At 68.9% G+C, this 57,512-nt stretch carries 48 protein-coding genes, 5 tRNA genes, 1 pseudogene and 1 riboswitch (1 of these 55 running past the window's edge); of the genes and pseudogenes, 28 read left to right on the forward strand and 26 right to left on the reverse strand.

The features are described from left to right. Positions 1-181: 181 nt before the first annotated feature. From lhgO to PV419_RS37275, 3 genes are all read left to right on the forward strand, one after another. The gene (gene lhgO / locus PV419_RS37265; RefSeq protein ID WP_319696582.1) at positions 182-1,387 is read left to right on the forward strand and encodes an L-2-hydroxyglutarate oxidase; all 1,206 of its coding nucleotides are present in this window, start codon (positions 182-184) and stop codon (positions 1,385-1,387) included. Positions 1,388-1,433: 46 nt separating this feature from the next. Continuing rightward, positions 1,434-2,285, forward strand: a complete 852-nt coding sequence (gene trmB / locus PV419_RS37270) for a tRNA (guanosine(46)-N7)-methyltransferase TrmB (RefSeq protein ID WP_415925461.1) — start codon at positions 1,434-1,436, stop codon at positions 2,283-2,285. 63 nt (positions 2,286-2,348) lie between these two features. Then, complete coding sequence (locus PV419_RS37275) at positions 2,349-3,836, forward strand: PrsW family intramembrane metalloprotease (protein WP_415925462.1); 1,488 nt, start codon at positions 2,349-2,351, stop codon at positions 3,834-3,836. Between the two features lie 86 nt (positions 3,837-3,922). On the opposite strand, the gene PV419_RS37280 is transcribed toward PV419_RS37275, so the two are convergent. The 4 genes from PV419_RS37280 to PV419_RS37295 form a co-directional block, all read right to left on the reverse strand. Further along, positions 3,923-5,020, reverse strand: coding sequence for a DNA helicase (locus PV419_RS37280; RefSeq protein WP_319696584.1), 1,098 nt, complete (start codon positions 5,018-5,020; stop codon positions 3,923-3,925). Then, the gene (locus PV419_RS37285; RefSeq protein WP_319696585.1) at positions 5,017-6,918 is read right to left on the reverse strand and encodes a DUF1998 domain-containing protein; all 1,902 of its coding nucleotides are present in this window, start codon (positions 6,916-6,918) and stop codon (positions 5,017-5,019) included. The genes PV419_RS37280 and PV419_RS37285 overlap by 4 nt, the downstream gene beginning before the upstream one ends. Then, complete coding sequence (locus PV419_RS37290) at positions 6,915-10,010, reverse strand: helicase-related protein (protein WP_319696587.1); 3,096 nt, start codon at positions 10,008-10,010, stop codon at positions 6,915-6,917. Before PV419_RS37290 ends, PV419_RS37285 begins: the two co-directional genes overlap by 4 nt. A 62-nt stretch (positions 10,011-10,072) precedes the next feature. Beyond that, entirely contained in the window at positions 10,073-11,689 is a 1,617-nt protein-coding gene (locus tag PV419_RS37295; RefSeq protein WP_319696588.1) for a nuclease-related domain-containing DEAD/DEAH box helicase, read from the reverse strand. 324 nt (positions 11,690-12,013) lie between these two features. Between PV419_RS37295 and PV419_RS37300 the strand changes: the two genes are divergently transcribed. Genes PV419_RS37300 through PV419_RS37310 form a run of 3 tightly spaced genes read left to right on the forward strand, consistent with a single transcriptional unit; the run spans position 12,014 to position 17,282 of the window. Next, positions 12,014-15,409: a sigma-70 family RNA polymerase sigma factor gene (locus PV419_RS37300; protein WP_319696590.1), complete on the forward strand. Its 3,396-nt coding sequence runs from the start codon at positions 12,014-12,016 to the stop codon at positions 15,407-15,409. After that, positions 15,406-16,398 carry a hypothetical protein gene (locus PV419_RS37305; protein ID WP_319696591.1) on the forward strand — a complete coding sequence of 331 codons (993 nt, stop codon included), beginning with the start codon at positions 15,406-15,408 and terminating at the stop codon, positions 16,396-16,398. Before PV419_RS37300 ends, PV419_RS37305 begins: the two co-directional genes overlap by 4 nt. After that, entirely contained in the window at positions 16,395-17,282 is an 888-nt protein-coding gene (locus PV419_RS37310; protein WP_319696593.1) for a DUF6339 family protein, read from the forward strand. The genes PV419_RS37305 and PV419_RS37310 overlap by 4 nt, the downstream gene beginning before the upstream one ends. Here PV419_RS37310 and PV419_RS37315 read toward each other — a convergent pair. From PV419_RS37315 to PV419_RS37325, 3 genes are read right to left on the reverse strand one after another with little or no spacing between them, the layout of a single operon-like run. Continuing rightward, positions 17,251-18,567 (reverse strand): DNA cytosine methyltransferase, encoded by a 1,317-nt coding sequence (locus PV419_RS37315; RefSeq protein WP_319696595.1) that lies wholly within the window; start codon positions 18,565-18,567, stop codon positions 17,251-17,253. The genes PV419_RS37310 and PV419_RS37315 overlap by 32 nt on opposite strands. Continuing rightward, entirely contained in the window at positions 18,564-19,571 is a 1,008-nt protein-coding gene (locus PV419_RS37320) for a DNA cytosine methyltransferase (protein ID WP_319696596.1), read from the reverse strand. Before PV419_RS37320 ends, PV419_RS37315 begins: the two co-directional genes overlap by 4 nt. Before the next feature lie 10 nt (positions 19,572-19,581). Beyond that, entirely contained in the window at positions 19,582-20,022 is a 441-nt protein-coding gene (locus PV419_RS37325; RefSeq protein ID WP_319696597.1) for a very short patch repair endonuclease, read from the reverse strand. Positions 20,023-20,484: 462 nt separating this feature from the next. Here PV419_RS37325 and PV419_RS37330 point away from each other — a divergent pair. Further along, positions 20,485-20,835, forward strand: a pseudogene (locus tag PV419_RS37330) (DUF3427 domain-containing protein); the annotation flags it as partial. Here PV419_RS37330 and PV419_RS37335 read toward each other — a convergent pair. Next, positions 20,811-21,491, reverse strand: coding sequence for an ATP-binding protein (locus PV419_RS37335; protein WP_319696599.1), 681 nt, complete (start codon positions 21,489-21,491; stop codon positions 20,811-20,813). The pseudogene PV419_RS37330 and the gene PV419_RS37335 overlap by 25 nt on opposite strands. Before the next feature lie 221 nt (positions 21,492-21,712). Between PV419_RS37335 and PV419_RS37340 the strand changes: the two genes are divergently transcribed. Together PV419_RS37340 and PV419_RS37345 are read left to right on the forward strand one after the other, a co-directional pair. After that, positions 21,713-22,558, forward strand: a complete 846-nt coding sequence (locus PV419_RS37340; protein WP_319696601.1) for a helix-turn-helix transcriptional regulator — start codon at positions 21,713-21,715, stop codon at positions 22,556-22,558. After that, positions 22,558-22,773: a DUF397 domain-containing protein gene (locus tag PV419_RS37345; protein WP_319696603.1), complete on the forward strand. Its 216-nt coding sequence runs from the start codon at positions 22,558-22,560 to the stop codon at positions 22,771-22,773. Before PV419_RS37340 ends, PV419_RS37345 begins: the two co-directional genes overlap by 1 nt. A 57-nt stretch (positions 22,774-22,830) precedes the next feature. Here PV419_RS37345 and PV419_RS37350 read toward each other — a convergent pair whose 3' ends face one another. Beyond that, positions 22,831-23,781 (reverse strand): LysR family transcriptional regulator, encoded by a 951-nt coding sequence (locus PV419_RS37350; RefSeq protein ID WP_319696604.1) that lies wholly within the window; start codon positions 23,779-23,781, stop codon positions 22,831-22,833. Positions 23,782-23,935: 154 nt separating this feature from the next. On the opposite strand from PV419_RS37350, the gene PV419_RS37355 reads away from it, so the two are divergent. Together PV419_RS37355 and PV419_RS37360 are read left to right on the forward strand one after the other, a co-directional pair. Then, positions 23,936-24,856 carry a zinc-binding dehydrogenase gene (locus PV419_RS37355; RefSeq protein WP_319696606.1) on the forward strand — a complete coding sequence of 307 codons (921 nt, stop codon included), beginning with the start codon at positions 23,936-23,938 and terminating at the stop codon, positions 24,854-24,856. Between the two features lie 54 nt (positions 24,857-24,910). Then, on the forward strand, positions 24,911-25,321 hold the full coding sequence (locus tag PV419_RS37360) for a nuclear transport factor 2 family protein (protein ID WP_319696608.1): 411 nt from the start codon (positions 24,911-24,913) through the stop codon (positions 25,319-25,321). A gap of 25 nt (positions 25,322-25,346) precedes the next feature. Here PV419_RS37360 and PV419_RS37365 read toward each other — a convergent pair whose 3' ends face one another. Beyond that, entirely contained in the window at positions 25,347-26,003 is a 657-nt protein-coding gene (locus PV419_RS37365; protein WP_319696610.1) for a response regulator transcription factor, read from the reverse strand. Next, positions 25,988-27,247 carry a sensor histidine kinase gene (locus PV419_RS37370; protein WP_319696612.1) on the reverse strand — a complete coding sequence of 420 codons (1,260 nt, stop codon included), beginning with the start codon at positions 27,245-27,247 and terminating at the stop codon, positions 25,988-25,990. The genes PV419_RS37365 and PV419_RS37370 overlap by 16 nt, the downstream gene beginning before the upstream one ends. A gap of 153 nt (positions 27,248-27,400) precedes the next feature. Here PV419_RS37370 and PV419_RS37375 point away from each other — a divergent pair, with 153 nt between their 5' ends. From PV419_RS37375 to PV419_RS37385, 3 genes are all read left to right on the forward strand, one after another. Then, positions 27,401-27,841, forward strand: coding sequence for a hypothetical protein (locus PV419_RS37375; RefSeq protein ID WP_319696614.1), 441 nt, complete (start codon positions 27,401-27,403; stop codon positions 27,839-27,841). A 134-nt stretch (positions 27,842-27,975) separates the two neighbouring features. Beyond that, positions 27,976-28,455 (forward strand): hypothetical protein, encoded by a 480-nt coding sequence (locus tag PV419_RS37380; protein ID WP_319696616.1) that lies wholly within the window; start codon positions 27,976-27,978, stop codon positions 28,453-28,455. A gap of 130 nt (positions 28,456-28,585) precedes the next feature. Continuing rightward, on the forward strand, positions 28,586-28,903 hold the full coding sequence (locus PV419_RS37385; protein WP_319696617.1) for a hypothetical protein: 318 nt from the start codon (positions 28,586-28,588) through the stop codon (positions 28,901-28,903). 95 nt (positions 28,904-28,998) lie between these two features. Here PV419_RS37385 and PV419_RS37390 read toward each other — a convergent pair whose 3' ends face one another. From PV419_RS37390 to PV419_RS37405, 4 genes are all read right to left on the reverse strand, one after another. Continuing rightward, a complete protein-coding gene (locus tag PV419_RS37390) occupies positions 28,999-29,976 on the reverse strand; it encodes an aldo/keto reductase (protein ID WP_319696619.1) in 978 nt (325 codons plus the stop codon). A 191-nt stretch (positions 29,977-30,167) separates the two neighbouring features. Beyond that, positions 30,168-31,313, reverse strand: coding sequence for a M23 family metallopeptidase (locus PV419_RS37395; protein ID WP_319696620.1), 1,146 nt, complete (start codon positions 31,311-31,313; stop codon positions 30,168-30,170). A gap of 11 nt (positions 31,314-31,324) precedes the next feature. Then, positions 31,325-31,475: riboswitch (cyclic di-AMP (ydaO/yuaA leader) on the reverse strand. A 200-nt stretch (positions 31,476-31,675) separates the two neighbouring features. Further along, positions 31,676-32,824, reverse strand: coding sequence for a PP2C family protein-serine/threonine phosphatase (locus PV419_RS37400; protein ID WP_319696621.1), 1,149 nt, complete (start codon positions 32,822-32,824; stop codon positions 31,676-31,678). A 291-nt stretch (positions 32,825-33,115) separates the two neighbouring features. After that, complete coding sequence (locus PV419_RS37405; RefSeq protein ID WP_319696623.1) at positions 33,116-33,898, reverse strand: DUF6227 family protein; 783 nt, start codon at positions 33,896-33,898, stop codon at positions 33,116-33,118. A 439-nt stretch (positions 33,899-34,337) separates the two neighbouring features. Here PV419_RS37405 and PV419_RS37410 point away from each other — a divergent pair, with 439 nt between their 5' ends. The 4 genes from PV419_RS37410 (at position 34,338) to PV419_RS37425 (ending at position 36,854) form a co-directional block, all read left to right on the forward strand. Then, the gene (locus tag PV419_RS37410) at positions 34,338-34,811 is read left to right on the forward strand and encodes a hypothetical protein (RefSeq protein ID WP_319696624.1); all 474 of its coding nucleotides are present in this window, start codon (positions 34,338-34,340) and stop codon (positions 34,809-34,811) included. Between the two features lie 257 nt (positions 34,812-35,068). Beyond that, complete coding sequence (locus PV419_RS37415) at positions 35,069-35,608, forward strand: hypothetical protein (RefSeq protein ID WP_319696626.1); 540 nt, start codon at positions 35,069-35,071, stop codon at positions 35,606-35,608. 205 nt (positions 35,609-35,813) lie between these two features. Then, on the forward strand, positions 35,814-36,209 hold the full coding sequence (locus tag PV419_RS37420; RefSeq protein ID WP_319696627.1) for a hypothetical protein: 396 nt from the start codon (positions 35,814-35,816) through the stop codon (positions 36,207-36,209). Positions 36,210-36,452: 243 nt separating this feature from the next. Then, positions 36,453-36,854 carry a hypothetical protein gene (locus PV419_RS37425; protein ID WP_319696629.1) on the forward strand — a complete coding sequence of 134 codons (402 nt, stop codon included), beginning with the start codon at positions 36,453-36,455 and terminating at the stop codon, positions 36,852-36,854. A gap of 127 nt (positions 36,855-36,981) precedes the next feature. Here the strand turns inward: PV419_RS37425 and PV419_RS37430 are convergent, their stop codons facing one another. The 4 genes from PV419_RS37430 to PV419_RS37445 all read right to left on the reverse strand — a co-directional run bounded on the left by PV419_RS37430 (position 36,982) and on the right by PV419_RS37445 (position 41,816). Further along, on the reverse strand, positions 36,982-38,202 hold the full coding sequence (locus tag PV419_RS37430; RefSeq protein ID WP_319696630.1) for a right-handed parallel beta-helix repeat-containing protein: 1,221 nt from the start codon (positions 38,200-38,202) through the stop codon (positions 36,982-36,984). A gap of 163 nt (positions 38,203-38,365) precedes the next feature. Then, positions 38,366-38,438, reverse strand: a tRNA-Lys gene (locus tag PV419_RS37435). Between the two features lie 221 nt (positions 38,439-38,659). Beyond that, positions 38,660-41,002 carry a DEAD/DEAH box helicase gene (locus PV419_RS37440; RefSeq protein WP_319696632.1) on the reverse strand — a complete coding sequence of 781 codons (2,343 nt, stop codon included), beginning with the start codon at positions 41,000-41,002 and terminating at the stop codon, positions 38,660-38,662. A 205-nt stretch (positions 41,003-41,207) separates the two neighbouring features. Next, positions 41,208-41,816, reverse strand: coding sequence for a hypothetical protein (locus tag PV419_RS37445; RefSeq protein ID WP_319696634.1), 609 nt, complete (start codon positions 41,814-41,816; stop codon positions 41,208-41,210). 205 nt (positions 41,817-42,021) lie between these two features. Between PV419_RS37445 and PV419_RS37450 the strand changes: the two genes are divergently transcribed. The 5 genes from PV419_RS37450 to PV419_RS37470 all read left to right on the forward strand — a co-directional run bounded on the left by PV419_RS37450 (position 42,022) and on the right by PV419_RS37470 (position 43,859). After that, positions 42,022-42,372, forward strand: a complete 351-nt coding sequence (locus PV419_RS37450) for a metallopeptidase family protein (protein WP_319696635.1) — start codon at positions 42,022-42,024, stop codon at positions 42,370-42,372. A 175-nt stretch (positions 42,373-42,547) separates the two neighbouring features. Next, positions 42,548-42,620, forward strand: a tRNA-Glu gene (locus PV419_RS37455). Between the two features lie 38 nt (positions 42,621-42,658). Then, a tRNA-Asp gene (locus tag PV419_RS37460) sits at positions 42,659-42,733 on the forward strand. 4 nt (positions 42,734-42,737) lie between these two features. Continuing rightward, positions 42,738-42,811 (forward strand) — tRNA-Phe (locus PV419_RS37465). 292 nt (positions 42,812-43,103) lie between these two features. Continuing rightward, the gene (locus PV419_RS37470; RefSeq protein WP_319696636.1) at positions 43,104-43,859 is read left to right on the forward strand and encodes a metallophosphoesterase; all 756 of its coding nucleotides are present in this window, start codon (positions 43,104-43,106) and stop codon (positions 43,857-43,859) included. Between the two features lie 182 nt (positions 43,860-44,041). Here PV419_RS37470 and PV419_RS37475 read toward each other — a convergent pair whose 3' ends face one another. Together PV419_RS37475 and PV419_RS37480 are read right to left on the reverse strand one after the other, a co-directional pair. Then, entirely contained in the window at positions 44,042-44,488 is a 447-nt protein-coding gene (locus tag PV419_RS37475; RefSeq protein ID WP_319696638.1) for an MscL family protein, read from the reverse strand. 80 nt (positions 44,489-44,568) lie between these two features. After that, positions 44,569-45,648: an ABC transporter permease gene (locus PV419_RS37480; protein ID WP_319696639.1), complete on the reverse strand. Its 1,080-nt coding sequence runs from the start codon at positions 45,646-45,648 to the stop codon at positions 44,569-44,571. A gap of 110 nt (positions 45,649-45,758) precedes the next feature. Between PV419_RS37480 and hrpA the strand changes: the two genes are divergently transcribed. From hrpA to PV419_RS37495, 3 genes are all read left to right on the forward strand, one after another. Next, on the forward strand, positions 45,759-49,685 hold the full coding sequence (hrpA, locus tag PV419_RS37485) for an ATP-dependent RNA helicase HrpA (protein WP_319696641.1): 3,927 nt from the start codon (positions 45,759-45,761) through the stop codon (positions 49,683-49,685). A 304-nt stretch (positions 49,686-49,989) separates the two neighbouring features. Next, positions 49,990-50,064, forward strand: a tRNA-Asp gene (locus tag PV419_RS37490). Between the two features lie 118 nt (positions 50,065-50,182). Next, positions 50,183-50,377, forward strand: a complete 195-nt coding sequence (locus PV419_RS37495) for a DUF6274 family protein (RefSeq protein WP_319696642.1) — start codon at positions 50,183-50,185, stop codon at positions 50,375-50,377. A gap of 429 nt (positions 50,378-50,806) precedes the next feature. On the opposite strand, the gene bldC is transcribed toward PV419_RS37495, so the two are convergent. Together bldC and PV419_RS37505 are read right to left on the reverse strand one after the other, a co-directional pair. Then, entirely contained in the window at positions 50,807-51,013 is a 207-nt protein-coding gene (gene bldC, locus PV419_RS37500; RefSeq protein ID WP_003949541.1) for a developmental transcriptional regulator BldC, read from the reverse strand. 606 nt (positions 51,014-51,619) lie between these two features. After that, positions 51,620-52,456 carry a hypothetical protein gene (locus PV419_RS37505; protein WP_319696644.1) on the reverse strand — a complete coding sequence of 279 codons (837 nt, stop codon included), beginning with the start codon at positions 52,454-52,456 and terminating at the stop codon, positions 51,620-51,622. A 198-nt stretch (positions 52,457-52,654) separates the two neighbouring features. On the opposite strand from PV419_RS37505, the gene PV419_RS37510 reads away from it, so the two are divergent. Together PV419_RS37510 and PV419_RS37515 are read left to right on the forward strand one after the other, a co-directional pair. Beyond that, positions 52,655-53,809 carry a Leu/Phe/Val dehydrogenase gene (locus PV419_RS37510; protein ID WP_319696646.1) on the forward strand — a complete coding sequence of 385 codons (1,155 nt, stop codon included), beginning with the start codon at positions 52,655-52,657 and terminating at the stop codon, positions 53,807-53,809. A gap of 356 nt (positions 53,810-54,165) precedes the next feature. After that, a complete protein-coding gene (locus PV419_RS37515; RefSeq protein ID WP_319696651.1) occupies positions 54,166-54,426 on the forward strand; it encodes a DUF3073 domain-containing protein in 261 nt (86 codons plus the stop codon). 118 nt (positions 54,427-54,544) lie between these two features. On the opposite strand, the gene purM is transcribed toward PV419_RS37515, so the two are convergent. The 3 genes from purM to PV419_RS37530 form a co-directional block, all read right to left on the reverse strand. Further along, entirely contained in the window at positions 54,545-55,627 is a 1,083-nt protein-coding gene (purM, locus tag PV419_RS37520; protein ID WP_319696655.1) for a phosphoribosylformylglycinamidine cyclo-ligase, read from the reverse strand. A gap of 169 nt (positions 55,628-55,796) precedes the next feature. Further along, positions 55,797-57,356, reverse strand: coding sequence for an amidophosphoribosyltransferase (gene purF / locus PV419_RS37525; RefSeq protein ID WP_319696660.1), 1,560 nt, complete (start codon positions 57,354-57,356; stop codon positions 55,797-55,799). A gap of 151 nt (positions 57,357-57,507) precedes the next feature. After that, on the reverse strand, positions 57,508-57,512 hold the end of the coding sequence (locus tag PV419_RS37530; RefSeq protein WP_319696667.1) for a maleylpyruvate isomerase family mycothiol-dependent enzyme. It continues 784 nt past the right edge of the window; the window shows 5 of its 789 coding nt (coding positions 785-789); the start codon falls outside the window, past its right edge; the stop codon is at positions 57,508-57,510.

A 57,512-nucleotide genomic window follows, 5' to 3' on the forward strand; every position in this document is an offset into this window, starting at 1 on the left:
GGATTCCACCTCCACGCTCACGCTTCCCCGCCCAGGTGGGAAGAACCCGCGCCGGACCTTACGGTTCACATGGGATCGCTTAGCTGATCAGAGACGCTTCGGATGGTTGTCAGTGGCGCGGGTCATGATAGTCATCGAGTCAGGTGACTGGATTGTGCGCGGTGTGGGGAGGTGAGGTGACGTGAGAGCGCTGGACTGCGATGTGCTGGTAGTCGGGGGCGGAATCGTCGGCCTGTCGACGGCGTATGCGATTACGCGCGCCTCGCCCGGCACCCGAGTGACCGTCCTGGAGAAGGAAGCCGGCCCCGCCTCCCACCAGACGGGGCGGAACAGCGGCGTGATCCACAGCGGTATCTACTACCGCCCCGGGTCGCTGAAGGCGCGGTTCGCGGTCCAGGGCGCGGCGGAGATGGTCAAGTTCTGCGCCGAGCACGGCATCGCCCATGAGGTGACGGGCAAGCTCATCGTGGCGACGGAGCGGGCGGAGCTGCCCGGGCTGCACGCCCTGGTCCAGCGCGGCCGGGAGAACGGAATCCCGGTCCGCGAGCTCGGCCCCGCCCAGCTCGCGGAGCACGAACCGTGGGTGCGCGGCCTGGCCGCCATCCATGTGGGCACGACCGGCATCTGCGACTTCAAGGCGGTGGCGGCGCGGCTGGCCCGGCTCGCGCGCGACGCCGGGGCGTCGGTGCGGTACGGGGCGGGGGTGCGCGCCATCGGGCGGCGCCCGTCGGCGGTCGCGGTCCGTACGGCAGACGGGGCGGTGCTGCGGGCCCGCGCCCTGGTCAACTGCGCCGGCCTGCACTGCGACCGGATCGCCCGGCTGGCGGGCGACGACCCCGGCATGCGGATCGTCCCCTTCCGCGGCGAGTACTACGAGCTGGTCCCAGAGCGCGCCTCCCTCGTGCGCGGCCTGGTCTACCCCGTCCCCGACCCGGCCTTCCCCTTCCTCGGCGTCCATCTGACCCGGGGCGTCGACGGCTCCGTCCACATCGGGCCCAACGCGGTGCCCGCCCTCGCCCGCGAGGGCTACACCTGGCACACGGTCCGCCCGCGCGAGCTGGCCGGGACGCTGGCGTACCCCGGCTCCTGGCGGATAGCCCGCCGCCACTGGCGTTACGGCGCGGGGGAGCTGCGCCGCTCGCTGTCCAAGGGCGCCTTCACCGACGCCGTCCGCCGTCTGCTGCCGGATGTCACCCCCGACGACCTGATACCGGCCCCGGCGGGCGTGCGCGCCCAGGCGGTGCTGCCCGACGGCACGCTGGTGGACGACTTCCTGATCAGGGAGTCCCCCCGCATCGTCCATGTGCTGAACGCGCCCTCACCCGCGGCGACGGCCTCCCTGCCGATCGGGCGGGAGGTCGCGCGGCGGGTGCTGGAGCGGCTCTGAGGCGAGGCCCGGACGCTGGGGCCTTGGCCCGTAGAATCGAAGCACTGTGCCTGAGAACCACACCGCCGAGAACCACACCGCCGAGAACCACACCGCCGAGCACCACACCGCCCCCGAGCCCCGTGCCGAGCGCACCCTGCCGCCACCCCCGCGCGACCGTCGCGCCGAGCCGATGTTCCCGGGCGGCCCTGTGGCCGACCCCGCCGGCTCGCACCACGAGCGGCGCATCCGCTCCTTCCGCCCCCGCCGCGGCCGGGTGACCCCAGGCCAGGGCGAGGCGCTGCGTCGCCTGTGGGGGCAGTGGGGCCTGGACATCGACGGCCTCTCCCGCATCGACCTCGGCGAGCTGTTCGGCGGCCCGGACCTGCCCGTCGTCCTGGAGATCGGCTTCGGGATGGGCGAGGCCACCGCCCAGATGGCCGCCGCCGACCCCGGCACCGGCATATTGGCCGCCGATGTCCACACCCCCGGCCAGGGCAATCTGCTCGCCCTCGCGGAGCGGAAAGATCTTTCCAACATCCGGGTGGCCAACGGCGACGCGATCATCCTGCTGCGCGAGATGCTGGAGCCCGCCTCCCTCGCCGGGCTGCGCGTCTACTTCCCGGACCCCTGGCCCAAGAAGCGGCACCACAAGCGCCGCCTCATCCAGCCCGAGTTCATCGCCCTCGCCGCCACCCGGCTGCGCCCCGGCGCGCTGCTGCACTGCGCGACCGACTGGGAGCCGTACGCCGAGCAGATGCTCGAGGTCCTCACCGCCGACCCGCACTTCGAGAACACCCAGCCCGACGGCGGCTACAGCCCGCGCCCGGCCTTCCGCCCGCTGACCAAGTTCGAGGGACAGGGCCTGGAGAAGGGCCATGTCGTCCACGATCTGATCTTCCGCCGCAACGACACATAGCGCCCTTGGGCGGCTGGGCATAATCCTGCGGTCCACCATTCCGCCGTTCGTTAGGGTCGTCAGGTGCACCAGCCCCCGCCCCCGCACCAGCAGCCCGGTCCCCCGGCCACGGCATACGGACAGCAGCCGTGGACCGACCCCGCGTCCGCGCCGCCGACCGGAGGCGACTGGCCACACCCACCGGGCCGCGGCCCCTGGGGCGGCCGGCTGAGCGCGCTGTGGGCCAACAAATCCCTGCGCGCCACGGCGCTGGTCGTCCTGCTCTCCCTCTCCGGGCTGGTCATCCTGGCGCTGGTCCGCCGGCAAACCGGCACCGAGGGCTTCCTCGTGGGCCTGGGCCTGGCCATCCTGCCCGTACCGCTGCTCCTCGCCGCGTTCCGCTGGATGGACCGCATCGACCCCGAACCCTGGCGGAACCTGATCTTCGCCTTCGCCTGGGGCGCGTGCGCGGCGACCCTCGTCGCCCTCATCGCGAACAGCTTCGCCACCGAGTGGCTCACGACCACCGTCGCCGACTCCTCCCCCTCCGGCCAGGCCGACGCCGACACCTGGGGCGCCACCCTGGTCGCCCCGGTCGTCGAGGAGAGCGCCAAGGCCGCCGCCGTCCTGCTCCTCTTCCTCTTCCGGCGCCGCGACTTCAACGGGATCGTCGACGGCGTCGTCATCGCCGGAATCACCGCCACCGGCTTCGCCTTCACCGAGAACATCCTGTACCTCGGCACCGCCTTCGTCAGCGACCAGGAATTCGGCTACTCCGGCATCCGCTCCACCACCGCCGCGACCTTCTTCATCCGCGCGGTGATGTCCCCCTTCGCCCACCCCCTCTTCACCGCCGCCACCGGCATCGGCTTCGGCATAGCCGCCGCGGCCGCCCAGCACCAGCGAGCGCGCCGCGTCCTCGTCCCCATCGCCGCCCTGCTCGGCGCCATGGTCCTGCACGGCCTCTGGAACGGCTCCGCCACCTTCGGCGGCTACGGCTTCCTCGCCGTCTACGCCCTCTTCATGGTCCCCGTCTTCGGCCTGCTGACCTGGCTGGTCATCTGGTCCCGCAACAACCAGCTGCGCACCATACGCACCCAGCTCACCGCCTACCAGGCCACCGGCTGGCTCACCCCACCCGAGCCCATCGCCCTCTCCTCCATGCGCGCCCGCGGCATAGCCCGCGACCTCGCCCGCCGCACCCAGGGCCCGGCCGCGGCCCGCGTCGTCGCCGACTACACCGCGACCGCCACCTCGCTCGCCTTCCTCCGCCACCGCGCCTACCGCGGCACGGCGGGCCCCGACTTCACCACCCGCGAGAGCGAGCTCCTGGACCGCCTCTGGAAACACCGCGAGACCGCCCAACCAGCCCTCGCCCACGCGGCCCTCGCGGTCCCCATGCCCCGCCGCCCGATCCCCCGCCCCCACCCAGGCATGATGCCCCCGCCCTACTGGCCCCCCGCACCCCACGCCACATACGCGCCGCACACCACGTACGCCCAGCCCGGCCCGTACGGCTACCCGGCCTGGCCTCCGGCGCAACAGCCGCCGTACCCGCAGGGTCAGCCGTGAGGCGCATGCTCACCACGCCATCCCTCACGCCTCCGCTGCCGTATGGCTCCCTTCCGTGGCCCACAGACACGCCTACCGTCCCAAGGTCAACCGGTGTGTCGGGCCAACAAGGATTCCGGGATGCTCGACAAGATGGCGGGCTCTCGGGGGCCGCGGTGAGCGAAGTGGAGATCTTCGCGGGCGCGACTACACAGCACAAAGAAGCGAAGACGCGCGTCCACACTGGTCGGATCCTCCGTGTACGCGTCCAGGTCCGGAACGAAGACGCTGTCGAACTCCAGGCCCTTCATGCTGGCCGTGCTCACGATCCGGATGGACTGTGTTGAGAAGTCGACCGTGTCTCGGTATTGGTCGTCGTGCACATAGGACTGGGTGTACTTCGCAAGCCCCAGTTGTGTGAGTCCGCTCTGGATTTCCCGCAGTAAATGGGTCGATTTGCAGATGATTCCGATACTTCGCTGAGGATGCGCGTTGAAGTACTGGGAGACTCCGGTAAGGAGATACTCCAGCGAGGGAATTTTCAGGATAGTGGGTGTACGACCCATGCGCGCAGGCAGAACTTCGTACCGGGCCTGCTCGCCGAACTCAGATGCCAGCATCGCGATCTCCCGGCTATTCCGGCGGTTCTCCCGCAGCGCGAGCGGATCGGCTCGTACGTCGAGGGACCGGCATATCTCGGAAACTGTGCTCTCCTCGTCGCCGATCCGCTGGTTCTCGTCCGCGAAGACGGTGACGCCGACACCGAGCAGGCGGCACACTTGATAGAAGCCGACGGGCAGATTTTGCCCCTCGTCGATCACCAGGTGCGCAGTTGACCTGACCTCTCGCAAGATGCAGTCCCGCTGCATGTCGATCCAGTCATAGCACCAGCCATCGTCGTCGGTCTGCGGGGGAACGGTCCCGAAGCACCCGCGCCAGAAATCCCTGATCCACCGATGATAGGTGGTCACGTTGAGAGCTTCCGTGAGGTCTGGCGCCATCTGCGCAAGGTACTGATGCAGCAAATTGGAACGCGTGAAGAGCGTGACCGTGCGACCGGCGGTCGCCAGCGCCCAGGCGCGATAGACGGCCATCACGGTCTTTCCGGAACCGGGTGCCCCGGTGATGACGTGGTTTCCGTGGAACGGAAGATTGATGACCGCGTGCTGCTCGGTCTCGAGATCGAGCAGGGAAGGAATCCTCATGACAGATCGACGACTTCGGCCGACTCCTCAAGTGCTGTCTGGAGAACTCCCCGAAAGAATCCCGGGATGTCGCCGTCACCGATCAGGAGTGTTCTGTCCAAGAGGGAATTGTCAATCTCGCAGCATGTCTCCGGGAGCAGCGTGCACGCATGGCAGGCGGCACGGTTGAGGTTGGCAAGAGACCTGCCGGTGGAGTCGGCACACAAAGGATCCTGTGAGCACCACTGCGCCGACTCGAGCAGCCTGATGAGGGTCTCCGCGAGGTTCGGCGGTTGTCCTTGGCGCACGAGTCCGCCCAGGGTTCCTTCCGCGTCCCCGGCGGCCGTGTAGATGAATACACCGGCCTGCGGCGGGAGATCGCTGCCCGGGGCGTGGCTTCGGGCGTAAACACGTTCTCGTAGGGACGCGGCGTTGTACCCGCTGTCAAAGGAGAGTTGGCGGATGAAGTGATGGGCCAGGGTGTGCAGCATCACGAAGCGTGGCAGGAGTTTCGGGCCGGATTTTCCTCTCAGCCGGTCGGCCTTGAAAGAGGCGCCCAGGTTGCTCTCGATACGTCGTGTCCATTCGCTCACCGACGGAATTTGCTCCCAGGTGCTCACACGTTCCTCGTCGACGGCGATGAAGATACCTTCACCGTATATCTCCACTGCGGGCAGCCATGAGGCCCGGCTGTGTGTGTTGACCGGGACGACACGGCCGCCCTCGCCCTCTTCGCCATCGCCAGAGCTGGGCTCGTACCGTGAGAACCCTTCAAGCGCACGGACTTCCCGCACCCGATCCGCGACGACGACGGCGGAAATGCACGCATCCAGCTCCCGTAGGGATTCGGACTCCTCGGGGTCGATCCCTAGGCCGGTCCGGCGTACGGAGAATGTCTTCGAATTGGTGACGGATTCCGGTTCGGAGAAGGCCGCCCATTCGGCGATGCTTAGGTCATCGTCGGAGTCGGCGGCAAATGATACCGGCGCGACTTCTGCGGAATAGCGGCGTCGCACGGATTCCACGAATTCCTCCGGAACGTCGCACTGGACGGCGATCACGGCCTTCAGGTGATCAGAGACCGGGCTCCCCTCGTCGTCCTTGAAAAGCGGCCAAAAAGAATGGTTGACGACCCTCTGGGCCGATTCGTCGTCTTCGGACAGGCCTGCGGGTGCGGGGATGTCGATCGCCGAGTGTGTAATCGGGAAGTACACGTTGGAGGCACCGCGCTGCACCGCTTGCGGCTTCTCCTCGCAGGGGTCCGCCTCATCGGCTTCGGAGTGCCAGGGGTGAGTTCCGGGGCACCGCTGACCCGTCTGCACGAGGATGTTCTTCTGGCTGATCCCCGCCAGATTGCGTCCCGCCCGGCAAACGGCACAGACGACGCGCAGGGCTTCCAGACCGGAGGATTCCGGAGTCGCGAGGAACCGGAGTCGGTGGACCTGACATTGCCGCTGGGAATGCTCTTCGCTCCTGGAATGGGCCCATCGACGCCAGTCGATGTCAGCCATATGACCCGCTCTGCATACCTGGATGAAGCGCATGGGGGCCAGCTGCGGCCCGCCTGGACAACGCCCGCAGACCGGTTGCCTGTCCCGTACCTCGAGCCCGGGGTTCCAGAGCAGCATGTTCCTGCACTGAGGGCAGAAGAGCCACTTGGGGAATCGGACGTACGTCGGTCCGATGCGGCTCGCATAGGCGGCCTTTCCGGACGGGATGACGGGGGCCGAGCGGAGCTCCTGGACCCCCAGTTTCCTCGCTAGCCGCGGTGACTCAACCCGCTCGGCGCTCGCCGCCCAACTCCGGGTATCGGCGGCCACGAACGATTCGCCCCGGATGTCGAGGATCCCCCCGACGCCGAAGGGAACGATGGTCTGCGCCCTGCGGACCTTGCGGCGAATGTCCTTCACTGCTCTCATGTTCCCTTCACACGGACGAAGCACTCACGGTCGACATTGCGCATCGACTGTGCCGTCTCCCATTTGCCACCCTGCTTGCCGAAGTCGGTGAGGAGTGCCATATACGAGCGCCCCTGGGACTGGTAATAGAGGCGGCTGCCCTCGCCACGCATGGACTGGGCCTCTTGCTGCCAGGCCTCGATCAGATGGTCGAGTCTTTCGGTCGCGGCATCGGCTTCCTCCGGATCGGCTCGTCGCACGTGATCCACGATGAGGTCACGGATCCGCGCGACTCCCTCCGCATGGTCGAGGATGTCCCCCGCTTTGTTCTCCGCGCTCAGACCGAGACCGTGCCGGACGAGGATGGTCAGCACCGCGTGCAGGGCACGATTGCGCGAGGGCAAGGACCACGGCGTGACGCTTGTGGGTTCCACATGCCGGTAGAGCGCACGGTGGTAGACACCGAACGACTCGTAGTGGGATCGGTCGCGCGGTTTGGTCGAGCGGAAGAGCGTGACGATCAGACCTGGTACGTGACGACGGCCGACGCGGCTGGTGGCCTGGATATATTCGGAGGTCGTCTTGGGCTGTCCGTTCATGACCATGAGGCCAAGCCGGGGGACGTCGACGCCCACGGAGAGCATGTTGGTCGTGGCGAGGAAGGAGACGCTGCCTCCTTCCTTGAAGCTCTTGCCCAGGCGTTCGAGCAGTCTTGGTTGGGCTGCGCGTGGAATGTTGCTGGTGAGCTCGACGACCGAATCGTCGTCGAGCTTGCGCCGCCGTGAGTCGTCCTTCGTCAGATGTTCGAGACGTGCGGGGATGTCGTCCCGGGCGATCGTGATGGTGCGACCGAGTTCCCGCAGGCTGTTGTGGTAGGCGACCGTGGTCCAGTACGCGTCGCGGAGGGTGTCGTCGTCACAGATGTCCTTCGGAGCCTGCAAGGCCGCAGCACCCACGTGAACGGTCGAGGTAGAGGCTGTGTGCCCCTGGGCCATGACGCCCACGTACAGGCGTCCGGGCTTGTCCTCGTCCGGCGAGGCGAAGTAGGACTGGCCCGCCGTGAGCCCCGACGGAGGGAAGAGCTGCGCGGGCCGGCCGTAGAGGCCGCGGATCTGCTCCTGGGAACGACGGATGGTCGCTGTTGACGCGATGACCTTCGGTACGGTGCCGCGCCAGGCGCAGAGTTCGAGGATGGCGGTCTCGTACAGGCCCACCGTCGTCCCCAAAGGGCCAGCGAGCAAATGGAGTTCGTCCTGAATCACCAGGGAGGGTGCGCGCCTGCTGTCCTTTCCGAAGATGTTGCCGGCCCTTGGCTCCCACGCGAGGCGTGCGAATTTGTCCACGGTGCCGAGGACGAACGTCGGCGGTTCCTCATAAATTTGTTCGTCCACGACAGAGACCGGAAGCCTGTCGTGGAAGACGCATGCGTCACGCGGACAGAAGAACGACGTGGTGACGCCGTCCGCTCTGATACCGAAGTCCCGGTCCTGACCGTGCCGTTCCGGAACGATCTCGGTGCCGCACCACGGGCAGCGTTCAAGGAGGAACCGATCGTCGGGCTCGTTCATCTGTTTCAGGACGGCCAGTTCGTCCTCCGCGTCGGATATTTTGTTCGGCGTCGTCTCCTTGCCCACCCACAGACCGATGGAGATGGGCTCCTGTCCGAGATCGTGGGGCAGTGGTCCGTCGTTGCCCCGCCTGATGTACTCCAAGGCACAGATGGCCGTCGCCGTGCGCTGGAACTGCTGTGTGGTGAGGAGACTCAGCGTGTACCGGCTCAGAACTGCCGTGCCGCCCCCGGCCGCGCCGAAACGCAGGCGACGCCAGAGGATCTCGAAGCAGGCGGTGAGGAGGTAGGCCTCCGTCTTGCCTCCGCCTGTGGGGAACCAGATGAGATCGACCGCCCTCCGGTCCTTGTGCTCGGGGTTCATCAGGCTCTCGACCACGAGCAGGAAGTAGGCGAGCTGGAACGGGTGCCAGGCGTAGTCGTCACCGGGCTCGGTGAGCTCCAGTACGTCGTCGCTGTTTCTGCGGCGACGACGACCCGCCAGCTCCGGGCGGCTGTGGAGCATCTGGAGCGCCATAGCCCGATTCGCCAGCCGGAAGGCCGCGCGTGCCGCCTCTCCTGACGGAGTCGGCGCGGTGAGCGCATCCACCCCTGACTTCATACGGTCGAGCGCGGTTTTGATACGGTCGAGGATCCGTTCGGCGGGTGCGGCGGCCCAGGGCTTCAAGTCCTTCTTTTGCGCCCGCTGCGCGTCGAACCACTGGCCATAGCCCAGGACAAATGCCTCCAGCCCCACCCGGAGTTCGTTTGCCGAGAGCTCGGGCTGGGACAGGTGCTTGAGCTTGAGCACCGTCAGGTCCCTGGGCCCGTCGGGTTTGATGTGCGCGACCACCTGCTGCGGCATGACCTGCGTTCGCACGGTGGTGACCCGGTCGGAGGCGTCGTCCCATTCGACAGCGCATCCGTGGCCCACGGCTCGCGTCACGATGTCCCGGTACTGGACGCGGAGCTCCTGCTCCTCGTGGTCGCGGCTGCTGAGACGGGTGCTGGGATACTCGCGGATCTCCCCTTCGAGGGTCGTCGCCTCCACGCCGACTTGGAAGAGCATCAGGTCCCGGTCCTTATGGGGGCTCTCCTCCTCGTCATGCGCGTTGGCCAGTACACAGGTGACGAGATGACCGGCCGCGAAAGGGCGCCAACGAACATGGAGACGCCCGTGTCCGTCCAGCACGGGGAGCGGGGTCCTCCGTTCCACGGCCACGATCTCCGTCGTGGATAGCCGCGGTTGGCGTCGCCAACTGCGCCGACCGCCCTCGCGATGTGTGACGTAGCGAGATGCTTCACACGTCACCTCGATACTCCGGGCATCGGTGAAGAAGGAGAAGCCGAGCGACGATGGAAGCCACGCGTTCGCCTCGGCCACCGGATCGTCGGCGAAGCTGTCCTCCTCTCCGCTTCCGGCCTCCGTCTCGTTGAAATCCTGCTCGCCGTCCTCCTGCGAGTGCTCCAGCAACGAAGCTCCACGCGGATACAACGTGCCCATCAGGTAACGCCGGTCAGGCGGGTCGACGAGGGTCTCATCCTCGGCGATGGCCGGGCCGACCAACTGCCTGCGGAGGTACGATACGAACTCGTCGCGGTGATCGGAGAGCCCCGATTCGGAGTGGTTCACTTGAGATGCCCCTCCCGCGTCAGCATGGCCACGCCCAGATCCTTCAGTCTTTGGCGGGTGCCTGGGCGGCAAACGACCCAGAGCTGGGCGCGGGCCCTGGTCCAGGCGACGTAGAGCGCGTCGAGGCGGCCCTCGAGGTGTTCGGCTTCGAGGTCGATCAGACAGACGACATGGTTCTCGTGCCCCTTGAAGTCCGCGACGGACGACCAGGTGAGACGGTGCTTCGTACGGTCGGTCCCGACAACGTCGGCGAAACGTTCGATCTTGGAAACTCGCTGTGATAGACGGGCCGAGCCGGCTTCCCAGTCCCCGGAGGCGGACAGCAGGGTGATGTCCCGCGGCGAGACACCCTCCCGTACGAGTTCGTTCACATAGGCGTCGAGAACGGTGGCCTCATGCTGGGCGTCCCGCGCGTCGGCGAAGCGGACCGGCTCGCCCTCACCGGCGGAGGCGACGCCCAGGTCGGCGCCCGTGTACATGCGCACTTGGTCGACGATCTGCACGGTGTTGCGGCAGTTGCGCTTCATTGGTCCGTACACGAAGCCCAGCGGGCGCAGGTATTCCCAGGCGTCGGGGTCGTAGGCGTCCGGAGTGAGTACCTGGTTGTTCTGGTCGAGCATGAAAATCCATCGGCCCTCGGCAAAGCCGCCCGATACCAGGGCCTCCAGGGTGTCGAGTCTCTCGAACGTCATCAGGTCCTGCGCCTCGTCCACGATCAAGTGGTCGAAGACGCGGCCCTGAACCTCGTCGAGGCGGTCGAAAGGCAGGACGGTGATCGCGTCGTCGTCGAGTATGCGGCCCATATGGGTCGCCAATGTGGTGCTCGCACAGGTGAACAGGACGCTGCCGTGGACAGACTTGCGGCGGGCCGCTTCGGCCGCGAGGAAGGTTTTTCCGGTGCCCGCCCCACCGGTCCAGATGAGACGTGGGTTGGACTCCAACTCGTCCAGCCTGTCCAACTGTTCCTTGGTGAGGCGTTCGAAGGCGACGTCGAGGTGGGACAGCCGCGACTGCAGGTTGGGCACGCGGTCGAAGTCCGGACGGATGGCGTCGAGCATCTTCTTGCGGAGGGAGGCGGGGATGGGGGTGCGGGCCCACCTGTTCCTGGTGAGCCAGAAGTGCGTGGCTCGCTCGATGCCCTGCGCCAGACCGCGTCCGCCAGCGTACGCGGTGGCACCGAGATACTGCTGGGGCTCGAATTCGGTCATGCGTTGGATGTCGACATCCGTGGTGATCACGAGGTATCCGCTGGGGACACCGTGATCCCTCAGGTTGCCGATCAGTGCACCGATCTCACGTTCGAATTCGTGCATGCCACCGCTGGCCTGCGCGAAAGGACTCTCCTTCGGGCCCTCCTCGCGACCGGGCGGACCGTAGTACCACTTTCCGTCGCGTTGATGGGCTCCACCGCCCTTGACCTCGATGAAGAGCAGGATGTCGGGCATGATGACCACGAAGTCGATCTCACCGACGCGCTTCTTGCGGTGCCGGGGGAGATGAACCGTGTGCAGCGCGACACTCTGATCATCCGGAATCGCCTTGAGCGCCGCGAACACGCTGCGCTCGGCCTGGCTCCTGGTGCTGCTCGAGATCTCGCTCGGAATGATGCGCATCAACTCTCCCCATGGTCACGCCAACACGTGTTCAAAATACCGAGTGATGGATCAGCGGGACACGTGCCCCGGCGGCGTGTACTGGCAGTGACGGTCGGATGAGTGATGGACTATGGGGAACGGAGACAGATCGCGGGGGGCGTGATGGCGACGGAGCAGGGCGGAGGGATGAATGGCCCTGGGCGGGATCTACTCGTCGGCCTCATGCGGCGATTCACAGCCGAAGGGCTCGGGCGCCGTACGGCTCTGCGGCAGGTGATGAGAGCGGCTCGCCTCGACCAGCAGCAGACACAGTCCCTGTACGAAGCCGTGATAGCGGCGGAGGTGGCCGAGGAGGAGGCCGACTTTCCGCAGAGTGCGAACCCCGACGATGGCGCTGGCCACGACGATGTCCCCGACGAGGTTTCCGATGACCTGGATTCCCCCGCAGCGGAAGAGGAGGTTCCGGATTTTGAGTCCCTTCGGGGAACGGTGCGTGTGGACGACATGGAAGGGGCGCGGCGCAGCGGTCGGAAGGTCCTCCTCGTCGATCGGAGGCGGGTCGCCCCGCACCGGCGTCTGCTGAGCGCCGAGGAGGAAGTGGGTCTCTGCGTCTTGTTCCGGGGGACGCAAGGGCCGTCGGAGTCGTTGCCTGACGGCTACGTGGCGACGCTTCCGCGAAACGGCGAGGCGTACCGCGCCTTCTCCGCAATGGTTGTCCATAATCAGCGTCTCGTTCACAAGATCCTGCAAGGCCTGGGGTGGGCAGGTGGTCCCATGTACGAGGACCTCGCGCAACACGGCATGATCGGGCTCATGCGGGCTGTGGAGAAGTTCGACGTCTCCATGGGGTGCAAGTTCTCGACCTATGCCACCTGGTGGATTCGGCAGCACATCAGTCGCGCTGTGATGAACGAAGGGGCGGCCATTCGCCTCCCAGTGCACGTCTGGACCGACGTGGACAAGGTGCGGAAGAAGGAGCGGGAGTTTCTCGACCAAGGCAGAAATCCCAACGTGGACGACCTCTCCCTGGCATGTGGGCTCAGTCCCGCAAAGGTGATGGAGTACTTGCGGCTGGGGCGTCGGGCGATTCTGTCGCTCGAGCAGCCCGTCGGTGATAACGCGACCCTCGGAGATCTGGTCGTCGACACATTTCGGCCGGTACCGGGTCCGGAACAGACGCTGCAATCAGCATTCGCACGCCAAGAGCTTTTCCAGTTCTTCGACGCGTGCTCCTTCACGGACAGAGTCCGGAACATTCTTCTGCTGCGATTTGGTTTCGTCGACGACACACCATGGACATTGGACCAGATCGGCGCACGATTCGGAGTCACGCGCGAACGTATCCGACAGATCGAGAAGAATGCGCTGAAGGATTTGAGGATTCACCTAGGTCTGGAGCCCGACGACACCGACGCGGAACGCCGGCGCTCGAAGGCAGCGCAGCAGATCGCTCGGGAGGCCGCTGAAGCGACCGCGCGTCGCGGAGGCCCGGAGAGGCGGAAGAATACGGGGGCTGGTGAGCCGCTGCCGAACGAGAGCGTCGGCACGCCGGGGACGAAGAGCGGTTCCGACGGGAGAGAGGGAACGGTGACCTCGCAGGGAACGGGGTTCGGCCGGTGGCTGGCCGAGCGGATGCGGGAAAAGGGGATGGACGCGAGCCAACTGGCCCACCGGTTGGAGGTGACGCGAGCGCCCGTCGATGCGTGGCTCGACGACCGCTCCGAGCCACGCCCGGAGCTCATGGCCATGGTGCGCGAGGTCCTGGGAGCCGAGGACGACGCAGTACGGGGAACTGAGGTGGGGCACGAACGGCGGGACGAACCCGCAGAGACGCCGGCCCTCTGGTACCACCGCCCCGGACACGACGACGGTGGCCGGGAGTTCGGCAACGCGGCGGCGTTCGCCTTCGAGGCCGACCTGGAGGTTCTGGCCCGTGAGGCGACCCAGAACAGCCTGGACGAGCGCGACAGGAGGAACGACGGCCCGGTCAGGGTCCGGTACACCCTGCACGAGTTGACTGGCGACACCCTGGCCCAGTTCCTCGCGGCGATCCACTGGAAGGACCTCCGTCCGCACTACGAGGCGGCCGCCGCACAGGACCAGAAGGTCGGACGCGTGATCAACGCCGGTCTGCGGGAGGTGACCGAGCGGGATCGTCTGGTCCTTCTGCGGGTCGACGACTACAACGCCAACGGGCTCACCGGTGACGACTACGAGGACGGCCGATTCGCCGCCGTGGTGCGGCGCCAACTCGACAGCCGTAAATCGGATGTGGCGGCTGGCGGTTCCTACGGCCTCGGGAAGGCCACGCTCTGGGCGACCAGCCGTCTGGGGCTCGTCCTCATGAACTCCACGCTCTCAGAGCCGCACGAGGGACACACCCAGCGGCGGCTGATCGGACGACTCGATCTGCCCTGGCGGGAGGTCGAGGGCAGGAGGTTCGCCGGTCCCGCTTGGCTCGGCCAGCCGGATCCCGAGGCGGACAACGCGGAGGTGGTCCGTTCCTGGTGGGCGGACGAGGAGACGGTCGAGAACCTGTATCTCACCCGCGAGGACGATGACCCGGGCACGTCCTTCCTGATCATCGGAGCGCATGACGTGGCCAGTCTCGCCGCTGGCACCGAGCAGGGCCAGGAACGTGAAGTTGGCGACGACGAGGACAGCCTGGAGCGCATGCATCAGAGGTTGGTTCGCGCCCTTGGCCGCAACTTCTGGGCCGCGATGACAGCGGGAGTCGAGAGCGGACCGCTGCTGGAGGCATCGGTGCGGACGCTGCGCAATGGCGTGGAATACCTTGAGGAGCAGCGGGTCGAACCGCATGTGCATCAGCCGGCGCGCTCGCGCGCTCTTCAGGCCTTCTTGAACGGCACCACGGTGGACCGCCTCACCGAGGCGGGACAGGTCGCCCTCACCACCGTGGCGTTGAAGATTCCCGAGAAGGACGGCCTCGCGGGAACGGCTGGCGAGCACAGAGCTGTACTGCTCGTCACCGACGCCACGGACGCCGACGGCAAAATCAACCAGGTGACCGCCATGCGCGGCAATCGCATGACGGTCAAGACCAGTTGGGTGCCCGGCCTTCCTGTGGGGACCAATCCGTTCCAGGCGGTTCTGCTCGCCGGCCGGGCGGCGGGAGAAGACGCGCCTTTCGCGGCGGAGGCCGAGGAGTTCCTACGCTCCTCCGAGCCGCCTGAGCACAACAAGTGGGGCCAGACCGAGGAGTTGAGAATGCGCTACTCGCCCTCGGCCCATCGACGGATTGCTGCGTTGACGTCAGAGAGCAACAAGGCGGTGCACCACCTTGTGGCGATCCCCAAGGACAAGAAGCCGAGCGGCACGAGCAGGGTGAGTAAGCGGCTCAAGATCTCGGGCAAGTCCGCCGGCAAGGTCCGGGGGACGGTGACGCCCCCGAAGCTGGACGACTTGGAGGCCGAGGTCACCTCCTCCGGTGCGTGGCAGGTCACCGTCGAGGTCAAGGTGTCGCCCGGCGGGCTCGAGCCCTGGCGCATGACTCCTGTCGCCAAGCTGGATGTCCGCTCCGGGCCTCGTCCGGTGCTCAAGTGGGCGGAGCTCGTCGCTGTCAGCGACTGCGAGCTCGCCGATGGGGTGCTGCATTTCGCGCCGGGGAGCCGCCGTGCCGTCTTCCGAGGCGTCACCGATGCGTCCACACAACCAGCGCGGGCCGCGCTGACAGGCCTCGTCGTCGAACTGCACGAGAGCAAGGGAGGTGCCGCGTGAAGGCATACCCGTATCCCCGACTGACCGGCGCGGTGACGGCGCGGGTCACGGCCGTGCGGCTGCGGGGCCCCGGTGATGCCCGAGAGCAGTTGGAGGCCAAGGGATACTCGGTTGTCGAGCAGGTCGTGGCGCTCGGTGTAGCCGAGCGCGCCGACTGGCAAGCTGCACGGCTCGCTCTGGCAGCGACCATACCGACTCGTGAGATTGAGACTAAGGGGCACTGGTCCGACGTCGCCGTTGTCGCGGTCCTGACAGAGGGGGCCACCAACACACGCACGGTTACCCGGCTGACGCCCACTGCGGAGGGCAGTAGGGATTGGGCGGGGGAGATCGAGCTCGTTCGAGACGACCACCTGGACCGTGCGTCCCTCACTCTGCACGTGGTGGCCACTGTCGGAGGGATAAGGGGTCGGATTGTCGCCTCGACCGAGCAGGAGTGGTTGATCGATGTGACGGCCGAGGCGCCCCTCAGGGATCGCCAACTCGACGTCACCACGGTCAGTTTTGCCCGTGGTGCCGAGTGGTTGCGGAGTTTCCGGGACGCACCCTGGGTCGTGGATACCTCGGGGCGGATGCCCACCGTCCGCCTGAACTCGGATTTCGAGGGCCTCGTAGCTCTCGTGGAAGGCCAGGGCTCGAAGGTTGAGAGCATGGTCGGCGAGATGCTGCTTGCCCAGATGTGCGCCGATGTGTGGGCTGCGGTCTTCCACACCGCCATCGGCGACCTGGAAATCGAGGACGATGGGACTCCGCTCTTCCCACCCGACTGGCGAGGTGCGGTGCTTCGCGAGATGCTCCCCGACATCGTCCCAGGGCGGTCGGAGGAGGACGCTCTCCGAGAGGTGCACATCCGCCGTACTGGCGAGGGGAGTTGGGCGGAGCTACAACCGCGTATCCAGTACGCAGCCGCCCGTCGTGCCGAGGTCCCCAAAACTTTGGCCGGCACTGTCCGCGACATCGAACGACTCCCCCAGGAGACCCACGCGTGACTTCCCGCCCCGAGTACCTGCCGGAACGGCTTGCTCTGATCTCCGACGTGCAGGCTGCCGAGTACATCTCCGCAGGACTGCTCGAGGGACGCGAGGACGTCCCTTCCATCGCGCTGAACAAGATTGCCGAGGCGCTGCCCGGCGACGATGCCCGACTGCGGCTGCATCGGGTACGAGATCTGATCGACGACGCCATGACCAAATTTTGGGACGAGCGCCCCACGGCAGCGGATGCGTGGCTGGCGCCACGCCTGCACGAGACCCTTCGACTGACCCGTCGGGAAGCGGCTGAGAAGCGGCTTTGGACGTATCTGGCCCTTGGTGTGGCGCCGGACTACGTCATATGGCGGCATCTGCCCGAACCGAAGGCAGACGGCTCGCCCGGTCGCGTGGCCCGCGACAAGTTCATCGGCCCGCACTACAAGCAGACGTTCGCCCGTCTCTGGTGGGCGGCCGAACTCTTCCGCGACGGCTCGGACTACCGACCCGTCGTAGTGGCTTGCGGCAACCAGGACATGCTTAACTCTGCTCTTCGTCTGGATGTCATCGACCATCGCCCTACAGCTCTTGCTCTTGTCAAGCTGATGGAGCGAGGCACTGTGCGCACTGGTCGAGAAGTAAACGCCTTGACGTCCGCAGTCAACGCCGCGGCGGCGACCCTGATGTACGACGCCGTCGCCCCTGACGCGGAACGTGACGGGGAGGCGTTGCGCGACTGGATCGCGGGTGCCGAATCATCCCTTCCATCGCCCCGGAACAACCTGCCCGAAGGGCCGGAGGAGGAGCGGGCTCCGATGGAGTCGGTTGAAAGTCTGGCCGGTCACTTCGAGGAGCTGTTTGCGGACGCGCCGGTCAGGGGGCGGACTCCCGACGGGAGCGAGTGACCTTGTGTGACTCCGGAGGACATTGACTCTGATCACCGCACCCCAGGCGACGCAGTTCCTCCGTGGTGGTCCGGGGTACGCTCGGCCATGTGCTCGCGGCGGCCAACTCCTCGTCCGAGGGCGCGGTCCCGCGCAACGCCCTGCCGAGTACATGCATGCCCAGTCGTGGGGGCACGGCATTGCCGACCTGCTGGGCCTGGTCGTTCCCGGACCACGGGAAGTTGTGCGGGAAGGTCTGGAGAACTCCGGCCTCCGGAATGGTGAAACGGTCGTATCGGTCCGCCTCGTACGCCGCGATGTCCTTGTAGACCTTGTTCCGAGAGATCTTCCCGGTGACCGTGAAGGCGGGCTCGGAGGACAGGCGCCGGCCCCGGTTCTTCGGGTCGCCCCCGGAACCGTAGTTCGAGACGACGAAGAACGTCGTCTCGCCTCCCGTCCGGAGCCGGGACACATCCACGGGTGAGCCCTTCAACTTACTCGCCGCGTCGAGGGCCTCCGCCATGGAGAGCCAGCGCTGCTTGGCCTCGGAAATCGCGGAAGCGGTCGGGAGCATATCCGCCTGCACGGCATTGCGTTTCCCCCGATGCAGGTCGAAGGGGAGATGAGTCGCTTCGAGCGGTTCGATGGCCCCATCCCCGGGGCGCCGGGCGACGAGTACGGCGCGTGTTCGGGTTTGCGGAACCCCGAACTGCTCGGTCTTCAACTCCCAACATTCAGCTTCGTACTTAACACCCCTCAGCCTCCCTTCACCACCACGCAGCAACTTCGCGTAGACCTCCCAGAGGGGCAGGACCGCGGGGACCTGCTCCAAAACGATCAGCTTGTAGGGCTCGCGGCCCTCTGTCTCGATCGCCTTGAGGAGCCAGCGAAGGGGCTCCAGAACCAGGGCGGTGCGCGGGTCGCCGAGGGCGTGCAGCTCCTCGTCGATCTGCGCCTCGTCCTCTCCGTCCACAAGGCGGTGGATGAACTTCTCCACCATGTCCAGCGCTCGCCGCCCAGCGCCGTTGCCAGCGACGGAGAAAGACTGACAGGGTGGCCCCCCGGCGAGCACGTCCACCGATTTCGGGATCTCGTCGAACCGCTTCTCGCGCATGACGCTCACATCGGCGTGAATCGTCGGCAGTCCCGCCGCGTAGCGCGTCTCGCACGCGTTCCGGTCCCACTCGATCCCGATGCTCTTGAAACCCAAGAAGTGCGCTGCCACGTCGAGTCCACCAGGACCTGCGAAAAGGTCCAGGATGCGGACACCGTCAAGATGGTGAACTTGTGTTCCCGGGTTGTTCATGGGGTTGAAGTGTAGCCGGCGACGGAGCCCGAAGACGTCCCCAGTGCGGCTACGATCGCCAGCCCGAGCGCCTTGCCCACCGGCGGCGGTGAGGCATGCCCGATCTGGCGATAGCGGGCCGTCTTCTTCCCGGCGAATCTCCAATCGGACGGGAATCCCTGCAGGAGCGCGGCTTGGTCCGTCGTAATCTTGACCATCCCGTGGCGTCCCGCCTCAGGGGCCCAGACGAAATCCGGGCCGGGAACGTCGTCGGCCACGGTACCGCCATCGACGCCCATCCTCGCCCATGCCTTCTTCGTCCCCGTCGGCCCGAGATCCGCGCCTCCCCGTCTGTCCGACCCACCCACCAGGGTCGGGGCCACGCTGATGGCCTGGGCCGCCCACCGGTCGGCGTCCCGCCAACCGCGCATGGCCATGGACCGGCGTAGAGCTCGACCGACAGACCGATGCTCGCGCACTGTTGGCTCCGGCGGACGGAACGCGTCGAAGTACTGCTTCTTGAGCGCGACGAGTACCCCTTGCTTCCGCTCCTGTGGCACCCCGAAGTCGGCCGCGTTCAGGACGAACCACCGGAACCGATAGCCGAGATGATCGAGCTCCTTGCGGATTAAGTCGCGTATCGGTTCGTAGTCGGGCGCGCCCACCAGCCCCGGTACGTTCTCGATGAGCAGGGCCCGGGGCTGGACGGCGTGCGCCAGGTAGACGGTTGCCTCCAGCAAACGCAGCTCAGCCTCGGTCTCGGTCCGTGCGACGGTCGCGCTGGACCTGACGCGGGGCAGCCCGGCCGACAGCAGATCGACGTCGTAGATCTCCTGGTGCAGCGAAGGAGCGAAGTCCACCAGATCCGTTTCCAGAACCTGCCACGCCGGTCGGTTCATGCGCAGTGTGTCGCAGGCCACCGGCTTCTCGTCCAGGAGCAGTACGGGTTCGAAGCCGGCGTGTTCCAACCCCACAGCCAGCCCACCCGCTCCAGCGCACACGTCGACGAATCGTAGTTCGCTCATAGGCCCCGCCCTATTGCCGCCATTGCCGCCTGCCAGCCTTTTCCCGATCGACAGCTGCCGCCACCTGACACATGACGGCGTCCGGTGACTCGTGTTCCCAGAATCGCAAGACCTTCCATCCTTCGGCCAGCAGCTGCGCGTTCGTCTCCTGGTCCCGCTCGATGTTGCGATCGAGCTTCTGTCGCCACCAGTCCGCGTTTGCCTTGGGGCTGGTGGCGTGCTCCGGGCAGCCGTGCCAGAAGCAGCCGTCGATGAGGACGGCCAACCTGACCCCCGTGAACGCGATGTCGATCTTCCGCCTGCGCATACCCGGCACCGGATAGTGGATCCGATAACGGTATCCGGAGGCATGGAGGAGCTGCCGCACCGCCCGTTCGGCACTGGTGTCCCTGTTGGTCTGCCGACTCATCCGGGCCGAGACGTCGGGACTGGAGGGGTGTGCTACGCGCATGGCCCCAGTCTCCTACTTCCCGGTGTCCTTTCGTCCATGATGGCGGAGTCGCGCTGAGTGGAGTCCGGGTGCTGGGACGGTTCGGGCGACTCGCCACGTCCCCAGAACGTGTTCGGCGATCTTGGGGTCGCTGCCGACGACCTTCACCTTCAGCGACAGGACATCGCCAATCGGCGTAACGACATGATCGCGCAGGTTGAGACCGCCGACGACGTGATCCTCATTCTCCCTGGCAAAGCCAACATAAGGGCGTTCCGGAGGTTCGATAAATCGCGCCCCGAATCGTCATTCACAAAAAGGCCCAACACTAGCGCTATGGGCACGTCGATCATGATTGCATTGGGCCATTACGTGACTGACTCAGGAAACCGCACTTTCGGATCTACTGCTGGAGAATCCCGGAAAGCATCTTCGAAAATCTCCATACGGAGATCGCGCCCCGATGCACCCGCTCCGCCGCTCGATGCGCTCTTAATCACGCTCGAGAAGGACGACAAGGATTTCTCGCCGCAGACGCGCTACAAGGACTACGCCATGAGCCCGGAGCGATTCCATTGGGAGTCGCAGAACCAGACATCCGAGGCGTCTCCCACGGGCCTGCGCTATCAGGAGCACACGGAGCGCGGCACGCACGTACTGCTCTTCGTGCGGCGCTACAAGAAGACGGACATCGGCGGGCCACAGCCGTGGATGCTGCTCGGCCCGGCCGAGTACGAGTCTCACGAAGGCAGCAAGCCCATGGGTATCGTCTGGCGGCTCAAGCACGAGCTGCCCGCCGATGTCTGGACTTACTCGGCCCTCGCAGCGGGGTAAGTCGATGCGTGGGCTGTCGGCAGATCCGCCTCGAAGTGCATCTGGGCGCGGTCGAGGATGTCGTCCGGGTCCAGCCCTTGCGCCACAACCCAGTGCAGAAGATCGATGATCAGGCTGGCTGCCGACTCCTCGAGAACGGAACGGTGGAAGATAGATCGGTGAGGGAGCTTCGCCGCTGGGAGGTCGGCCGTGCGGCCGTACGTCTCCATGACGGCCACTGCGCGCTGGATGCGGCGCCGATTCTCGTCCGGCGGCAAGGCCAGCTCACACCAGACGGCCTTGCCCGCAGCGGTTCGGATCGTGCCCCATGCGGCTGCCATGCCGACAAGGAGGTGCAGGCCGCGACCGCACTCTTCGTTGCAGTCGGATGGCAGCCACTGAGGTTCACTACGGCTCTTGTCGTGTAGCTCGACGCGCAGTTGGTCGGCGCCTGCATCGAGGACAAGGGTGGCTGCGGTGCCCTCCCCCACATGCTTGATGACGTTCGAGGCCAGCTCCGTGACGGCCAGCTGTGCCTCGTCGACGAGTGGCGACATCCCCCATGCGGCGAGCTGCGCCCTCACGGTTCGCCGGAGCCCGGCGAGTTGGGGAGGCTCAGCTTTGAAGGGGAGGACGCATCGGCGTTGGTTGGGTTCGGTGACTGAGAAGCGGTACATGGCCACACTCCCTCGGCTGCCACGCCAGCGCTGCGCCCAGCCGTGTCCGTACGGCTGCGCTGCGTAGCCTCACGTGGCGAGTATGGCATTGAGAAGTCCCGCCATGTAACTTCTCATAGAACTCAGAAGAGTGAATCTGGTGGGACATCAACTTCGTGGGCCCATAGCCTGGTTGTCGCTGGCAGGGGTCGCAGGCCAGCGCAGAAGGAGAGGGAGCCGCCATGCCCGCGCGGGCCACTACTCGCCGCCGCCAGCTCGGCGCCATGATGCGCAAGTTCCGGGCGCGCAAGGGGATGACGCTTGAGGAGGCCGGACGGCTCGTCGGCGTCTCGAAGGCGACGGTCAGCCGATACGAGACACAGGAAGGGCCCGTGAAGTGGCCCATCGTGGACGCCTTGTGCCGTGAGTACGGAGCGAGTGACGCCGAGCGCAAGGCCGTCGTGGGCTTGGCCAAGGACGCGAAGCAGCAGGGGTGGTGGAGCTCCATCGCAGACTCCATCCCGGAAACCTTGAACCTCCTGCTTACGCTTGAGGACGACGCCGTCCGTGAGGATCACTTTGCTTGCGTCTACGTGCCGGGGCTACTGCAGACACGTCAGTACATGGAAGCCGTGCAACACGCCTCCGAGATGCGTTTGTCGCCCGAGGACATTGAGCGCCTGGTCGATATCCGCATGAAGCGGCAGGAGATCCTGAACCGCGCGAAGCCGCCACACCTGTGGGCCGTCCTCGACGAGTCGGTGATCCGACGGGTAGTCGGCTCCCCTGACGTGATGCGGGAGCAACTGGATCATTTATTGCGCGCCAACGAGTCTCCTGACATCACGCTCCAGGTGCTGCCCTTCTCCAAGGGAGCTCACTCGGCGGCCATGGGGAGCTTTGTGATCCTCGGGGGTGCAGAGCCTTCTTTAGATGTGGTGTATGTCGACATCCAGGTCAGCTCGATCTTTATGGAGAAGGACGAAGAGTTGGAGCGCTACCGGCTCGCGTTCGACTACATTCGCGCCCAGGCGATGGACATGAACTCTTCATCCACGTTCATCGAACGCATCCGCGAGGAGATCTAATGAGCAACGCCTCTATATCCGCAACCGAGGGCCACTGGTTCAAGTCCTCGTACAGTAGCGCTGGCGCAACAGAATGCGTCGAAGCGGCCTTCCGCGCAGGCGGCATCGCCGTACGGGACTCGAAGGAGCCGGAGCGGGCCGTGCTCGCGTTCTCGGCGCGCGCCTGGGGGGACTTCGTCGCGGCGGTGCGTCGCGGGCAGGCGGAATGTGTCTAGGTTCCCGGAGCGCGCGACGGGTCGTCGCGCTGGCTGAAGCCACAGGCCGACCGGCGCCTAACGGACCGCGAGTTTGGGATGGTCGGTGTCGGGGAGCCAGTCGCGCCGCGGTTCGTACTCCAGCCAGCGCCGGGTGCGGCCGGCTTCGGCGAAGCCGCGCAGCAAGGTGTCGAGCAGGGGGTGGCGGGGGGACTCCCGCCAGGCCAGCGACCACGCGTACAGCGGTGTCGGCTCGACGAGCGGGACACAGCGCAGGCCCGTGTGGTCCGGCAGTGGCGCGTCGGCGGGGAAGACGGTGAAGCCCTCGGGGTCGGTGCGCAGGTGCTGGACGAGGTGGTCCAGGCCCAGATTGGGGCCGTCGTGCCGCCGCGTGATCCGGAACTCGTCGGCGAAGCGGCGCAGGAAGTCCAGGCGGTTCAATTCGGCCGGGCACCACAGGACGCTGTCGCGCAGGTCGGCCGGGCGCAGCGCGTCGGCGCCGGCCAGCGGGTGGGACGGGCTGACCACCACGTCGACGGGTTCCAGCCGCACCAGCCGCTGAGTGAGTGCCGCGTCCCGGCCCTCGGGCAGCGGGTGCACCCGGCCGAATCCCAGGTCCGTGTCGCCGCGCAGCAGCGCCTGCGCGACTGAGGGCCAGTCGCGTCCCGGGCCCGGCTCCCACCGCACCGTGCCGAGCGCCTGTACCGCCTCGGCGACCGTGCGCATCGGCGCGTACAGATGACCCCATGTGTCGATCCGTACGACGGGTCCAGCGCCGGTCACCGCCACGACCGCCCGCTCGCCCGCCGACAGCGCCTCGCGCGCGGCCGGCAGGAACCGCTCTCCCGCCTCGCTCAGCCGGATGCCGCCCTGGCGCTCGAACAGCCGCACGCCCAGCGACTCCTCCAGCCGCGCGATGCGCTTGGACAGCGCCTGCTGGCTGGTGTTCAGCTCTTCGGCGGCCCGCCCGAAGTGCAGTGTCCCGGCGGTCGCGACAAAGGCGCGGACCAGGGCGAGGTCGAGGTCCATGCCGCTGACCTTATGCGACAACCCCGCGTTGTCGGTCCGGGGGCTTGATTGTTGGCCGGGCCGCCACTGCGCGCGATCGGATGGTCCCGTAAGCGACGACAGCAAGCGACAACACGGCATGGCCCAAGGCCAGGCCACCGATGGGGTGATCACGATGAAAGCCTTCGTACCGACCGGAGATCCCGCTGAGCCGGTCGTGCTCGCCGACGTCGCCGAGCCGACGCCACGTCCCGACGAGGCGCTGGTGAAGGTCGAGGCGTTCTCGGTCAACCGGGGCGAGACGTTCAAACTGGAGAAGCCCGCCCCCGGCGAGCGCCCCGGCAAGGACATCGCGGGCCTGGTGGTGCAGCCGGCCGCCGACGGCAGCGGGCCGTCCGGGATCACGCGGGTCGTCGGCCACCCCATGGCAGGCGGCTGGGCGGAGTACGTGGCGGTGCCGACCAACGCGCTCACCGAGCTGCCGGACAGCGTCTCCGTGCTCCAGGGCGCGGCGCTGCCGCTGGCCGGGCTCACCGCGCTGCGGCTGCTGCGCGCCGCCGGACCGGTGCTGGGCCGGCGGGTTCTGCTGACCGGTGCCTCCGGAGGCGTGGGCCACTTCGTCACCGAACTCGCGGCCGCCGCCGGGGCTCTGGTCACCGCGGTGACCAGGGACGCCGAACGCGGCGCCCGGCTTGCCGAACTCGGCGCCGCCGAGATCGTCCACGACGTCGCCGACGCCCGGGGCCCGTACGACATCGTGCTGGAGTCGACCGGCGGCCAGGCCCTCTCCGTCGCGCTCGCGCGGCTTGCCAGGCGTGGCACGCTCATCTGGTTCGGGCAGGCCAGCCGCACACCGGCGACGCTCGACTTCTTCGACTTCTTCACCGGGCCCGAATCGGCCGTCATCCGCCACTTCCACTACCTCGACGCCGACACCCGCCTCGACGCCGACCTGGCCGCGCTCGTCCGGCTGACCGCCGAGGGCCGCCTGCACCCCGAGATCGGCCGCGTCACGGATTGGGCCGATACGGCGACCGCCCTCACCGACCTGCGCGAGCGCCGCATCCGCGGCAAGGCCGTCCTCACCCTGTCCTGACCCTGCCCCGACGTCCTGACCCTGCCCCGACCGAACCATCGAAGGAGCACGACCATGACCACCACCGACCCCAGGGCCGTAGTCATCCGCTACATCGAGGCCGTACGCGACGGCGACGCCGACGTCATCCACGACAGCTTCTCCCCGGACGCGACCTGGCACTACCCGGGCGACCTGCCCATTTCCAAGGTGTGGCACGGCCGCGACGCGATCATCAACGAGTTCCTCGGCGGCATGGGACCGGTCCTCGTCCCCGGCACCCTGGAGATCGCACTGGTCAGCACGGTCGCCGAGGGCGACCGGGTGGTGGCCGAATGGACCTCCAAGGCCAAGACCGTGTACGGCGGCACCTACGACAACCGCTGCATCGGCATCTACACGGTTCGCGGCGGCAAGATCGCCTCCGTCGTCGAATACGCCGACACCCAGCACGTGGCCGCGACCCTCTTTCCGAACCACCTCTGACGGCCCGTGCCCGAAGGTCGTTTCGTCAGGAGTTCTCGGGCTTGTTCAGGTAGGTGAGGACGGCGCGGACGCGGCGGTTGCTGTCGTCGTTGTCGGCGATGCCGAGCTTGCCGAACATGGAGGTGGTGTACTTGCTGACGGCGCTCTCGCTGAGGAAGAGGCGGCGGCCGATGGCACGGTTGGACAGGCCTTCGGCCATGAGGCCCAGCACGGAGTACTCCCGTTCGGTGAGGCGCCCGAGTCCCCGGGTGGGGGAGCTGTTGGACAGGAGTTTCGCGATGACGGCCGGGTCCATGGCGGTTCCGCCGGCCGCGACGCGCTCCAGGGCGCCGATGAACTGTTCGGCGTCGAACACGCTCTCCTTGAGGAGGTAGCCGACGCCGCCGGAGCCGTCGGCCAGGAGCTCGCGGGCGTACAGCTGCTCGACGTGCTGGGAGAGGATGAGGACGGGCAGTCCGGGCATCTCGCCGCGGGCGGCGAGGGCTGCCCGCAGGCCCTCGTCCGACTGGTTCGGCGGCATGCGGACGTCGATGACAGAGACGTCCGGGCGCCAGGTCCGCAGCGCGTCGAGCGTCTCGGGTCCGGTGGCCGCCGTTGCCACCACCTGGTGTCCGCATGCCTCGATCAGGCGGACCATCCCGTCGCGGAGGAGGTAGAGGTCTTCGGCTACAACGATTCGCATGGCACCTCCATCTTCACACGGGTGGGGCCGCCCGGCGGGCTGGTGATCTCAAGGGTGCCGTCGAAGACCGCGAGGCGGCGGCGCAGTCCCGTGAGTCCGCCGCCGGTCCGGAGGTCGGCCCCGCCGCGGCCGTCGTCCTCGACCTCGGCGATGACGTCGGTGTCGTGGCGGGCGAGACAGACGCGCGCCCGGGACGCGTGGGCGTGCCTGACCGCGTTGGTCAGCAGTTCGGCGACGCCGAAGTAGACGGCGGACTCGATCGGCGGGTCCAGGCGCAGCGGGGCGTCGGCGTCGACGGTCACGTCGAGGGGGATGTCCAGGGCGAGGGCGCGGACGGCGTCGACGAGCCCTCGCTCGGTCAGCACCGGCGGGCTGATTCCCTGGATCAGGTCGCGGAGTTCGGCCAGTGAGGCGGTGGCGCCGGCCTGTGCGTCCCGCATCAGTGCCCTGGCCTGGTCGGGGTCGGTCTCCATCAGCAGCTCGGCGGTCGTCAGGGAGAGCCCGAGGGCGACCAGGCGGGCCTGCGCCCCGTCGTGCAGGTCCCGTTCGATCCGGCGGATCTCGGCGGCCTGGACGACCGTCGTGTCCGCGCGCTGGGCGGTCAGTTCGTCCACCCGGTCCGCCAGCGCCATCGCGGGTGACGGGCGCAGGAAGCGGACGGCCACCGGCTCGAGGGGCCGCCAGGCGTACGGGGCGCCGGCGACGGCCGCGACCAGGCCGAGCGCCCCGGTGAGGCGCGCGGCGGGCCCCGGCTGGCCGAGCCCGAGGGCCGCCGCGGCCGCCCCGGCCGGCGGGAGGGACGCGGCCATGCCGGCGGTGAGCGGCGCGGTCACCGCGAACCGCAGGTCGCGCCAGTTGGCGGGGTCGGTCCACCGGACCCGCCACTTCTGGTCCAGGAGGGCGTCGCGGCGGGTGCGTTCGTAGCCGAAGCCGTTCCACCAGTAGCCGGTGGACATCCGCGTCACCGGCCCGGCCTGCCGGTATCCGGCGGGGATGACGGTGCCGGTCCACCTCGCGACGAGGAAGCGGACCATCCGGCAGACCGGGCGGGAGAGGGCGAGCGTGCCCGCGCACACCAAGACGAACGGCGCCAGCCACGACCACGGGTTTGTCGGCCCCCACCAGATCCCGAGCGCCACGGCGGCGGCCCACACGGCCGGGACCAGCATGCTGACGATTGCCACGGCGCACGCCCGTACGAACCCCACGCCGGCGCGCGCCGCCCACGAACCCAGCTGTCTCATGTTCTCTTCCTTCGCCTTCCGTCCGGTGCTTCCCACTGTGCACCGCGCGGAGGCCGCCCCTGCCCTGGTCAGCCGGGGAGTGGGGCTAGCCCCACCCACCCGTGGGTCCAGGCCGATATCGCGGCGGCCAAGCGCTTCGTAGCGTCGGAGAGCATGGAAACCGACACGCACACCACGGCAGGGGCCGGCCGCCTCGACCATCCGCACACCCGGCGGGCCTTCGGGACGGCGAGGAGCAGCATCAAGGTTTACGGCGCACTCAGCGCCGTCGCCCTCCTGCCGGTCGTCGTGGTATCGAGCACTGGTCACATGGTGAACACCTTCATGTGGGTCCGGGCAGTCCTGCTGCCTGTGGTCGCCGTGCTGATCCACCGCATGACCGTCTCCGCTTCCCGCGGATCTCAACGGGCCTTCGAGCGCGTGAGCACCCTCGCCGTCGTCATGCCGATCGCGATCATCGGCGTCGACCTGATCCCGGGTGTCTGCCCGCCGTGGTACGCCGCGATGCAGGTCGCCTGCGTGCTGCCCATCGTCCGAGTCGCGTTCATCACCCGCGGCTCCGCACTGCGCGCCGCCTTCCCCAAAGTGCGCTGAGAGCCGGCGTGCGGGCCGCTGCCACCTGATCTCCGCGGTGCTCCATGCGGATCAGTGGGCCGTGTCGTTCCGCCCGGGCCCACGCGGGCGTCGGCATGGTGGTGGCCACCTGTGCCATGAAGGAGGAGGCCGCCATGAAGACATCGATGCCGCGTTGGGTCGCGACCGTTGCGCCGGGGGCGCTGGTCGGCATGCTCGCCGTCTGCGGTTCCGCGCAGGCCGCCGGCGGCGGGGCTCAGGAGGACGAGCGGGCCCGCGCGCTTGAGGTGCGGATGCACAATGCGACGGGGTGTCGGCTCACCCGGACCGACTACGGGCTGACGTCGGGCGAATTCGTCGCACGGCCCCCGGCGTACCTCGACAAGGGCCAGGACGGCCTGTTCAAGGCGCGGTCGCGGGAAGGGTCGCTCAGGGGGGTCGCGGGCAGGGTCGCGTACACGGCCGACCACTGCGACGCGAGCTGGCGCGACGGGCACACGGTCCGGCTGACGTTCGGCGTCACGTACGGCGGGATGAACAGCTTCAACTCCGACGGCGGCGGGGCCTTCGGCACCAGGCTCTCCGGGGGGAGCGGGAATCAGGCCGTGCTCAGCTGGGGTGTGAGCAGGTTCTAATCGCACCCGGCCGACCCGCAAACCGCTGTTGCAGAGTCGGTGCTTGGCCATGACCCCATCGGCGCGTACGGCCGCCCGGCCGGACATAGGGTCGAGGAAGGAGAAACCCTCACAGTGGAGGTAAGAGGTCATGGCCGGAATCCCGGCAGGTGTGGTGGCCGCGGGCGGGCTCGTCGGCGGGTACGGGGTCGCGCGCTGGACCAAGAAGCGGCAGCTGGGCGGGGTGGCGCTGGCGGCGGCCGGGGTCGTGGCCGCGCGCGGGTGGCAGCAGAAGGCGGGGACCGGAACGGCGGCGGTGCTGAGCGGCCTGTACGTCGCGGCCTTCGCCGGGTCGCATCCGCTCGCCAAGAAGTTGGGCGCCTGGCCCTCCGTCCTCACCGTGGCCGGCGGGGTCGCCGCCGCGTCCTGGGCCGCTGCCGACCGGCGGAGCGTCGCAGCGGCCGCCTAGCCCCGCACTTTGTGGTGAGTATGAGACAGGGACACGCCGTGACGTCGGCGTGTCCCTGTCTCATACTCACCACAAACGCATAAGCGGCGAAGCCCTTACTCCGCTGCCGACGTCAGCAGCGCCAGCTCCTCCCGCGTCAGCTTCAGGTCCGCCACCGCCAGCAGCGCCGGAAGCTGGTCCACCGTGCGCGCGCTCGCGATCGGGGCCACGACCGTGGGCTGGGCCGCCAGCCAGGCCAGGGCGACCGTCGCGTGCTCGGCGCCGTGGTTCGCGGCCACGTCGTCGAGGGCGGCGAGGACCTTCTGGCCGCGCTCGGTCTCCAGGTGCTTGGCCGCGCCCTGGGCGCGGGCGCTGTCGACCGAGGCGCCGGGGCGGTACTTGCCGGTGAGGAAGCCGGACGCGAGGGAGTAGTACGGGACGGTCGCCACGCCGTGGCGGGCGGCGACGTCGGCGAGCGGGCCCTCGAAGGTGTCGCGGGAGACCAGGTTGTAGTGCGGCTGCAGGGCCACGTAACGGGCCAGGTCCTCCTTCGCCGAGAAGTCCAGGGACGCCTCGAGGCGCTCGGCGGAGATGTTGGAGGCCGCGATCTCGCGGACCTTGCCCGCCTTCACCAGCTCGTCCAGCGTGGAGATGATCTCCTCCACCGGCACCGAGGTGTCGTCGTAGTGCGTGTAGTAGAGATCGATGTAGTCGGTGCGCAGGCGCTTCAGGGACTCGTCGACGCCCGCCTTGATCGCCGCGGCGGACAGGCCGCGGGGCGTCGGGACGCCGGCGCCCACCTTGGTCGCGAGGACGATGCCGGAGCGGTTGCCCCGGGAGGCGAACCAGTTACCGAGGATGGTCTCGGACTCCCCGCCCGAGTTGCCCGGCGCCCACGCGGAGTAGACGTCCGCGGTGTCGATGAAGTTGCCGTTTGCCGCCGCGTAGGCGTCGAGCACGGCGAAGGACTCGGCTTCGTCAGCCGTCCAGCCGAAGACGTTGCCGCCGAGGGAGAGCGGGGATACGGACAGGTCGCCGATCCGCTTGCGGTTGTCGGTCTGCTTGGTGCCCTTGGTGTCCTTGGTGTCAGCCATGCGTTGTTTCAGCGCGGTGGCGGAGCAGGGTATTCCGGCGTCCGGGGCAATGATCGGCAAAAAGACCGGCGGCCCTGGCGTCAAGGGGGGAGAGAGCGCCAAGGCCGCCGGGGTATGGGGACCCGGTCAGCAGGTCATCGGTCCGACGTCGCCGGGGATGGGGACGGGGACGGGGACGGGGGTCGCGGCGGTCACGGGTTCAGGCCGTGGTCGCGGAGCCAGGGCATCGGGTCGATCGGGCTGCCACCGCCCGGCCGGACCTCCAAGTGGAGGTGCGGGCCGGTCACATTGCCGGTGGCGCCGACACGGCCGATGACCTCGCCCGTCGTCACCGAGCCCGACGTACGGACCATCGACGACAGGTGGCAGAACCAGAGCTCGGTGCCGTCATTCAGCTTGAGCACGATGCGGTAGCCGTACGAACCGGCCCACCCGGCCGAGGTGATCGTACCGCCGTGCACCGCCTTGACCGGGGTGCCGGTCGGGGCGGCGAAGTCCTGGCCGGTGTGGTCGGCCGACCACATGTCACCGGCCTGGCCGAAGGACGCGGTCAGGGTGTACGAGACGACGGGGAGGGTGTACTGGGCGGCGAGCTTGGCCAGGCGCTCGGCCTCGGCCTTCTTCCGGGCCGCCTCCTCCGCCTTCCGCTTGGCCTCGGCCGCGGCGGCCTTCTTCTCGGCCTCGGCCTCGGCCTGCCGCTTGTCCTCCGCGTCGGCGGCCTTCTTGGCAGCGGCGGCGGCCTTCGTGGCGGCCGCGTCGGCCGCGGCCACGCGCTGCGACTCGTCGGCGGCGTTCTGCTGGTTCTCGGCCTGCTGCAGGATGCGGGCGCGCAGCGCCTCGCCCGCGTCGGTGGCGCCGTTCGCCTCGTCCTCGGAGGTCAGGCCCGCCTGGGAGAGGGGGGCGGCCGCGGAGGTCGAGGAGTCGCCGGAGCCTGAGTCCGACAGCAGCGAGCCGATGCCGGGCAGGTCCTCCGCGTCGGGGAGGACGTCCCGCACCTTGTCGGCGACGTGGGCGAGGTCCGGCATGGATATGGGGGCCTTGGGGCGGTCCTTGGCGCTCGCCATCCCGCCCGCGCCGACCGCCGCGATCACGCCGACGCCGAGGACGGCGCCGCTGCGCGCCATCGTGCCGCCGCGCTGCTTGGCGACGCGGTGCCGACCGCGCACCGGGGCTATGGATTCCTCAGTGGGATTCCACTCGTCCCACGTCTCGGTGTCCTGGTCGGCCCTCGCCTCGGCGGCCGGTTCGAACCAGGAGCCGTAGCGGGTGGCTGTCCCCGCTCCGGCGCCGGATGTGCGGGACGGAGCTTCTTCAAGGGCAGACCTGTTGGACGCCACGCGGGCGCACTCCTTTCCTTCCCTCTCGCCTACCGGGTTAGCTGACGGGTTCGGAGCAGGAAGGTCTCCTACGGGTCAGGTTCGACCCGATTCACCCCAAGGTTGGTGGTTCCCCGGTTCCCTTGGTGTTGCTGTGCGTACGGGATTCGGCGACGGCGCACGGTGCCGCCTCTTGCGACGGCTGTAACGACCGCGCTGCGTTATCGAACGTTAATAGAGAGCGTGACCTGATTCCAAGCAGTTCCCGGGAATCAGAGGAACCTTTGAGGTGAACTTAACGCCCAACACGGGACGCAAGGGGGCAAGTCGACAGCACCCTGAGCACACTCGGAAACACCCTCGAACCGATCGTGCGTCAATTGTTATCCGGAGGGATCATGTTCCACTACGGAGCGTGTCAGCGTGGTGGCCTGTTCATGGTCCGCGCCCGTCGTCACCGAGGTCCGGCACAGCGCCAGCAGCGCCATGTCGTCCGCGGTCCCGCCGCCCGTATGCCGCTCCACATCCCCCACCAACGCGTCGAGCAGTTCCACTGGTCCGGCGAAGCGGCGGCCGCGCAGCCGGACCGCCGGGTCGTAGAACGTGCCGTGCGCGTCGCGCGCCTCGCTCACCCCGTCGGTGAACAGCAGCAGGGTCACCCCCTCCGCGAACGGCAGCTCCTCCACCCGGTCCGGCCACGCCCCCAGGTCGCCCATCCCCAGCGGCAGCGCCGGCATCTCGGGGTCGGCGGGGCGCACCGAGCCCTCCCCGTCCAGCAGCAGCGGCGACGGGTGGCCGCGGTTGATCATGCGGAGCAGGGAGTCGCCGCGGGGGATCTCGGCCAGCACCGCCGTGATGAACCCCTCGGCCTGCTCGATGTCGGCCCGCCGGGCCCGCTCGCGCTGCAGCGCCCGCTCCAGCCGCAGCGCGAGCCCCTCCAGCGTGGCCTCCTGCTCGGCGGCCTCCCGGAAGGCGCCGATGATGATGGCGACCAACTCGACCGACCCCAGCCCCTTGCCCCGTACGTCGCCGATGACCATCCGTACGCCGTGCGGGGTGTCCTGCACGGCGTACAGGTCGCCGCCGATCGCGGCGTCCTGCTCGGCCGCCACATAGCGGGCCGCGACGTCCAGGCCGGCCAGGCGGGCCGGCGGCACGGGCAGTACGGCGCGCTGGGCCGCCTCCGCGATGCCGCGCGCCGAGGCCAGCCTTCGGTCGCCGCGGCGGACGACACGGTTGATGAGGAGGGCCAGCAGGGCGACCGTCACGACGGTGGCGATCTCGGCGGCCGACTGGACCCAGTCCCTGACGCCGTGGAACTCGGCCAGCAGACAGGCGGCGGCGACGGCAACGGCCGCGGTGAGGGCGGTCAGCCGCAGCGGGTGGAACGAGGCGGCGACCAGCGGGGCGGCGGCGAGGAAGGGGGCGGCGGTGTAGGCGGCCGGGGTGGTGGTGTCGAAGACGACCCCGCCCACGATCACCACGCCGGGGAGCCAGGGCGCGAGGCGGCGGCCGGCGATGCTTCTGGGCATCTCCTCGCCCGCGCGGCGCGAGTCCGCGCGCGGTTGCCCGTGCCGGGGCGCACGCGGTCTCGTACGCCGCCTCATGGCCTTGGACGCCGTCTCATGCGCGGGCTCGTACGGGCCCGCGTACAGGCACTCGTACGGACACTCACCCGGGCACTCGTACGGGCGCCCGAACGAGCCCTGCTCCCTCGCACCCGCACCGGTCGCTCTCGCTTTCCCCTGGTCCGCTCTCGCCGCCCTCACCAGGCTCCCGGGTGACGGGGCGTCGGGCGAGTCGGTGTGGGCCAGGTGGGTGCGTCAGAGGTCGACGCCGAGCGCGCGGGCGTGGCGGTCCGCCGCCAGCTCGGCGGAGACCTCGTCGAGATACACCTCGCACACCAGCCGCCCGTCGGCGGTCAGGTTGTGCTCCAGCTCCCACAGGACGATCTCGTCCCCGCCGGCCAGGAGGAACGCGTGCTCATAGAAGCGGCACCAGGTGGCGTCGGGGCCGCCGGGGCGGCGGCGCGGCTTCGGAGCCAGCGCGATGTCATGGGCGAACGCCGTGGCGAGCAGCTGCTCGGTGTCCGGCCCAGGCCGGTCGGGGTTCTCCGCGCGGCGCAGGACGCGGCGGGCGTGGTCGGCCGAGTTGTCGGACACGTACGCGCGCGGGGTCTCCACCGGCGCGACGGCGTGCAGCAGTTGCTCCGGCAGCCAGAGCGGTAACCCCTCCAGCTCGTCCCAGCGGGCGCCGCCGATCCGCTCGTGCACCCGGCGCTCCGCCAGGGCCAGGGCGTCCTCGTCGGCGTAGAGCTCGAAGAGCGGACGGCGGTCCTGGCCGGTGTTGTGCTCCAGCTCCCACAGCAGCAGGCTGCTGCCGTCGGGGAGCAGGAAGATGTGGCGGTAGGTGCTGTAGCCGAGCGGGCCCAAGGGCTCGTTGCACTGCCGGCAGGAGCGCAGCTCGGACTGGTGCATCAAGGCGTCGCCGGCCCGGCCCAGCACCGCCTCGTCGATCTCGAAACCGTTCTGCGCGCGGGCGAGAAGCCCTTCCAGGTGTTCGGCCGGCGTGCCGCCGCCACCCGCGCCCGCTCGTGAATGCCCCATGCCTGTCTCCTCCCGCCTCCCGGCCGTCCGCTCGCCGTCCCCCCGGCGACTCTTCTCGCGCACTTACCGTAGCGGCGCGAACACAGGCCGCGCGTGCGGTTCGGGCGAAGCCGTCTGTGGGCCGAGCCTTACTCACTCCTGCGCCGGGACGCCCGGATATATCACTCGTTCGGCCCGTCGAACAACCCGGACGGGGGGATTCCGGTCCCGCGTGGGGTTGACGGGCCCCTTTCGCATTTCGCTTAAGAGCCTTCCCGCTCGCCCGTCACCTGGAGCCCAACCGGCCGGATTCCTTGCGGGAAGCCGCAAGGCGAGCGAGGCAAAAGGGCGACCAATTATGCCGGACGAGTGAAGGTGAAAGCCAACCCGAAGCTTTTACAGATTTTCTTCGTTGACGTGGATATCCGCGATTCCGCGGCAGACACCCGGGAGGAATTAAGTGAACATCGTAACGAAGGCAGCCCTCATGGCCGCGGCCACCGGCACGATGGTGCTCGTCGGTGCCGGCGGCGCGTCCGCCTACAGCGGTGGCGGCGGCGGCTACCAGAGCAACAGCTGTGACGTGAGCGTCGGCGCCATCGCCGCCCCCGCCGTCGCGGCCCCGGCGGGCGACATCGTCATCGGCGCCCCCTGCACCAACGTTGACTACGGCGGCGCCGCCTACCAGAGCAACGACTGTGACACCTCTGTTGGGCAGATCGTCCCCGTCTCCGGACTCGGCTCCACAGGAGACATCTCCGTCGGCAGCGCCTGCTCCAACATCTCCTACCCCAAGGCGACCACCAGCGTCCGCTCCGCCAGCAGCGGCTACAACAGCAACTACAGCGAACCCCGCAGCGACGAAGGCCGCAGCGACAGCCACAGCGGCTACGGCAGCTACAGCAGCGGCCACCGTGGCGGCTACGGCGGCTGACCCCAAGCCGACCTCACTCCGCACCCCGGATTGAGGAAAGCAGGGTGAACGCCTCTGTGGCTTCCATCGCGGCCCCGGACACCACCTCGTCCGGGGCCGCCTTGGCGTTGCGCGGGGAAATCGAACGGTCGGCGCGGGCCGACGATGTCCCTAATGCGCCGGACGGGTAGAGGTGCGTCGAGTCGAGGGTCCATCGCCGCCTGCCCTCGTTAGTCAGATGTTCGCGGATAACCGTCGAGAACTCACTTGGAGGCTTTATGCACAGGCGCAAGAGGACGGCGTTGCTTCTGGCAGCCGTGGGTGCGCTGACCATCGGCGGCGCGGGCAGCGCCGGCGCCACCGACAACGACTCGGGCACCACGTCAGCGCCGGGAGGTCAAGGCAGTCAGAAAAACCGCTGCGACACCACCTCCACCATCGGCCCCATCAGGATCGTTGGCCTGGCTCCCGCCGGCGACGTCACAACCGAGACCAACTGTGTGAACTACAGCGAATCGGGGGTCCTGGAGCAGAGCAACCGCTGCCGGCACACCTCCACCATCGGGTCCATCACCATCAACCCGGGCCTCGCCCCGGCAGGCGATATCACCAGCCGGACCAACTGCATCAACTACAGCAAGACCGGCGGTGCGCTGCGGCAGAGCAACAAGTGCGAGACCAGATCCACCATCGGAGACATCACGATCTCGCCGCTGGCCCCTGGCCCCAAGGTCACCCAAGAAACCAACTGCGCCAACCTGTCCGGAGCCGGCGATGGCGACAGCAACGGCAACGGCAGGAGCAGCTCCAGTCGTTGACTTTCTGATCGCTTCGCATCGGCCCCCGGCGGCAACTCCCGCCGGGGGCCGAGCCGATATCCCGGAACGGCAAGGGATCAGGGCGAAGATAGCCTTACTGCGACGGACGGGTGAAGCTACGGACGACCCCGGATCCTTCGCCAATTGCCTTCGTTGTCAGGCCGTCTGCGGAAATCGCGGAGAACCTAAATGGAGGCACCAACCAATGCAGATTGGCAAGAAGGCCGCTCTCATGGCCGCAGCGGCCGGCGCGATCGTCATCGGCACCGCGGGAGGCGCGAGCGCCTACGGTCCCCTGTTCGGCTCCGGCGGCGCCGTCCAGAGCAACTCGTGTGACACCACCACCGGCATGATCGCCACGACAGGCAACGTGTCGTCGACCGGCGACGTCAACGTCGGCAGCGACTGCGTCAACTTCACCAACTCCGGTGCCGTGGCCCAGAGCAACGACTGCGACGTCACCACCGGTCCCATCGCCACGACCGGCAACCCGTCGCCGGCCGGCGAGGTCAACGTCGGCCGCCCCTGCACCAACATCGCTCTCGCCCAGCCCGGCAATGGCAACAAGGCCAAGAAGAGCAGCAAGAAGTCGCGCTACTGATGCCGTAGCAGGTGCCGTGTGCCCGCCCGAGCGGGATCACGGCACCACCTCCCCGATCGATGAGTGCGGCCCCCGGCAGAGTTCACTGCCGGGGGCCGCTCTCATGGAAACATCCATGAGAGAAAGATATCCTTACTGCGACGGACGGGTGAAGCTGAGATCCCCCCCGGATCCTTCGCCAATTGCCTTCGTTGTTAAGGCGTCTGCGGAATTCGCGGAGACCCTAAATGGAGGCACCAACCAATGCAGATTGGCAAGAAGGCCGCTCTCATGGCCGCAGCAGCCGGCGCGATCGTCATCGGCACCGCGGGAGGCGCGAGCGCCTACGGCTTCGGCCCCCTGTTCGGCTCCGGCGGCACCGTCCAGAGCAATGACTGTGACACCACCACCGGCGCGATCGCCGATACGGGCAGCGTGTCGGGGACCGGTGACATCAACGCGGGCAGCGACTGCGTCAACTTCACCAACTCCGCTGTGGTGGCTCAGAGCAACGACTGCGACGTCACCACCGGCCCCATCGCCACGACGGGCAACCCGTCGCCGACCGGCGACATCAACGTCGGCCGCCCCTGCACCAACATCGCTCTCGCCACCAGCACGCCGACCAAGAGCAAGAGCAAGAAGTCGCACCGCCACGGCCACTGATGCCGTAGCAGGTGCCGTGTGCCCGCCCAAACAAAATCACGGCACCACCTCCCCGGTCGACAAGCGCGGCCCCCGGCAGAGTTCTCCGCCGGGGGCCGCTGCTCGTTCATCCCCGCCGCGGGGCGCATCAGCAGCCGGGGAGGCCCGGCACGCAGTTGTTCGGAATGTTGCCGGAGACGGTGGTCCCGGGCAGCGTCACCGTTCCGCCGGCCACGAAAATGCCGCCGCCCTGGCCGCCGTTGGCCGTATTTCCGGTTACCTGGTCACCGATGAGCTGGGCGGTTCCCGAGGCGTTGTACAGGCCGCCACCGTTCTGTCCGGCAGTGTTGTTGGATACGACTACGGATTGCAACAGCAGTTGGCTTCCAAAGTTCGCGATACCGCCTCCGTGACTCCCGGCTGTATTACCGTCGATGATGCCCCCATTGATGTTGAAATTGCCGCCGTTGGTGGTGACCCCACCGCCCTCGAAGTTAAGGGCGTGATTGCTCCGAAGTTCCACCGAGGTCAGCGTCACGTCTCCGAAGTTGGAGATTCCGCCGCCCGAACCGCTGGCGGTGTTGTTGGAGATCTGACTGCTGAGGGCCGTCAGCGTTCCCGCCGTATTGACGTGAATGCCGCCACCGTCACCGGCGGTGTTGTTCGTCACCTGACTGGAGCTGAGCGTCAGTGAGGCATTGTTCGCGACCTCAATTCCCCCGCCGAGGTTGCTCGCAGTGTTTCCGGTGACCACGCTCGACGTCAGCAGCAGCGTTCCCGCGTCGAGGATGCCGCCACCGTTGAGCCCCGCGGGCGCGGTGGTCGCCGACCCGTTGGAGACCGTGATGCCATAGAGGCTCAGGGTTCCTCCGGGGGCGACCTCCGCGATACGGAAGGCCGTGCCCGAGCTGCGGGTGATGGTCGTATCGGCCCCCATGAGGGTGACGTTCCCCGTGATCACCGGCAGCCCGTCGGGCCCGTTCGCCCCGGAGGCCACCGCCGCACCCGTGAGGGTGTAAACACAGCTCGGCGCGAGGGTGATCACCCCCGCGCCGGTGTTGTTGGCATCGTTGATGGCGCTGATCAGCGCGGCGACGTCCCCGCAGGCCACATCCGGATGATCTTCGTTCCCGCCACCACCACCGCCTTCGCCGCCGTCACCTTTGCCGTTGCCTCGGTCACGTTCGTCGTTGTAGCCGTGGTGGTCGCTGTAGCCGTGGTGATGGGCAAAGCCGTCGTCGTGGCTGTGCCCATGCCCACCACTCCCGCCGCCCTTCCCCTCGGCCACCGCCGACGCGGGGCCGCCCCACACCGACGCCGCCAGCATCATGACCGGGACGAGGCCGCGGAGCGTTGTCACAAGTCGCACGAGGTGTCTCCTTCGCCTTGCTGGATTCGGGATGACTCGAAGCAGCAAGATCAGCCTGAGCGGAGCCGCGGGGGACGGCATCCGCTCGGGCGCAGGTGGGTGACACCACGTGCCCAAAATGACGAAAACCGCAGGTCAGCGGTGCATACCTGCGGTTCGCCAGTGGGTCATCAGGGGCTCGAACCCTGAACCAATGGATTAAAAGTCCACTGCTCTGCCAATTGAGCTAATGACCCGCACCCCCGCAGCATAGCTCGGCCGGGGGCGAAGACCCGAGCCAATACCCCACAGGGTCGAAAGGCCGTGCAACAACCGGGTGTTGCACGGCCTCTCGGTCAGCCTCTCAGCCAGCCTCTCGACCGGCCGATCGGTGGCCGTCGTACACGCCGCCGATCAGGTCCGGCGGCGCCGTTCGGCGCCTGCGGACAGCGCCGGGCCGGCGGTCGGCCGGCTGTGGTCAGCCGTTGCGCTTCCAGCGCGGCTTGTCGGCGCGGCGGTCGAAGGACCGGTCGTGCGAACGGTCGTAGGACCGGCCGCCGGTGTTGCCGGACCGGTGGTCGTCGCGGCGGGCCGGACGGTCGTCACGGCGGTCGCGGCCGAACGGGCGGTCGCCGCCACGGTGGTTGTGGTCGCGGCGCTCGAACGGACGCCCCGGCCGGTCGTCGCGGCGCTCCTCGCGGCGGTAGCCGCCACGGTCGCCCCGGTCCTCACGGCGCTCGAAGGAACGGCCGCCCCGGTCGTCACGGCGCTCGTACGAGCCGCGCGGGCGGTCGTCACGGCGGTCGCGGTTGAACGGACGGTCACCACGGTCGCCGTCCCGGCGCTCCCGGCGCTCAAAGCCACCACGGTCGTCACGACGCTCGTACGAGCGGCCACCACGGTCGTCACGACGGTCGTCGCGGCGGTAGCCGCCACGGTCACCCCGGTCCTCACGGCGCTCGAAGGAACGCCCGCCCCGGTCGTCACGGCGGTCGTCGCGGCGCTCGTACGAGCCGCGCGGGCGGTCGTCACGGCGGTCGCGGTTGAACGGACGGTCACCACGGTCCCCGTCCCGGCGCTCCCGGCGGTCGAAGTTGCCCCGCTCGTCACGACGCTCGTACGAGGAGCGCCGCGGCGCCTCGTCGGCGGCGACAGCGGCGGCAGGGGCGGCTTCGGCCACCGCGGCCTCGGCCTCGGCCGAGCGCTGGGCGGGCAGCACGACGTCCGTCGAGGTGTCGGCGGGGGCGGCGGCGCTCTCCGGGGCGGCAGCGGCGTTGGCCTCCGCGCCGGCCGACGCCGGGGCCACGTGCTCGCCGCGCTCCCGCGCCGCCCGCACGGTCAGCCGGTCGGCCTCCTCACGCAGCTCCGTAGCCCGGCGCTGCGCCTTCTCCAGGTCCCGGGTGAGCTCCTGGACGTCGCGCTCGGCCTGCTTGGCGGCGTTCGCTGCCGACTCGGCCTGCACCTCGGTGAGCGAGCGGGCGCCTGTGATACGCGCCACGTCCTCGTCGAAGACACCGGCGCCGCCGACGATGTGGCGCGAGGCGTCGACGCCCGCGTCCTCCATCAGCCGGAAGATCTGCCGCCGCTGGTGCGGCAGCGCCAGTGAGACGACCGTGCCGCTCTGGCCCGCCCGGGCGGTACGGCCGGACCGGTGCAGATAGTCCTTGTGGTCGCCGGCCGGGTCCACGTTGAGCACGAGGTCGATGCCGTCGACGTGGATGCCGCGCGCGGCGACGTCCGTGGCGACCAGCACGTTCACATAGCCGTCCTTGAAGTCGGCCAGCGTCCGGGTCCTGGCCCCCTGCGTCATGCCGCCGTGCAGCGCCTCGGCCCGCACCCCCGCGTCGCGCAGCTGCTCGGCCACGCGGTCGGCGCCGAGCTGGGTCCGTACGAAGATGATCGTGCGGCCCTTGCGCGCGGCGATGGCGGCGGTGACCGGCGCCTTGTCCTTCGGCTTCACTACGAGCACGTGGTGGGTCATGGTCGAGACCGCGCCCGCGGAGGGGTCCACCTCGTGGGTGATCGGGGCGACCAGGTAGCGCTTGACGAGGGTGTCGATCTCGTTCTCGAGGGTCGCGGAGAACAGCAGCCGCTGGCCGCCCTGCGGCACCAGGTCGAGGATCTCGGTGACCTCGGGCAGGAAGCCCATGTCGGCCATCTGGTCGGCCTCGTCCAGGACGGTTACCTGGACCTTGTCCAGCGACGCGGCGCCGCGGTCGATGATGTCGCGCAGCCGGCCCGGGGTGGCGACGAGGATGTCGACACCCCGCTCCAGCGCGTAGATCTGATTGCCCATCGAGGTACCGCCGCAGACCACCTTGAGCTTGAGGCCCAGGACGTCGCCGTACGGCTGCAGCGCGTCGCTCACCTGCATGGCGAGCTCACGGGTCGGGGTGAGGATGAGGCCGCGGGGGCGCTTCTTCTCGGTGTGGCCGCCGGCCAGCGTGGTCAGCAGCGGGAGACCGAAGGACAGGGTCTTGCCGGAGCCGGTGCGGCCACGGCCGAGGATGTCGCTGCCGGCCATGGCGTCCGGGATGGTCGCGGCCTGGATCGGGAAGGGCGTGGTGACGCCGTTCTGCGCCAGCTTGCGGACGATCTGCTCGGGGAGGCCGAGGTCGGCGAAGGTGATCTCGGGCTGCTCGGGGGCCTGCGGCTGCTCGGGGGCCTGGCTGGATTCCGCGGTCTGGGCGGATTCCGCGGTCTGGGCGGATTCGGCGGTCTGGGCGGATTCGGCGGTCTGGGTGCGCTCGGCCTGCTCGGCCAGCTCGTTCTGCTCGGTGTCGGCAGCGGGCATGACGGCGTGGTCAGTGGCAACGGACATGCGAAATGCGAAACCTTCCGGAGTTTCGGCACGCGCCCAAACTCCGTGTGATGTCGCAAAAAACCGCCTCAGTGCGGTCAGCCACGGGAAGGTAAGGAACGCGCCACGCGGCGCTCTTCGGTTTGGCGCCGGGCAAATGGGATCAAACGATCTACCACCATACGCACTCTCACCCCTCAAGAGCAAATCCGCCGCGCGCCCGCCCTCAGTCCGTCTCCTCGTCCTCCGGCGCCGGGGAGGCGGGCGGGGACGCCGGGGCGGAGGTGGTCGGCCGCGGCGGCTCCGGGGCGCTCGACGACGGGTTCGAGGGGGCCGCGGTGGAGGGGGCGCCCCCCGACGGGGTCGCCGGCCTCGCCGGCGACGAGGGAGCGGACGGCACCGGCCGCTGCGGGCCCGGTCCGCCCTTCGGGGGCTTGGCGGGAGAGGACTCGGCCCCGCCCGGCGCGGACGCCGAGGCCGACCGCTTCGCCCCCTTCTCTCCCTCACTCCCCTTTTTCCCCTTCTTCTTGTCCTTCGCCCGCTTCCCGTCCTTCGCATCCCCTTCGTGACCGCCGCCCGCGTCCGGGTACGTACGCGCCTTGGCGTCCGACGTCACCACGCCCCCGCCGGGCTCCGCCGCCCCGCCGCGGTCATGGGCGCCGTGGTGCCGCCCCGGGCGCTTCGGGCCGTCGGAGACGCTCGTACAGCCCGCCAGGGCCACGGCCGCGGCGACGAGGGCCGCCACCACGCAGGGGCCCCGCAGGACGCGAGAGGTCCGGGACGCCCCGGAGCGGCGGGCGGGACGGGCGGGGCGGGGAGCGGGCGATCCGGGCATGCGGGGCGGGCCTCCAGGGCGCGTACGGACGAAACCGCACTGCCCAACTGGACCCACCCCGCCCAGGACACGCGCCGGCCGGATCAGCCGTTCTGGGCGGACCTACCGCATCCGGAGCGTCGGGCGCAGCGGCGGGAGCCGGAAACCTCGCATGGGCGGGGTCGCTGCATACCCGCATTCGCCCGTCGTCCCCGACAATGGCCGTGTGCTGGAGATGACGCGCGAAGCATTCGAAGAGCTGGTGAGCGAGGCCCTGGACAAGATCCCGCCGGAGCTGACGCGGGTCATGGACAACGTGGCCGTGTTCGTAGAGGAGGAACCCGCCCCGTCCGCCCCTGAGCTGCTGGGCATCTACGAGGGGACACCGCTCACGGAGCGCGGCGAGTGGTACGCCGGGGTCCTGCCGGACAGGATCACCATCTACAGGGGCCCGACCCTGCGCTACTGCGAGACGCCGGAAGACGTGGTGCACGAGGTGACGGTGACAGTCGTGCATGAGGTGGCGCACCACTTCGGCATCGAGGACGAACGCCTCCACGAACTGGGGTGGGGCTGACCCAGGCGAAGACCCAGGTCGGCCGACACCTCCCGACTGGGGACGACCGACCCGAGAACGGCCGGGGGCGCGCCCGACACCCGCCTCCCCATAAACCGTTTTGGCGAACCTCACCTGCATCCCATATGCTTCTCACGTCCCCGACGGCGCCGGAAGGCGCCCAGGTGGGCCATCAGCCCTCATCGTCTAGTGGCCCAGGACGCCGCCCTTTCAAGGCGGTAGCACGGGTTCGAATCCCGTTGGGGGCACGCAACACCATGTGCGAGACTAGAGCTCGCACAAGCTTGGTCCTGTGGAGCAGTTTGGAGTGCTCGCCACCCTGTCAAGGTGGAGGCCGCGGGTTCAAATCCCGTCAGGACCGCTGCGGCTGGGTAGCTCAGTTGGTACGAGCGTCCGCCTGAAAAGCGGAAGGTCGCCGGTTCGACCCCGGCCCCAGCCACCGCAGCCCTCACCAGGGCAGAAGCCCCCTCCAGGGTCACCCGGAGGGGGCTTTTTCATTGCCTGTGACGCCTACGATCTGCTGGACGACGTGCCCGACCGGCCCGCTTTCCTGCCAGGCCATGCCGGCCGCCGCCCGCTCCTGCGCCTGGCGCTCCTGGTGGGCTCGGAGCGCGGAGACGGCGAGGGGCGGGAGGTGCACAATGAGCGCCGAAGGCGGAGGCCTGACCGAGCACAGGTTGTCCGAAGCAAGCGCATGGAAGTACCTGATCTCGACACTAGGGAGTCCCGACGTGGTCGTCATCGCTCACCTCAGCGACATCCATATCGACGACGGACAACGCAGCATCGACCGCACCCGAACTGTCATGGATTACCTCGACGACCTCCCCTACGACCTGGATGCCGTCCTGGTCACCGGTGACATCGCCGACCACGCCCTGCCCGCCGAGTACGAGCAGGCTCGCAAACTGCTGGTCTCCAGGCATCCGATGCTGGTCTGCCCCGGCAACCACGACGACCGCGCCGCGTTCCGTCAACACCTGCTGGGGCAACGGGGGTCGGCGGCCCCGGTCAACCAGGTGCACCGCACCGCCGAGGCCGTCATCGCGCTGTGCGACTCCTCGATGCCGGGCAAGCACGAGGGCTACCTCGAGGACGAGACCCTCGCCTGGCTTGAGGAGGTGCTGGCGCAAACCCCCGAAACGGTGCCCGCCTTGGTTGGCTTCCACCACCCGCCGGCCGTGCTGCACGAGCCCTTCATCGACGGGATCCGCCAGTTCGGAGAGGAGCGGCTGGCCGCACTCGCCGCCCGCCACCCTAACCTGGCGGCCTTCCTCTGCGGGCACGCCCATACCCCCGCGGCCACCACCTTCGCCGAGCGCCCGCTGCTGGTGGCCCCGGGAGTCGCCTCCACCGTCCGCCTCCCCTGGGAGCGCCGCGCCCACCCTCAGGATTACGTCGACCTGGATCAGCCTCCCGCGCTCGCCTTCCACGTCCTGGACGATCAAGGACGGCTGACCACCCATTACCGATGCGTCACCACCTGACCGCCCATGCACGTTCGCGTCGAGAGGCAGGGTGCGTGTCTGACCGCGTGACCACGCCGACGGACAGCGGCGGACGAGCACGGACGAAAGCGGAAGGTCGCCGGTTCGACCCCGGCCCCAGCCACCGCAGCCCGTCAGGGCGTACACCTCCTCCGGGGTGTCCCGGAGGAGGTGTACTCGTATCAGCCCGCCGGTCCCCGCTGGGGCGTCGCGGGTTGTGTGGTTCCGCAGTAGCGGCACTTGGCGGCGGCCTCCGGGATGTCGCCGGAGAGACAGGCCGGGCAGGTCTTGACGGGCCCAGGGTCGCCGAACACGGTGACGCCACGGCGCGCCTGGACGGCCTTGTACGGCACGACGATCAGGAAGTAGACCACCGCCATGAAGATGAGGAAGTAGATCAGCGCGGAGATGAACGAGCCGATGTCGAGGTAGGTGGTCTTGTTCCCGGCCTGGCCGAGCTGCCGGCCGAGGCCGGCCGACTTGCCGCCCTGGGCGCGGGCGATGATCGGGTTGATGACGCTGTCGGTGAACGACTTGATCAAGGTGGAGAGCGCCAGGGCGATGACCAGGCCCACCGCCACGACGATGACGTCGCCACGCATCAGGAAGTTCTTGAAGCCCTTGAGCATGCTCCCAGGACAGTCGATTGTGGATGGGCCGACAACCGGAACTGCTCCGAGTGGCGGACCGCGCAAGCGGCTGATGCCCGTCAGCGGTCGGGCGGGCGCACCTGCGTTTCACGGCCGCCGGGGTGGCGGTGGCGCCAGTTCCAGAAGACAGCGCAGCCCAGCAGGGCCCATCCGGCCAGCACCAGGAACGGGAGGGCGTGCTGGTGGCCGCGGAAGTAGACCGCGGTGTGCTGCGCGTTGACGGAGGCGCCCGGGGGCAGCCAGCGGCCGATGTGGCCGAGGAGGGAGGGCAGCAGGGGCCAGGAGACCGCGCCGCCCGAGGAGGGGTTGCCGAGGAGCACCATCAGGCCCCAGGTCGGGATGAGCGCCCACCGTCCGAAGAGGACGCTGAACATGGAGAAGACCATCCCTGAGGTGAACATCGTCAGCGCCAGGATCAGCCAGGACTCCGCGAAGGGGAGGTCGAGCGCACCGAGGCCCCAGTCCACGATGGCCGCGATCGCGAAGCCGCCGAGCAGCGCGTACGCGAGGGTGAAGGCGATCCGCTCCGCCGGTTCGAGGGCCCGCGCGTGCACGCTCAGCTGGATGGCGCCGAGGAAGCCGATGATCACCGCGGCGAGCGAGATGTAGAAGATCGCGAGCCCGCGCGGATCGCCCCGCTGCAGCGGGTTCACGTCCCTGACCAGGATCGGCACCCCGAGCGCCCGACCCACCTTCGCCCCGGCCTCGGTCAGCACCTGGGCCACCGACGCCCCCGAGGCGCTGGAGACGTCCAGTTCCACCCCGCGGCCGCGCGGCCGGAGCACCGCGAAGACGGCCTGCTGGTCGACGGCTTCCAGGGCGCGCGGGTACGTGGGGTAGAGGTGCAGGCGGAGCGAGGCGTGGAGGGCCTTCTCCATGCCGGCGACGAAGGTCTTCTCGGTGGGGGCGCCGCGGCCGGGGATCACGACGGCGGTGGGGATGCGGTGCGGGGTGGGGTTGGCGAAGGCGTAGGTGTACGAGCCGGCGAAGAGGCCCGCGCCCGCGGCGATGATCAGCACGACGACCGTCGCGGGGAAGTATGGCGAGTGTCTGAAAGCCGACGACCAGGGCCGGCGCCCCGGCTCACGCTCGTTGCCGTTCCTCCCGTCGGCCCTGTCGTCACTCGCCTCGTCGCCCATGAGGTCACGCTAGAACGGGCATGACGGACATACCTTCCGACATGGCCTGGACAACACCGGACAGAAATGGTTCGCCAGCCGATTTCCAGAGGTGAGATCCTGGAGCCCGTATGTCCACCACCCCTGCCCCCGCCCTGACCGCCCTGCTGGAGCGGCTGCCCGAGCTGATGCTGCGCGACCAGCAGCGGCTGGGGCGCCGGCTCGACGGCATGCGCCGGATCCGTAAGCCCGAGGCCCGCGCGGCCGTGATGGGCGAGATCGCCGATGACATCGAGCGAGCCGAGCTGCGGGTCGCCGGCCGCCGCGCCGCCGTGCCCGCCGTCACCTACCCCGAAGAGCTGCCGGTCAGCCAGAAGAAGGACGACATCCTCGCCGCGGTCCGGGACCACCAGGTCGTGATCGTCGCGGGCGAGACCGGCTCCGGCAAGACCACCCAGATCCCCAAGATCTGCCTGGAGCTGGGTCGCGGCGTCAAGGGTCTGATCGGCCATACCCAGCCGCGCCGCATCGCGGCCCGTACGGTCGCCGAGCGCATCGCCGAGGAGCTCAGGTCGCCGCTGGGCGAGTCGGTCGGCTGGAAGGTCCGCTTCACCGACCAGGTGAGCCAGGACACCCACGTCAAGCTGATGACGGACGGCATCCTGCTGGCCGAGATCCAGACCGACCGCGAGCTGCGCCAGTACGACACGATCATCATCGACGAGGCCCATGAGCGCAGCCTCAACATCGACTTCCTGCTCGGCTATCTGGCCCAGCTGCTGCCCCGCCGCCCCGACCTCAAGGTCGTGATCACCTCCGCCACCATCGACCCCGAGCGCTTCTCCCGCCATTTCGGCGACGCGCCGATCGTCGAGGTCAGCGGGCGTACGTACCCGGTCGAGGTGCGCTACCGCCCGCTGCTGGAGGAGGGCGGGGAGGACAGCGACCGGGACCAGATCACCGCGATCTGCGACGCCGTGGACGAGCTGCAGGCCGAGGGCCCCGGCGACATCCTGGTCTTCCTCTCCGGGGAGCGGGAGATCCGGGACACCGCCGACGCGCTCAATAAGAAGCAGCTGCGGGCGACCGAGGTGCTGCCGCTGTACGCGCGTCTGTCGCACGCCGAGCAGCACCGGGTCTTCCAGCGCCACACCGGCCGCCGGATCGTCCTGGCGACGAATGTGGCGGAGACCTCGCTGACCGTCCCCGGCATCCGGTACGTGATCGACCCGGGCACCGCCCGGATCTCCCGCTACAGCCACCGCACCAAGGTGCAGCGGCTGCCCATCGAGCCGGTCTCCCAGGCCAGCGCCAACCAGCGCAAGGGCCGCTGCGGCCGCACCAGCGACGGCATCTGCGTCCGGCTGTACTCCGAGGACGACTTCCTGACCCGCCCGGAGTTCACCGACGCGGAGATCCTGCGGACCAACCTGGCCTCCGTGATCCTCCAGATGACCGCCGCCGGGCTCGGGGACATCGAGAAGTTCCCCTTCATCGACCCGCCGGACCGGCGCAACATCAAGGACGGCGTGCAGCTGCTGGAGGAGCTGCACGCGCTGGACGGCGCGCAGAAGGACCCGCGCAAGCGGCTCACCCCGGTCGGGCGCAAGCTCGCCCAGCTGCCCGTGGACCCCCGGCTGGCCCGGATGGTCCTGGAGGCCGACCGCAACGGCTGTGTCCGCGAGGTCATGGTGATCGCGGCGGCGCTGTCCATCCAGGACCCGCGCGAGCGGCCCTCCGACAAGCAGCAGCAGGCCGACCAGCAGCACGCCCGCTTCAAGGACGAGTCCAGCGACTTCCTGGCCTTCCTCAACCTGTGGAAGTACATCAGGGAGCGGCAGAAGGAGCTGTCCTCGTCCGCGTTCCGCCGGATGTGCCGCCAGGAGTTCCTGAACTACCTGCGCATACGCGAATGGCAGGACATCTACAGCCAGCTGCGCGCGGTCGCGAAGACGATGGACATCGAGATGTCCGACCAGGACGCGGCGCCCGACCACATCCACACCTCGCTGCTGGCCGGGCTGCTCTCCCACGTCGGTCTTAAAGACACCGAGAAGAACGAGTATCTGGGCGCGCGCAGCGCGAAGTTCGCGGTCTTTCCCGGTTCGGCGCTCTTCAAGAAGCCGCCGCGCTGGGTCATGTCGGCCGAGCTCGTGGAGACCTCGCGGCTGTGGGCGCGGGTCAACGCGAAGGTCGAGCCGGAGTGGATCGAGCCGCTCGCCCAGCATCTGGTCAAGCGCACCTACAGCGAGCCGCACTGGGAGCAGAAGCAGGCGGCCGTGATGGCGTACGAGAGGGTCACGCTGTACGGCGTGCCGATCGTCGCCCAGCGGAAGGTGAATTACGGCCGGATCGACCCGGAGACCTGCCGGGACCTGTTCATCCGCAATGCCCTGGTGGAGGGCGACTGGCGCACCCATCACCAGTTCTTCCACGACAACCGCAAACTGCTGGGCGAGGTCGAGGAGCTGGAACACCGCGCCCGGCGGCGCGACATCCTCGTGGACGACGAGACGCTGTTCGACTTCTACGATCAGCGGCTGCCCGAGCACATCGTGTCCGGGGCGCATTTCGACTCCTGGTGGAAGCACAAACGCCAAGAAGAGCCCGAGCTTCTCAACTTTGAGAAGTCGATGCTCATCAACGAGCGGGCTGCGGGCGTCACCAAGGACGCCTATCCGGACTCCTGGCGCCAGGGGAAGCTCAAGTTCAAGGTGACGTACCAGTTCGAGCCGGGCACGGACGCGGACGGCGTCACCGTCCACATTCCGCTGCAGGTGCTCAACCAGGTCACCCCGGACGGCTTCGACTGGCAGATCCCGGGGCTGCGCGAGGACTTGGTGACCGAGCTGATCCGGTCGCTGCCCAAGCCCATCCGCCGCAATTACGTCCCGGCGCCGAACTACGCCAAGCGTTTCCTGGACGCCGTGGTCCCCCTCCAGGAGCCGCTGACGGCCGCGCTCTCCCGCGAGCTGCAGCGGATGGTGGGGGTGCGGATCGATCCGGAGGACTGGGACCCGGACAAGGTGCCGGGACACCTCAAGATCACCTTCCGGGTGGTCGACGAGCGGCGCCGCAAACTCGCCGAGGACAAGGACCTCGAGGCGCTGAAGCAGCGGCTGAAGCCCAAGACCCGGGCCGCCATCTCCAAGGCGTTCGAGACCTCCAAGGAGGGCGGGGGCATCGAGCAGCGCACCGGGCTGACCCGGTGGGCTGTCGGCACGCTCCCGCGCACCTTTGAGACGCGCCGCGCGGGCCAGCCCGTCAAGGCGTACCCGGCGCTCGTGGACGAGGGCGCCTCCGTGGCCCTACGCCTCTTCGACACCGAGGCCGAGCAGCGGCAGGCGATGTGGCGCGGCACCCGCCGGCTGATCCTGCTGGGGCTGCCCGCGAGCCCGGCCAAGTTCGCCCAGGGCCAACTGTCCAACCAGGCCAAGCTGGCGCTCTCGCGCAGCCCGCACGGCAGCGTGCAGGCCCTCTTCGAGGACTGTGTCGCCGCCGCCGCCGACCGGCTGATCGCGGCGCGCGGCGGCCCGGCGTGGGACGAGGAGGGCTTCCACAAGCTCTTCGACGGGGTCCGGGCCGACATCATGGACGCGACGCTGGACACCGTGCGGAAGGTCCAGGAGGTGCTGGCGGCCTGGCAGTCCTGCGAGCGCCGGCTGAAGGCCACCACGAGCCCCACGCTGCTGGCGTCCCTCGCGGACGTCAAGGAGCAGCTGGCGGAGCTCATCAAGCCCGGTTTCGTGACCGCGCACGGGGTACGCCGCCTCCCGGACCTCATGCGCTATCTGGTGGCCGTCGACCGGCGGCTGCAGCAGCTCCCGACCAACGCCGAGCGGGACCGGGCACGGATGGCGAAGGTCAAGGAGATGCGGGACGAGTACGCGTGGCTGCTGGAGCAGTTCCCGGCGGGCCGGCCGGTGCCTCAGGAGGCGCTGGAGATCCGGTGGATGATCGAGGAGCTGCGGGTGAGCTATTTCGCGCACGCCCTCGGCACGGCCTATCCGATCTCCGACAAGCGCATCGTGAAGGCCATCGACGCGGCCGTGCCGTAGCGGGTGCGCCGCAGCGGACGCGGCGAATCCCTGGGCGCCCCGGAGGGCCGGAGCCCCGGACGGCGCTCAGCCAGCCTCTGGGGCGCCTTTACGGGCGTTCCCAGGGGCCGTTCAGGGCCGCTCAGGGCCGTTCTGGGACTTGTTCCGGGGCTCGGCGGGGCCACTGGGCCCCGGCCCGTACGGCGTCCCGTACAGCGCCCCGTACGGCCGCCGGGCGCGAGTTCGACCGCACCCCCTGACCTGCTGTAGAGTCTGTCTCCGCAGCGCACGAAAGAGCGCGGCAGCCAAACGGCGCAAGCCGTATGGTCCTGTGGAGCAGTTTGGAGTGCTCGCCACCCTGTCAAGGTGGAGGCCGCGGGTTCAAATCCCGTCAGGACCGCAGCGCGAAAGGCCCGGACCGCACAGAGGTCCGGGCCTTTCGGTGTCTTGACGGCGGCACGTACCAGGGGTACCCAAGCTAGAAGGCGACATGGGGGCGCGCGCGGGAGGTAGGGCTCATGACGACATCCGCGAGGCATGAGACCAGGGCGCTGCTCCGTGCGCATCTGGCGGCCGCCACGGGCTACCGCCACTTCACCCGGCACTGCCCTATCTGCCATCGGCTGCTGCGGCTCGCCATGGAACCGTCGAGGGACGCGGCGGCGGATTCCCGCTCCGCGGAGGCCGAGGGCGACTCGGCGACAACTCGGTAAGCCCTTACCGCAGTTACAAAGCGCGCGACAAGCATTGTGCGGTGTGACGGGAGTCACCGAATGGGCTTGCGGCATGGGGGAACTTACACCCGTCCTACAACAAGTCAATTTAATATGTGCAATTGCACCGCCCACCCAAGGGTCCGCAAGGCTTCCGGAAGGGGTGATTCCGGACCGACCCACCCACCCGTTCCAGCCTTCTCACAACATCGCGCCACGGCATGTTACCGGTGAGTCACCAAGCTCTCGGCGGACCCCGGCGGACCCGCGATCAGGGCATAAAAAAATCGCGCTGGACCCGGCGGAGTCCAGCGCGATCGACGACGCACCCATGTCGAGCGGGCGTGGGCCTGTTGGGGCAGGCGCCAGTCGTGTGGAGCACAGGCGGTTTCCGGCTGGGGGCCGGAAAATGCCCGGTTATGCGGTTGTTCAGGCCTCGCTGCGCTGCTGCGGGATGCCCGCCAGAAGCGCACGGACCTCCGCTTCGCGGTAGCGCCGGTGCCCTCCGAGCGTGCGGATGGACGTGAGCTTGCCTGCCTTGGCCCACCGCGTGACCGTCTTCGGGTCCACGCGGAACATCGTGGCAACCTCAGCCGGGGTCAGCAGCGGCTCGGCATCAGGGGTGCGAGCGGTCATGAGCGGCCTCCTCGGGAGAACCGAACCATCACGGTTCTTTCCTCTAAATTCTGCACCTTGACCCACGTTGCCCGAAATGGCGGACGCGGGCCGAGTCGGTTATAGGACGAACGGCTTGTCCTCGGCACTACAACTACACCATCTGTCCAGCCCCGTCGGCCAAACCGATGGAATTGCCCTCTCAGGTGTTCAAGCTCGGCGGAAGCCGATGGACCATGTCATAGCGGACAGTCACGCGGCCGTGACGATCAGTCACAACAGGACCAGGGGCAACAGACCCCACCAAGGAGTGCAATAGCAATGATTCCGCCCATAGTTGAGCGGAAGGAGCCCTTCCCGGACTCCTTGTCCTATTTTGACACGAGGGTGGGGGATTGCCGCAAGGCCCGAAGTCAGTGCTTTAGGTCACGATTGAGGGAAAGGCCCGGATCGGGACCTACGTCCCGCCCATCCCGCGCTGTCCCGCATACCGGTCTTGTCAGCCTTATCGGCCCTACCGGTGCCCCGCGCATACGCGCGCCATCGCCACGCCATCCCCGTATCCCCGTTCATCCCCGTGTTCCCCGTGCGTCCCCGTACCAGTGGTCCAGCCGGGACCAGCCGGCCTCAGCTCGCGTTCTGGCGGCCGCGGACCGCGGTCCAGCGCTCCGCCAGCCGCTGGTACGCGCTCCCCGCCCGCTCCCCGTCCCCGTCGCGCAGCGCCGAGAGCCCCTCCGCCACATCGGCGGCGGAGCGGTCGTCGTCAAGCTGCTCCAGGGGCACCGCGTGCACCAGGCCGCCGTAGTCGAGCTCGACCAGCGAACGCGGATGGAATTCCTCGAGCCACCGACCAACATCTACCAGGCCGTCGATCAGCGGACCCTCGCCGAGACCATCTTTGAGCACCTTAAGGCCGCGCGCCACTCGACGCCTGGCCTGGACCATGGGGGTCCGGTAGCGCAGCAGGGGCCCGTCGTCCCCCTTGTCGTACTCGCGCTCGTCGTCCGAGAAGAGCACGAACCAGCGCACCGGCACATGCCAGGTCGCCGATCTGATCCACGGCCGGGCGTCCGGATTACGCTCCAGCCACCGTTCGTAGTCCGCCGCCGCCTGCCGGCGCACCACCGGGGGCAGCGCGGCGTCCAGCAGCGGCGCCGGGAGCCGCTCGGTGAGCTCCTCCAGGGCCAGCCAGCCGCGCAGCCGGGTGCGCCACGGACAGACGCACGTGACGCCGTCCACGACCGCCACGAAGGCGTCGCTGCTCTCGTGCACGGGCACCGCCACGGGCGGCACCGGCAGCAGGTCGGCCAGCGAGCGCCGCAGCTCGTCCTGGACGCCCGGGAGATCGTCGCGCTTGGCGTAACGTGCCCAGTGAGAGCGTTCGGGCTCGGGAAAGGCCGCCAGCGGCTCGTAGACCCTCAGGTACGCCGCGTACGGGACAACCACCGATGACGCCAGGGTCACGCGCGCTCCCTCAAGGCCGAGACGGTCGCCGGGGGCTGCTTGTCCCCGGCTGCCCGCATCGTCCCACGCCCGCCCCGGGGGCTCGCCGCCCGCCGTCGGGACTCGGCACGACCGTGCCGTTCCACGGCGTCCCCAAGGGCTTACGCTCTTGCCCACCGGCCCTCCCCACCAGCAAGGAGGGCGTCCACATCGCGGCATATGGGAGTCACCACAGTGACCGACGTACGTCATACCGTCAGCGTCGACGGTCCGACGGGCAGCGCAGTACCCGGGTCCTCGTCCGCCCTCACCACGCTCTTCGCCTCCGACCAGGGCGGCCATGAGCAGGTCCTGCTCTGCCAGGACCGGGCGAGCGGCCTGAAGGCCGTCATCGCCATCCACTCGACCGCCCTGGGCCCGGCCCTCGGCGGCACCCGCTTCCACGCCTACGCCTCCGAGACGCACCCCGAAGAAGCGGCCGTCCTGGACGCGCTCAACCTCGCCCGCGGCATGTCCTACAAGAACGCGCTGGCCGGGCTCGACCACGGCGGCGGCAAGGCCGTGATCATCGGCGACCCGGAGCAGATCAAGACCGAGGAGCTGCTGCTGGCCTACGGCCGCTTCGTGGCCTCCCTCGGCGGCCGCTACGTCACCGCCTGCGACGTCGGCACGTATGTCGCCGACATGGACGTCGTCGCCCGCGAGTGCCCCTGGACCACCGGCCGCTCCCCCTCCGCGGGCGGCGCGGGCGACTCCTCCGTCCTCACCGCCTACGGCGTCTTCCAGGGCATGCGGGCCAGCGCCCAGGCGTCCTGGGGCGCGCCCACGCTGCGCGGCCGCCGGGTCGGCATCGCGGGCGTCGGCAAGGTCGGCCACCACCTGGTCGAGCACCTGCTGGAGGACGGCGCCGAGGTCGTGGTCACGGATGTGCGGGCCGAGTCCGTCGAGCGGGTCCGCGCCCGCCACCCCCAGGTAACGGCCGTCGCGGACACCGACGCCCTGATCCGCGCCGACCTCGACGTCTACGCCCCGTGCGCGCTCGGCGGCGCGCTCGACGACGCCACCGTGCCCGCGCTGACCGCGCGCGTGGTGTGCGGGGCCGCCAACAACCAGCTGGCGCACCCCGGAGTCGAGAAGGACCTCGCCGACCGGGGAATCCTCTACGCCCCGGACTACGTGGTGAACGCCGGCGGTGTGATCCAGGTCGCGGACGAACTGCACGGTTTCGACTTCGACCGGGCCAAGGCCAAGGCGGCCAAGATCTTCGACACGACGCTGGCCATATTCGATCGGGCACAGGCCGACGGAATCCCGCCCGCCGCGGCCGCCGACCGGCTGGCCGAACATCGCATGGCGGAGGGGCGCCACGCCTGAAGGCGTACCGGGCCCCGCACGGCCTCGTGCCGCGCCGGGGCCCGGCGGCGCCGCACGGGGCGCTCACGGGACGCAGACGGGGCCGTACGGGGCCATCAGGGAGAGATCCCTCACGGCCCGTCGGCGGGTCGGCGTCCGGGACACGTTAAAATCGCAGCTGACCAGCGGGTTCGGGGCTGTCCGCGGGTTGTGCGGCGTGGCACGTCATGCGGGCGACGTACCGTATGGCCACAGAAGCAGGTACCGTTAAAGCCCTACGGGCCGGGTTCTCCTTCGAGAGTCCGCTCCGAATTGTGAACGTGAACGCGTGTCAAGACTCTGGGGCCGTCGAGCCCCGTCGTTGAGGGGGTCGAGCCATGGGGCGCGGCCGGGCCAAGGCCAAGCAGACGAAGGTCGCCCGCCAGCTGAAGTACAACAGCGGTGGGACGGATCTCTCACGCCTGGCCGAGGAGCTGGGCGCATCGCAACCGAGCCAGCCGCCGAATGGCGAGCAGTTCGAGGACGATGAGCTGGACAACGACCCGTACGCACAGTACGCGGATCTGTACAACGACGACGGAGACGAGGACGACGCCGACGAGCAGTCGGGGCCGTCCGCGCAGCGTCGTCGCGCCTGACCATTCATTTCAGGTCGTCTCAGGCGCTCGGCTGCGAGCCGCACCTCCGCCGGTCCGGGGCACTCGCCTCGGACCGGCTTCTGTGCTGTCCGCGCAGCCGCTGCCGCCCAAGCCATGGTCAGCTCGCGTAGTCGCCGATCATGGACACGGCCCCGGCGTGCTCGGCGGTCCGCTCGACGATCTCGCCGCTGACCCAGGCGCCGACGCCGCGGTCCGCGAGCGTGGCCAGCGCCACGTCGACCGACTCCCCGGGCACGACGGCGATCATGCCGACGCCCATGTTCAGGGTCTTCTCCAGCTCCGCCCGCTCGACCGAGCCGGCCGTCCCGACCAGGCCGAAAACCGGGCCCGGGGTCCAGGTGGAGCGGTCGACCCGCGCGTGCAGCCCGTCCGGGATGACGCGCGCGAGGTTGTTCGCGAGCCCGCCGCCGGTGATGTGCGAGAAGGCGTGCACCTCGGTGGTCCGGGTGAGGGCCAGACAGTCCAGCGAGTAGATCCGGGTGGGCTCCAGCAGCTCCTCCCCCAGCGTCCGGCCGAGCTCCGGAACCTCCCGGTCCAGCGACCAGCCGGCCCGCTCGAAGAGCACATGGCGGACGAGTGAGTACCCGTTCGAGTGAAGTCCTGACGACTCCATGGCGATCACGGCGTCACCCGTCCGGATGCGATCCGCGCCCAGCACCCGGTCGGCCTCGACCACGCCCGTACCGGCGCCGGCCACATCGAACTCGTCGGCGCCCAGCAGCCCCGGGTGCTCGGCGGTCTCGCCGCCCACCAGCGCACAGCCCGCCAGCGTGCACCCCTCGGCGATGCCCTTGACGATGGCGGCGACCCGCTCCGGATGCACCTTGCCGACGCAGATGTAGTCGGTCATGAACAGCGGCTCGGCGCCACAGACCACCAGGTCGTCCACGACCATGCCGACCAGGTCGTGGCCGATGGTGTCGTAGACCCCCATCCGGCGCGCGAGGTCCACCTTCGTGCCGACCCCGTCGGTGGCCGAGGCCAGCAGCGGCCGCTCGTAGCGCTTGAGGGCGGAGGCGTCGAAGAGCCCGGAGAAGCCGCCGAGGCCGCCCACGACCTCGGGCCGAGTGGCCTTCTTCACCCACTCCTTCATCAGCTCGACCGCGCGGTCGCCCGCCTCGATGTCGACGCCCGCGCTCGCGTACGTGGACCCGGCCGCGCCCGGGGAAGGCTCAGACATGACGTTGAGATCTTTCGTGTGGTGGTGATGAAAAGGGGCTCTTCGGCGCGCTCCGCGCGCTCTGAGGGGCTCTGACGGGCTCTGACGGGCTCCCGCAGGGAACGACGGACCGGGACACCGGGGACGTACGGCCGACCCGCTGCGGCCGGCCGCCATACGTCCAGCCGCCCTATGGACGCCGCAGCGCGTCCGCTCCGCCGACGCCCGCGGTCAGCGTCGCGACACCGTCCGCGTCGGTGCGGCTCGGCGCCTGCGCCTCGGCCTCCAGGAGATGCTTGCCGAGCAGCTCGGGGTCCGGGAGCTCCATCGGGTACTCGCCGTCGAAGCAGGCCCGGCACAGGTTCGGCTTGGCGATCGTGGTCGCCTCGATCATGGCGTCCGTGGAGATGTACGCGAGCGAGTCCGCGCCCAGCGACTTGCCGATCTCCTCGACCGACAGCCCGTTGGCGATCAGCTCCGCGCGGGTCGCGAAGTCGATGCCGAAGAAGCACGGCCACTTGATGGGCGGGCTGCTGATGCGGATGTGCACCTCCGTCGCCCCCGCCTCGCGCAGCATCCGCACGAGCGCGCGCTGGGTGTTGCCGCGGACGATCGAGTCGTCGACGACCACCAGGCGCTTGCCCCGGATGACCTCCTTCAGCGGGTTCAGCTTGAGCCGGATACCCAGCTGGCGGATGGTCTGCGAGGGCTGGATGAAGGTCCGGCCCACGTACGAGTTCTTGACCAGCCCCGAGCCGTACGGGATCCCGCTGGCCTCCGCGTAGCCCACGGCGGCCGGGGTGCCGGACTCCGGAGTGGCTATCACCAGGTCGGCCTCGGCCGGGGCCTCGGCGGCCAGCCGGCGGCCCATCTCCACCCGGGACAGGTAGACGTTCCGCCCGGCGATGTCGGTGTCCGGACGGGCCAGATAGACGTACTCGAAGACGCAGCCCTTGGGGCGCGGCTCCGCGAAGATCGTCGAACGCAGCCCGTTCTCGTCGATCGCCACCATCTCGCCGGGCTCGATCTCCCGGATGAAGGAGGCGCCGACGATGTCCAGGGCGGCGGTCTCGGAGGCCACCACCCAGCCGCGCTCCAGACGGCCGAGGACCAGCGGGCGGACGCCCTGCGGGTCACGGGCCGCGTAGAGGGTCTGCTCGTCCATGAAGACGAGGCTGAAAGCGCCCTTGACTTCGGGCAGCACGACCGGGGCCGCCTGCTCGACGGTCAGCGCCTTGCCGTCCTTGTCGACCTGCCCCGCGAGCAGGGCGGTGACCAGGTCGGTGTCGTTGGTCGCGGCGACCTGGGTGGCGCGGCCGTTGTCCCGGGGCAGCGCCGCGACCATCTCGGCGAGCTGGGCGGTGTTGACCAGGTTTCCGTTGTGGCCCAGCGCGATCGAGCCATGGGCGGTCGCCCGGAAGGTCGGCTGCGCGTTCTCCCACACCGAGGCACCGGTGGTGGAGTAGCGGGCGTGACCGACCGCGATGTGGCCCTGGAGAGAGCTGAGGGAGGTCTCGTCGAAGACCTGGGAGACCAGGCCCATGTCCTTGAAGACCAGGATCTGGGAGCCGTTGCTCACCGCGATGCCCGCGGACTCCTGTCCGCGGTGCTGCAGTGCGTACAGCCCGAAATAGGTGAGTTTGGCGACCTCTTCACCCGGAGCCCAGACTCCGAAGACGCCACACGCGTCTTGGGGGCCCTTCTCACCGGGGAGCAGGTCGTGGCTGAGTCGTCCGTCACCACGTGGCACGTCATCGAGTCTAGGCCAGTTCCGGCGCGCCTCCGAACGAGGGACCGCGAGGGGGGCGTAAGTCACATTCCCGGAAGACCTTCAGGAAGGCCCCCGGAAGGGCTTCCTGGAAGGTCTCCGCAAGGCCCCAGGCGCTCTCAGGCGCGGCCCGTCAGC

Source organism: Streptomyces sp. ME19-01-6, from assembly GCF_033793745.1.
Taxonomy (GTDB): Bacteria; Actinomycetota; Actinomycetes; order Streptomycetales; family Streptomycetaceae; genus Streptomyces.

Coding starts and splice junctions, on each gene's coding strand:
- PV419_RS37365 (WP_319696610.1), bottom strand. CDS start 26,003: ATGCGAATCGTTGTAGCCGAAGACCTCTACCTCCTCCGCGACGGGATG.
- PV419_RS37375 (WP_319696614.1), top strand. CDS start 27,401: ATGGAAACCGACACGCACACCACGGCAGGGGCCGGCCGCCTCGACCAT.
- bldC (WP_003949541.1), bottom strand. CDS start 51,013: ATGACCGCTCGCACCCCTGATGCCGAGCCGCTGCTGACCCCGGCTGAG.
- PV419_RS37355 (WP_319696606.1), top strand. CDS start 23,936: ATGAAAGCCTTCGTACCGACCGGAGATCCCGCTGAGCCGGTCGTGCTC.
- PV419_RS37405 (WP_319696623.1), bottom strand. CDS start 33,898: ATGGGGCATTCACGAGCGGGCGCGGGTGGCGGCGGCACGCCGGCCGAA.
- PV419_RS37320 (WP_319696596.1), bottom strand. CDS start 19,571: ATGAGCGAACTACGATTCGTCGACGTGTGCGCTGGAGCGGGTGGGCTG.
- PV419_RS37380 (WP_319696616.1), top strand. CDS start 27,976: ATGAAGACATCGATGCCGCGTTGGGTCGCGACCGTTGCGCCGGGGGCG.
- PV419_RS37425 (WP_319696629.1), top strand. CDS start 36,453: ATGCAGATTGGCAAGAAGGCCGCTCTCATGGCCGCAGCAGCCGGCGCG.
- PV419_RS37280 (WP_319696584.1), bottom strand. CDS start 5,020: ATGAGGATTCCTTCCCTGCTCGATCTCGAGACCGAGCAGCACGCGGTC.
- hrpA (WP_319696641.1), top strand. CDS start 45,759: ATGTCCACCACCCCTGCCCCCGCCCTGACCGCCCTGCTGGAGCGGCTG.
- PV419_RS37340 (WP_319696601.1), top strand. CDS start 21,713: ATGCCCGCGCGGGCCACTACTCGCCGCCGCCAGCTCGGCGCCATGATG.
- purM (WP_319696655.1), bottom strand. CDS start 55,627: ATGTCTGAGCCTTCCCCGGGCGCGGCCGGGTCCACGTACGCGAGCGCG.
- PV419_RS37400 (WP_319696621.1), bottom strand. CDS start 32,824: ATGCCCAGAAGCATCGCCGGCCGCCGCCTCGCGCCCTGGCTCCCCGGC.
- PV419_RS37295 (WP_319696588.1), bottom strand. CDS start 11,689: ATGCGCATCATTCCGAGCGAGATCTCGAGCAGCACCAGGAGCCAGGCC.
- PV419_RS37370 (WP_319696612.1), bottom strand. CDS start 27,247: ATGAGACAGCTGGGTTCGTGGGCGGCGCGCGCCGGCGTGGGGTTCGTA.
- PV419_RS37510 (WP_319696646.1), top strand. CDS start 52,655: ATGGGAGTCACCACAGTGACCGACGTACGTCATACCGTCAGCGTCGAC.
- PV419_RS37360 (WP_319696608.1), top strand. CDS start 24,911: ATGACCACCACCGACCCCAGGGCCGTAGTCATCCGCTACATCGAGGCC.
- PV419_RS37420 (WP_319696627.1), top strand. CDS start 35,814: ATGCAGATTGGCAAGAAGGCCGCTCTCATGGCCGCAGCGGCCGGCGCG.
- PV419_RS37345 (WP_319696603.1), top strand. CDS start 22,558: ATGAGCAACGCCTCTATATCCGCAACCGAGGGCCACTGGTTCAAGTCC.
- PV419_RS37445 (WP_319696634.1), bottom strand. CDS start 41,816: ATGCCCGGATCGCCCGCTCCCCGCCCCGCCCGTCCCGCCCGCCGCTCC.
- PV419_RS37475 (WP_319696638.1), bottom strand. CDS start 44,488: ATGCTCAAGGGCTTCAAGAACTTCCTGATGCGTGGCGACGTCATCGTC.
- PV419_RS37415 (WP_319696626.1), top strand. CDS start 35,069: ATGCACAGGCGCAAGAGGACGGCGTTGCTTCTGGCAGCCGTGGGTGCG.
- PV419_RS37350 (WP_319696604.1), bottom strand. CDS start 23,781: ATGGACCTCGACCTCGCCCTGGTCCGCGCCTTTGTCGCGACCGCCGGG.
- PV419_RS37285 (WP_319696585.1), bottom strand. CDS start 6,918: ATGAGAGCAGTGAAGGACATTCGCCGCAAGGTCCGCAGGGCGCAGACC.
- PV419_RS37480 (WP_319696639.1), bottom strand. CDS start 45,648: ATGGGCGACGAGGCGAGTGACGACAGGGCCGACGGGAGGAACGGCAAC.
- PV419_RS37495 (WP_319696642.1), top strand. CDS start 50,183: ATGACGACATCCGCGAGGCATGAGACCAGGGCGCTGCTCCGTGCGCAT.
- PV419_RS37325 (WP_319696597.1), bottom strand. CDS start 20,022: ATGCGCGTAGCACACCCCTCCAGTCCCGACGTCTCGGCCCGGATGAGT.
- PV419_RS37515 (WP_319696651.1), top strand. CDS start 54,166: ATGGGGCGCGGCCGGGCCAAGGCCAAGCAGACGAAGGTCGCCCGCCAG.
- PV419_RS37315 (WP_319696595.1), bottom strand. CDS start 18,567: ATGAACAACCCGGGAACACAAGTTCACCATCTTGACGGTGTCCGCATC.
- PV419_RS37390 (WP_319696619.1), bottom strand. CDS start 29,976: ATGGCTGACACCAAGGACACCAAGGGCACCAAGCAGACCGACAACCGC.
- PV419_RS37385 (WP_319696617.1), top strand. CDS start 28,586: ATGGCCGGAATCCCGGCAGGTGTGGTGGCCGCGGGCGGGCTCGTCGGC.
- PV419_RS37440 (WP_319696632.1), bottom strand. CDS start 41,002: ATGTCCGTTGCCACTGACCACGCCGTCATGCCCGCTGCCGACACCGAG.
- PV419_RS37335 (WP_319696599.1), bottom strand. CDS start 21,491: ATGTACCGCTTCTCAGTCACCGAACCCAACCAACGCCGATGCGTCCTC.